Origin of the sequence: Klebsiella sp. 64 (genome assembly GCF_018223915.1) — a bacterium.
Lineage (GTDB): Bacteria > Pseudomonadota > Gammaproteobacteria > Enterobacterales > Enterobacteriaceae > Klebsiella > Klebsiella pneumoniae.
The window spans coordinates 171,814-227,610 of sequence record NZ_JAGRQZ010000013.1 but is presented as its reverse complement, the minus strand read 5'-3'; the positions used below and the strand labels follow the sequence as shown (position 1 = coordinate 227,610).

Here is a 55,797-nt window from a genome sequence, read left to right as displayed (position 1 = left end):
TGATCGAGGTTCCGCAAATGAGCAAAAATATGCCCATCATGGCGCTGGAACCGACTTTAAATAAGGCGGTGGTCGGGCCGCCAATGCTGAGCACCTGGGGCGCGAAAGTATTAATTAATATAGCCACCAGCAGTGGAATAATAATTAACCCACCGGGCACCTTATTCATTTTTTCAAGTATATTAATATTCATAGGGTAACTCTTAAATTAAGATTTAACAGAGATAACGACGCAATACTACCCTGACGACCATTACGTCGTTTATTAGTTATTAGATTACTGGGTTATTGCTGTGCTTCCTGATAAATTCGGTCAACAATGATGCTAATAATATCTTCCGGTCCGGTTAGCCCTCCTTTCCCGACGCAAATTAAGCCGGCATAATCGCCGCCAATGATCCGCACCATATCGGTTTGCGGGATGACATAGTCAATCATTTCTATTCCGGTGGCGCCCAGCTCTTTTAGTACATTGACCATGGTGTCACCACCGGTCATATACAATCCTTTAATTTCACCCGACGCACAGTTAAGCACCTCGCGCACAATACTGCCCAATCCGTGGTTAATATTTTGCGCAGCCTCACCGTGGGCCAGACCAAATCGCTGCTCCTCTTCCTGAAGGTTTAGCAACCGCCCGGTCAAGGCGGACTCAAAAACAAAGAGCGCGTTGTGCTGCGCCGGAACGCACTGTCGGGCATGCTGCACCACGCGATTGACTTCAATCTCAGCGGCGTTTTTCCGGTCAACCAACAGCTCGGCATCCACCGGGATATGGCAGACCCGGGCATCATTAGCGATCAAATACTGGAGCTGTTTTTTGGTTACTGGCGTTGCGCTGCCGGCAACGATCAAAATCGAGCCGCGCTGGCCGTCCGCTGTCAGGCTCGCGGGCGCGCTGCTCCGCGCTTCGCGCATCAGGCCGCGACGAACCGCCAGCCGTTCGGTAAAGGGCCCCGGATCGACGGCCAGCACGTTCCAGTTCAGGGCCACTACCGCCCCGGCGATGGCATCGACATCGTCGACGGTTATCGCATCGACCACTATCACCCGCACGCCGCGCTGTTGTTGTTCCTGTAAATCCTGCTGGATTTGCCCTTCGCCTTTCATCACCGATGTCAGCGCGATATGCCCGACCTGATGATGGGTCTGCGCCGCCAACAGTCCCGGCACCCACGACTCGGTGACCGGGGTACGTACATCGCGAGCCACATCGGTCCGCGACAGGGCTACCGAATCAATCACCGAGTAACCGCCGACGAGAATACGCCGTGACTGCGGCATCGCCGGCACCACAACCGCCACCGTCTCCTGCGGCAGTTGTTCCAGCATGGCGTCGATTTCAAATCCGATGCCGCCGCGCAGCGTGGTATCAATCCGCTTGGTGAAGTAATGCGCGCCGCGAGCCTGCAGCTGTTTCACCGCAGCGCTCACTTTGTGCTGGGCCTCCGCTTTCGGCAATGGGCGGCTGTCGCTGCTGACCACCATCGCCGGATACTCTACCTCATTGCGGGCGAAGGATTCGGTATCGAAAAACGCGGCGGTTTTTAAACCACTGCGCGCCAGCAGCACCCCGACGGTAGTTGCCCCGGTCAGATCGTCAGCCACGATCCCAAGCTTTCCGCCTTCCCCTTGCGGCCAGACCATCTCAATGCAGGCTGGCGTCACGCCGGAGACGTAGATCCCTTCGTGTATAAATTCCGCCAGCGGGCCGCTTTTACCGGTGGGATGCAGGTTAATGGTGGGAATTCCCCGCTTCGGATAGAGTCCGCAGCGCAACGTGCCGCCGCAGTCGATGACCATTAAACCAATCTCTTCCGCCGGCGGTTCGCCATTCTTGAATACATCAATGGAAGGCCAGCCGGTCAGTTCGCTCAGGCGGTCGACGACCGGGGGACGGATCCCCCCGGTGATGTACGCAATCTTTTTCCCCTGACCTGGCGTGATAGTCAGCGGCCCGCCCCAGCCCTTACAGCCCTTGCTAATCAACAGATGTTTTTCCATTTCTCTGTCCTCGTGATTCGCATGAACCTCAGCGATTATTGATGCTTCATTTTCCAGTAACGGGCCGCCACCAGCGTCGACTCCAGCATACTGACGGTACCCGCCTTACCGGTACCGGCGATATCAAACGCCGTCCCATGGTCGACGGAGCTGCGCATAAACGGCAGGCCGAAGGTAATGGTGATCGAACGTTCAAAGTCGAGGGTTTTGCAGGCAATATGCCCCTGATCGTGATACAGCGAGAGAATGGCGTCGTAGCGCCCCTGTTTGCCGAGATGGAACACGGAATCGGCCGGAACCGGCCCGATAGCGTTGATCCCCATCTCCTGGGCCGCTTTCACCGCCGGGATCAGATTGTCAGCCTCTTCGTGACCAAACAGACCATTGTCGGAACCATGCGGGTTCAGGGCGGCCACGGCAATGCGCGGATTTTTGATGTTCAGGGCGGTAAATTCATGGTGGATCTGCTGAACGCAGGCCAGCACTCGCGCTTTGTTGGCATAGTCACAGGCTGCTTTTAGCGCCATATGACGGCTCACGAAGAAGACGCGCAGGTTGTGGACGTGGAACATGGTCAGACCGTAATCAGATTGGGTTTCCACCTGATAGATTTCGGTATGGCCCGGCAGCTTACATCCTGCCAGCTTGATGGCTTCCTTATGAATTGGTGCAGTAGAGACCACGTCGATCAGCCCCGCTTTGCCCAGCTCGATCGACTTCATCACATAGTCCAGCGACATTTGCCCCGCCAGTTTCTGCACCTTGCCCCATTCGATACTGTCGCAATCGTAGTCGCCAGTTTCCAGAACATCCAACGTCCCCCAGCTAAAACGGGCCTCCTGCGGATGGGCAATTTTATGGATAGCAAAATCGCAGCCCATGATTTTCATCGCCCGGCTGATAATCGGTACCGAGCCGATCAGGAACGGTTTGCACTCGTCATACACGCTTTTGTCCATCATGGTGGCCACGGTGATCTCCGGGCCGATCCCTGCCGGATCGCCAATGGTAATCGCCACAACGGGTTTTTTCTCTGCTGACATCATGCGCCTCTCATTTTTTCAGTTGATTGTTCATATGTTCAATACCAAATCATATGCTCAAAACATTACCTGATGAATGAGCCGCCATGAGTGATGAAGATCACATAAAAAAAATCATAGATTTTTTTCATCGAAAAATGTGATCTAACATATGTTCATACAGTGATAAAAAGTTCAACCTCAATACAGGGTATGGCCCCGTTTCTGGCAAGTATTTGATTTTATTAAGAGGAGAAGCAATGATGACCCCGATATGGTTAGGAACCAGCTGGAAAATGAACAAGCCGCTGTCCCAGGCCATGGCCTGGTGCGAAACGCTGGCAGCGCGGATGCCGGAGGGCTGTCACCCTGCTATTCAGCCCTTCGTCATTCCCCCCTTCACCGCGATCCAACCCGTCAGCCATTTTCTGCAAACGCATCAGTTACCGCTTCTGACCGGCGCGCAGAATATGCATGAAGCGGATCAGGGCGCCTGGACCGGGGAAATCTCGGCGGCCATGTTGGCAGAAACCGGCGCCACACTTGTTGAGCTGGGACATTCAGAACGACGCGCCGCCTTTAATGAAAGCGATGCCGCGATTAATCGAAAAGTGCATAGCGCCTTAGGTCATGGCCTGCGCCCGCTGATCTGTATTGGCGATAGCGCCGAGGAGAAACGCTGGCAGGTGTCGCGTGAAAGCGTGGTGCGGCAGATGAAGATCGCCCTGTATGGCCTGAGCCACCAGCAGGCGCTGCGGACCCTGATTGCGTATGAACCGGTGTGGGCCATTGGCGAACATGGTACGCCCGCCTCACCGCAGGAGGCGGGTGTCATTCATCAGGCGCTACGTCAGGCGCTTTGCGAGCGGTTTGGTCACGAGACGGGAACCCGTATCCCGCTGCTCTATGGCGGCAGCGTAACGCTGCAAAACGCGGTGGAATTGCTGCGCCAGCAGGAGATCAATGGGTTGTTTATCGGCCGCGCGGCCTGGGACGCGCAAGGCTATTGCGACATTGTTCAACGCGTTACACAGGAATTTATTTTGCAGGCGCAGTAATATAAAAGGGACACCAGAGATGGAAATTCCAGGCCATGATTGAACAAGACTCAGATTACGCCCTGCTCACTGAAATTGCGGTGGCTTATTACGATCAGGAACAAACGCAGGAAGAGATCGCCAAACGATTCGGCATTTCGCGTATCAAAGTCGGGCGCCTGCTGAAAAAAGCGCGCCAGGAAGGGATTGTTGAGATCAGCGTCAAATACCATCCGGTCTTCAGCTCCCAGATTGAGCAGCAGTTTATTTCGCACTTTGGCATTAAGCGCGCGCTAATTGCCCTGGATCACCATGATGAAGATGAACAGCGCCAGCAGGTGGCGGCCCTGGTCAGTAACTACCTTGCCGGGGTGTTAAAAAACGATATGACCGTCACCGTTGGTCAGGGGCGCAATGTGGCCGCGGTGGCGAATCACGTTGGCGTGTTTCCTGAGCGCCACTGCCGCTTTATCTGCGGCATCGGCGGAACCAAGCGTGACAATCAGCTGATTGATGCCGACCACATCAGCCGGAATCTGGCGCGCAAATTTAACGGCTTCAGCGAAACGCTTTACGCCCCGGCCTATGTGGAAACCCCGGAGCTGCGCGCGGCCTTTATGCAAAACCGCCTGATTAAGGCCACGCTCGAACAGGCCAGCAAAGCTGACGTGGCGATCATCGGCCTCGGCGATATGAATGAAAACAGCTTTATGGTGCAGCTCGGCTGGTTTACGCCGCAGGAAATTGCCACCGCGCGTCAGGAACAGGGGGTGGTGGGCGATCTGGCGGGGTACAGCTTTTTCAATATTCAGGGCAAACCCGTCGATACGGTGATGAATGACCGGGTCATTGGCTTAAGTCTCGAACAGCTGCGGGCCATTCCCTGCGTCATCGCTATCGCCTCCGAAAGTACGAAAGCGACAGCGATCCTGGGGGCATTACGCACCGGGGTTATCGATGTGCTGGCTACCAGCGCCTCGAACGCCCGTTCGGTCATTAATATGCAAAAGGCGCTATAAATAAGCCACGGCGCAGGCGGCGGATCAGCGTTGACCGCCGTCGTGCTGGCCTTTGCCCTTCCCTTTTTCGGCTCGCCGCTGCACAAAATCTTCAATGATGCCGACAACCCAGTTGAGAGGTTTCCACAGCACCACCAGCAGCAGCAACGGACCGTATATTCGCACACCGCCCGTCGCGACCTGACCGGTCAACAGCAGAGCTAAGATATCCAGCAGCAGGCACAACGCGCTGCCAGTGCCGAGGAACAGACATAGCAGGAAGAGGATCGGTCGGCTATCGACATGTAGCGGTAAAGCGCGCTGGCTCCAGACGCCAACGATAATGGCCGCGATCAACATGATCGCTTCGATAACCAGCGGATTATGCATGGTCTGACTCCTGTCATGACGTGACATCCTTGTCAGCAGCGCTGCCGGCGGCCGTGGGCTGCGCCCTGGCTACCGGCAGGCGGCTTCAGTTTACAACGCGTTTTCCTGCAGCAGCTTATCGATAAAGGCGGGTACCACTTCGCTTGCCAGCCCGTAGTGCTTCTCGGCAAACTCGCTGCCCACCTGGCTGGGCTCCAGGTTCAGTTCAACGGTATGGGCGCCGTGCAGTCGCGCCTCGTGCACAAAGCCAGCCGCCGGATAGACATGGCCGGAGGTGCCGATGGCGATAAAAATATCTGCGTCGGCCAGCGCGCTGTAGATCTCATCCATCCCCAGCGGCATTTCGCCAAACCAGACCACGTGCGGACGCAGCGCCGCCGGGAACTGGCAGCAGTGGCACTTGTCCTCGGCGGTGACGTCGCCGGTCCACTCCAGCACCTGGCCGCTCCACGAACAGCGCACCTTTAGCAGCTCGCCGTGCATATGGATCACCCGGCGGTTGCCGGCGCGCTCGTGCAGATTATCAATATTCTGGGTGACCAGCAGAAAATGGTCGCCCAGCAGATCCTCCAGACGCGCCAGCGCCAGATGCGCCGCGTTCGGCGCGATTTCCGGACTCTGCAGCTGACGACGACGGGCGTTGTAGAACGCCTGCACCAGCGCCGGATCGCGGGCGAAGCCTTCCGGCGTCGCCACATCTTCCACCCGATGCTCTTCCCACAGGCCATCGGCCGCGCGGAAGGTTTTGATCCCCGACTCTGCCGAGATGCCCGCGCCGGTTAACACCACCACTCTCGGTTTTGCCATCGCTTCAGGCTTCATCCTGTCCTCCCTAAAGAAAATCCGCTGACGCAGACGGTCACGCAACCGACGTTTATTGCGACGAAAACGGCTCAATCGATGTAAACGGCGCGACTGCATAGCTACCTCTGTGATTAATGGGTCAGGTGAAGGAAGGCCGCACCGCGCATTCCCCCGGCATCGCCGTGGCGCGCGCGCTCAATGCGCGGAACCCTGGCGACCGGCAGAAGATGGCGCGGCAATCGTTGCGCCAGCCCTTCGCTAATGGCCGTAAAGTTAGATAATCCACCGCCGAGCACCAGCAAATCCGGGTCGACAATGGTCAGTATATTCCCCAGACACACCGCCAGCAGATCGAGATAGCGCTCAACGTGCGCCTGCGCGCGCGGATCGTGCTGCTGCCACTGCGCCACAATCTCCGGCGAGGAGAGCGGTTGCTGATAAAAATGTTCGTACAGCCAGGCGAAACCGCGACCGGAGAGATAATTTTCAATACAGCCCAGCTGGCCGCAGCCGCAGCGCAGCAGCGGAAAATCGCGCCCAACCACCTCCAGGGCATCCACCGGCAGGCGAATATGACCGAACTCGCCGGTGATATAGCTATGGCCGGTAATCGATTTACCGTTCAACACCAGGCCGCCGCCCACGCCGGTGCCGAGGATCAATCCCATCACCAGCGGGTATTGCGTAAACTCATCGTCCCACGCTTCCGACAGCGCGAAACAGTTGGCGTCATTATCGAGACGCACCTCGCGCCCCAACCGCGCGCTGAGGTCAGCACGCAGCGGCCGGCCGCTGGCGGCTGGCACGTTAGCGGCATACAGCGTGCCGTCCGCCGTTTCCGGCATTCCCGGAATACCGATCCCCACCGAACCCTGCTGGTCGAAGCGCTCATCGGCCTCGCGGACCAGCGCCTCTACCGCCTGGAGAAAATCCTCATAACTACTTTTCGGCGTGGCGACGCGTTTTTCCCACTGCAGTCGCCGCTCCTGATTAAATACGCCCAGCGCTATCTTGCTGCCGCCAATGTCAAATCCATAATACATTTCAGCAATTCCTCTTGTGTCGTCAGCCAGGCCGACGATGACGATAAATTACTGGCCACTCAGCACCCTCGCCGGGTCGATGCGGCTGGCGCGGCGGGCGGGATACCAGCTGGCCAGCAAACTCAGCAACAGTGCTGTCACCAGCACATAAAAGACGTCCAGCCAGTGCAATTCTGACGGCAGGAAGTCAATAAAATAGATGTCGCCGGAGAGGAATTTATGCCCAATCAGGTATTCGATGCCGTTGATGATCGACGTCAGGTTCAACGCGCAGATCACGCCGATCACCACCCCAAACAGGCTGCCTACCGATCCGGCTAATAAACCATACCACACGAAAATCGCGCGAATTAAGCCGTCTTTTGCGCCAAGCGTGCGCAGCACCGCAATATCGCCGCTTTTGTCTTTGACCGCCATCACCAGCGTCGAGACGATGTTAAAGCAGGCCACGCCGATCACCAGCACCATCGCCAGGTACATAATGGCGCGGATCATCTGGATGTCGCGATACATATAGCCATAGGTGCCGATCCAGCTCTTGATGTAGACGTAGCTGTTGGTCACCTCGCCGGCGTCGCGTACCAGCTTGTTAGCATGGAAAACGTCGGTGACCTTGATGGCGATGCCGGTCACGCTGCCGCCCATCTCCAGATACTGCTGCGCATCCTGCATCGGGATCATGGCAAAACTATGATCGAGCTGGCCGCTCAGCTGTAAAATTCCGGTCACATGCAGCCTGACGCGTTTTGGCTGCAGCAGCTGATGGTCGGCGTCGGCATTAGGGATCATGATCGACACCCAGTCCCCCTGCTTCACGTGCAGGGCATCGGCGACCCCTTTGCCCAGGATCACTTGCTGTTCGCCAGCCTTGAATCCGGCCCACGCGTTATTCTGCACAAAGGTAGGCAGCGCGCTGAGCTGGCTCTCCTGCTGCGGGTCGACGCCTTTCACCTGGATGGCGCGCATATTGCTGCCGCTCTCCACCAGGCCGGTGAAGTTAATATAGGGCGCTGCCGCGACAATCCCCTTCACCTTCTGCACCTTCGCCAGCGCTTCCTGCCAGTTATTCCACGGCTGATTCACGGGTTCGATTTCGCCGTGCGGTACCACCGCCAGCACGCGGTTATTCAGCTCGCGCTCAAAGCCGTTCATCGCGCTGAGGCCGACGATCAGCACCGCCACCCCCAGCGCAATGCCGATGGTGGAGATTACCGAGATCAGCGACACCATGCCGCCGCGCCGCCGGCCGCGGCTGAAACGCAATGCAATCAGTAACGATAACGGAGACGCCATTACTCGGCCCCCATCAGGGTCAGGTCGGCGGTCAGACGGCCATCGCGCATCTCCAGCTGGCGGCTCATGCGCTTCGCCAGCTGCAGGTCGTGGGTCACCACCAGAAACGCGGTGCGCTGCGCGACGTTCAGTTCGCCCAGCAGCTGGAAGATGCTGTCGGCGTTGCGAGCGTCGAGGTTACCGGTTGGCTCGTCCGCCAGCACCAGCCGCGGTTTATTCACCAGCGCGCGGGCAATCGCCACCCGCTGGCGCTCGCCGCCGGAGAGCTCCGACGGACGGTGATGGCTGCGGTGTTCAAGCCCGACCGCCTGCAGCATCGCTTTCGCCTGGCGTTCAATATCCGCCGGCTTCTTTTTGCCAATCAGCAGCGGCATCGCCACGTTTTCCAGTGCGCTAAAGTCCGGCAGCAGATGGTGGAATTGATAGATAAAGCCCAGCTCGCGGTTACGCAGGTCGGCGCGCGCGGCGGTGGATAGCTTGCTCATCGGCTGACCGGAGAAAATCACGTCGCCAGAGGTGGGCGTATCCAGGCCGCCGAGCAGATGCAGCAGCGTACTTTTGCCAGAGCCGGAGGTGCCGACGATAGCCATCATCTCGCCTTCACCAATGCTGAAGCTGACATTGTGCAGGACATCTGTTTGCACATTGCCTTCCTGATAGCGTTTGCACAGGTTGTCGCATTGCAGCAGGATCTTATTCATAACGTAAAGCCTCAGCGGGTTGGGTGGCGGCAGCGCGCCAGGAAGGGTACAACGTAGACAACAGGGCCAGCACCATCGCCACCAGGGCGATAACAATGACCTGCAGCGGCTCAATCGCCACCGGCAGCGCCGCGCCGTCAAGGAAGGCGCCGATGATCGGCATTAAATTATTCAGCTGGCTGGCCAACAGGGCGCCAAGCACCGCTCCCAGCAGCGCGCCGACGATCCCGGCGCTGGCCCCCTGCACCATAAAGACGGCCATAATCTGCCGCGGCGTCAGCCCCTGGGTCTGCAGGATCGCCACTTCGCCCTGCTTCTCCATCACCATCATCCCCAGCGAGGTAATAATGTTGAAGGCCGCGACGGCGACGATCAGGCTCAGCAGCAGGCCCATCATATTTTTCTCCATGCGCACCGCCTGGAACAGTTCGCCCTTGCGCTCGCGCCAGTCCTGCCACTGAGTTCCCGGCGGCAGCGTCTGCTGACTCAGGGTGTCGACCTGCAGCGGTTGATCCAGCCACAGGCGCCAGCCGGTGATATTCCCCAGCGGATAGCGCATCAGACGGGAGGCGTCGTCGATGTTGGTCAGCATCTGATAGCCATCGACTTCGCTGTTGGCGGCGAAGGTGCCGATGACCGTGAACAGACGCTGGCTCGGCACGCGGCCCATCGGCGTAAACTGACTCGCGGAAGGAACCATCACGCGAATTTTATCGCCGCGATTAACCCCCAGCTGGCCCGCCAGCTGCTCGCCGAGAATAACGTTATATTTGCCCGCCTGCAGATCGCTCTGTTTGACGTTCACCAGGTATGGAGTCAGGGGATCGTTCTGCGCCGGATCAATGCCCAGCATAACCCCGACCGCCACGCTGCGCGCGCTCTGCAGCACCACGTCGCCGGTGGTGATCGGCGCTACGCGGGTTACCCCATTAAGTTTCGCTTCGCGCTCCGGCAGTTGCTGAGGGTTCACCGAACCCTGTTTGGCGCTAAGAATGGCCTGTGGCATCAGCCCCAGGATGTTGTTTTGCAGCTCGCGTTCAAAGCCGTTCATCACCGACAGGACCGTCACCAGCGCCATTACGCCAAGCGTAATACCGATAGTTGAGAGCCAGGAGACGAAACGACCGAAGCGGTCGGCTGCGCGCCCGCGCATATAGCGTAGGCCGATAAAGAGTGCGGCAGGTTGGTACATGTCATCCATCTGGTTGCTGATAGCCGATGCCCGAGTATATAAGCGATTAGGGGCAGCGTAAACGACTGATACATGACGACTTTATTAGCAATAAACCTAAAAACCAAGTAAATACAAACGGATAGATAAGTACTTACTTATTTATCTTTACGCTTATCGACAGCGCTGACCTTTCTTCACCCAACACGCGATGGCAATTCGGGTTGGCGAATCCAGACCAATCGCGGATAATCTCACTATTGAATATCAGCGAGTTGCCCTCCATATCGGCAGAGCGAATCCCTAAGAGACCATGAAACCGTCTATGCCTGAACAATATCGATACTCATTGCCGGTGAAAGCCGGCGATCAGCGCCAGCTTGGCGAGTTGACCGGCGCAGCCTGCGCCCCCCTGGTGGCGGAGATGGCCGAACGCCACAAGGGCCCGGTGGTGCTGGTGGCGCCTGACATGCAAAACGCGCTGCGTCTGAACGACGAGATCAGGCAGTTCACCGACAGCATGGTGATGGGGCTGGCGGACTGGGAAACGCTCCCTTACGACAGCTTCTCGCCGCATCAGGACATCATCTCCTCCCGTCTTGCCACCCTTTACCAGTTACCCACCATGCAGCGCGGCGTACTGATCGTTCCGGTCAGCACCCTGATGCAGCGCGTCTGTCCGCACAGCTTCCTTCACGGCCACGCGCTGGTGATGAAAAAGGGCCAGCGCCTGTCGCGCGATGCGCTGCGCGATCAGCTGGAGGGGGCCGGCTACCGCCATGTCGATCAGGTGATGGAGCACGGCGAATATGCTACCCGCGGCGCGCTGCTCGACCTGTTCCCGATGGGTAGCGATCAGCCCTACCGCCTTGATTTCTTTGACGATGAAATCGACAGCCTGCGCCTGTTCGACGTTGACAGCCAGCGCACGCTGGAGGAAGTGGCGGCCATTAACCTGCTGCCGGCGCACGAGTTCCCCACCGACCAGACCGCTATTGAGCTGTTCCGCAGCCAGTGGCGCGACCGCTTTGAGGTGAAGCGCGATGCCGAACACATCTATCAGCAGGTCAGTAAAGGGACGCTACCTGCCGGTATCGAATACTGGCAACCGCTGTTCTTCAGCGAGCCGCTGCCGCCGTTATTCAGCTATTTCCCGGCCAGCACGCTGATCGTCAACACCGGCGATCTCGAGGCCAGCGCGGAGCGATTCCAGAATGAAGCCCGCGCCCGCTTTGAAAACCGCGGCGTCGACCCGATGCGCCCGCTCCTGCCGCCTGAGCTGCTGTGGCTGCGCAGCGATGAGCTATTCAGCGAACTGAAAAAATGGCCGCGCGTGCAGCTGAAAACCGAACGTCTGGCGGACAAAGCGGCGAATACTAATCTGGGCTACCAGACGCTGCCGGACCTCGCCGTCCAGGCGCAGAACAAAGCGCCGCTGGATAATCTGCGCCGCTTCCTCGAGTCCTTTACCGGTCCGGTGATCTTCTCGGTGGAAAGCGAAGGCCGCCGTGAAGCGCTGAGCGAAATGCTGGCGCGGATTAAAGTTGCGCCAAAACATGTGCTGCGTCTGGAGGAAGCCACCGGCAACGGCCGCTATCTGATGATTGGCGCCGCCGAGCACGGGTTTATCGACAGCCAGCGCGGCCTGGCGCTGATTTGCGAGAGCGACCTGCTCGGCGAGCGGGTGGCGCGCCGTCGTCAGGATTCGCGCCGCACCATTAACCCTGACACTCTGATTCGCAACCTCGCCGAACTGCATATCGGCCAGCCGGTCGTTCACCTGGAACACGGCGTGGGCCGCTACGCGGGCATGACTACCCTGGAAGCCGGCGGCATCACCGGCGAATATCTGATGCTAACCTACGCCAACGATGCCAAGCTATACGTTCCGGTATCGTCCCTGCATCTTATCAGCCGCTACGCCGGCGGGGCGGAAGAAAACGCCCCCCTGCACAAGCTGGGCGGCGATGCCTGGACCCGGGCGCGACAAAAAGCGGCTGAGAAAGTACGCGACGTGGCGGCCGAGCTGCTGGATATCTACGCCCAGCGCGCGGCGAAGGCGGGTTTTGCCTTTAAACACGACCGCGAACAGTATCAGCTGTTCTGCGACGGCTTCCCATTTGAAACCACGCCGGATCAGGCGCAGGCGATCAACGCCGTCCTCAGCGATATGTGCCAGCCGCTGGCCATGGACCGCCTGGTATGCGGCGATGTGGGCTTCGGCAAGACCGAAGTGGCCATGCGCGCCGCCTTCCTCGCCGTGGAGAACCACAAGCAGGTGGCGGTGCTGGTGCCGACCACCCTGCTGGCTCAGCAGCACTATGACAATTTCCGCGATCGTTTCGCCAACTGGCCGGTACGTATCGAAATGCTCTCCCGCTTCCGCAGCGCTAAAGAGCAGGCGCAGATCCTCGAGCAGGCCGCGGAAGGCAAAATCGATATCTTGATCGGCACCCACAAGCTGCTGCAGAGCGAGGTGAAGCTGCGCGATCTCGGGCTGCTGATCGTCGACGAAGAGCACCGGTTTGGCGTGCGGCATAAAGAGCGCATCAAAGCGATGCGCGCCGATGTCGATATCCTGACCCTCACCGCCACGCCGATCCCGCGGACGCTGAACATGGCGATGAGCGGGATGCGCGATCTGTCGATCATCGCCACGCCGCCGGCGCGCCGCCTGGCGGTGAAGACCTTCGTTCGCGAATATGACGCCCTGGTGGTGCGCGAGGCGATCCTGCGCGAAACGCTGCGCGGCGGCCAGGTCTACTATCTGTTTAATGACGTTGAGAACATCCAGAAAGCCGCCGACAAGTTGGCGGAGCTGGTGCCGGAGGCGCGGATCGCCATCGGTCACGGTCAGATGAGGGAGCGCGAACTGGAGCGGGTGATGAATGACTTCCATCATCAACGCTTCAATGTGCTGGTGTGCACCACCATCATCGAAACCGGGATCGACATTCCCACCGCCAACACCATCATCATCGAACGCGCCGACCATTTTGGCCTCGCCCAGCTGCACCAGCTGCGCGGCCGCGTTGGCCGTTCGCATCACCAGGCCTATGCCTGGCTGCTGACGCCGCATCCGAAAGCGATGACCACCGATGCGCAAAAGCGCCTCGAGGCCATTGCGTCGCTGGAAGATCTCGGCGCCGGCTTTGCGCTGGCAACCCACGATCTGGAGATTCGCGGGGCCGGGGAACTGCTTGGGGAAGATCAGAGCGGTCAGATGGAAACCATCGGTTTCTCCCTGTATATGGAGCTGCTGGAGAACGCAGTCGATGCGCTGAAAGCCGGGCGTGAACCCTCGCTGGAAGATCTCACCAGTCAGCAGACGGAGGTTGAACTGCGCATGCCTTCCCTGCTGCCTGATGATTTCATCCCTGACGTCAATACGCGCCTGTCATTCTATAAGCGCATTGCCAGCGCCAAAAACGAACAGGATCTGGAGGAGATCAAAGTCGAGCTGATCGATCGTTTTGGCCGCCTGCCCGATGCCGCCCGCAACCTGCTGGATATCGCCCGTCTGCGTCAGCAGGCGCAAAAGTTAGGGATCCGCAAGCTGGAAAGCAACGAAAAAGGCGGCGTGATCGAATTTAACGAGAAAAACAACGTCAATCCGGTGTGGCTGATCGGCCTGCTGCAAAAGCAGCCCCAGCACTTCCGCCTGGACGGTCCCACGCGCCTGAAGTTCATGCAGGACCTGGAGGAGCGTAAAACGCGGATGGACTGGGTTCGCCAGTTTATGCGCCAGCTGGAAGAGAACGCCGTCGCCTGACTGGCAGGAGATACGGCCCCGCTGCCGTATCTCCCTTCCCACATACCTCGCAATCTTTACAAACATTTTGCAATCCGCCTGGATTTCCCCACACAGACTCACGCCATAATCTCATCTGCTTTTCGTATAAAAATAACCACTTACATATTTTGGAGTTATGGTAATGAGAAACCGTTTCCCCGTGACGCTTTGGCTGACGCTAGTCGCGTTAGTCGCCGCGCTGGCCCTCCCCGCGCGCGCTAACACCTGGCCCCTTCCCCCGCCGGGCAGCCGGCTGGTGGGTCAGAATCAGTTTCATGTGGTACAGGATGACGGCGGTTCGCTGGAAGCGATTGCCAAGAAGTACAATGTCGGCTTCCTGGCCCTGCTGCAGGCCAATCCCGGGGTTGACCCCTATGTTCCGCGCGCCGGCAGCGTGCTGACCATCCCCCTGCAGACGCTGCTGCCCGATGCGCCGCGCGAAGGGCTGGTGATAAACCTCGCCGAACTGCGCCTCTACTATTACCCGCCGGGCAAGAATGAAGTGACCGTCTACCCAATCGGCATCGGCCAGCTGGGTGGGACCACCATCACACCGACGATGGTCACAACCGTGTCCGACAAACGGGCCAATCCGACCTGGACACCTACCGCCAACATTCGCGCGCGCTACAAGGCTATGGGGATTGAGCTGCCGGCGGTAGTGCCTGCTGGTCCTGACAATCCGATGGGCCATCACGCCATCCGCCTCGCCGCCTATGGCGGAGTCTATCTCCTGCACGGCACCAATGCCGATTTCGGCATCGGTATGCGCGTCAGTTCCGGCTGCATTCGTCTGCGCGATAACGATATCAAGGCGCTGTACAACACTATCTCGCCGGGCACGAAGGTGAACATTATCAACACGCCGATCAAGGCGTCGGTTGAGCCGGATGGCCGCCGTCTGGTTGAGGTCCATCAGCCGCTGTCTGAGCATATCGATGACGACCCGCAGACCCTGCCCATTACGCTTAATGCGGCCATGACTGCGTTCAAACAGGCGCCGCAGACCGACGGGACGGTGATGGAGCGCGCGATGAATTATCGCTCGGGCATGCCGATTGACGTCACCCGTCATGCTGAGCCTGGACCGCAGTCGCTGTAGTCTTACGCTGCACAAAACAAAAAACCCGCCTGATGGCGGGTTTTTTGTTGGCAAGGGTCAAACAGGGGTACAACAGGGTCTTACTCATCGCCGTCCGGTGAAGGGGGCCGGGCAGCGACGCATCGGGCTTACTTGTAGATAACGGCGGTACCGTGAAGGGTATTCGGACCGGTTACCGAAGTAATACGGTATGAAGTGGCGCCCATCTCATCCGCTTTCTGCGCCAGCTGGTCTTCCAGCGAGCCCAGGTTAGTCCCGGCAGAAGCAGAGATGGTGCCTACTTTATGCTGTCCTGCAGGGGTGGACTGCACCTCTACAGCGGCAAAGCTGGCGAAAGAAAGGGAACTTAAAACGGCGGCAATAGCCAGAGTATTAACGGTTTTCATGATTATTATACCTGTGCAGATGAATTTTATAGTAGGGTCGCAAGCATTAACTTAACGATCGATAGGTAAATAATAATGTGATCTATATCACACGTCAATGCATTTTTATAACGATCGTTTAACTATTTATAAAATGCTTAAATTTCATACATATATGAATTATTTATTTTTAAACCGACAGCGCTGGCCCCGGCGATCGTTTATTTTTATAATGGCCTTTCACCAAACCAACATAGGTACAACGGCACCATGACAACTGACGTTCAAAGTTGCGCCAAAAAAAGCCGTGGCCGACCGAAGGTGTTCGACAGGGATGCGGCGCTGGACAAAGCCATGACACTCTTCTGGCAGCACGGCTATGAGGCGACCTCGCTCGCCGATCTGGTCGAGGCGACAGGAGCAAAAGCCCCCACCCTGTATGCGGAATTTGTGAATAAAGAAGGCCTATTCCGCGCAGTGTTGGATCGTTACATTTCGCGCTTTGCCGCGAAGCACGAAGCCGTGCTGTTTGCCGAGGGAAAATCCGTCGATCGCGCGTTGCGTGACTACTTCACGGCGGTCGCCACCTGCTTTACCAGCAAAGAGACGCCGGCCGGCTGCTTTATCATCAATACCTCCGCCGCGCTGGCCGCCTCCTCGACGGATATCGCCAATACCATCAAATCCCGCCATGCGATGCAGGAGCAGGCGCTAACCCAGTTTCTGCAGCAGCGGCAGGCGCAGGGCGAACTGCCCGCGGGCCGCGATGTCGCGCAGCTGGCGCAATTTCTTAACTGCGTTCTGCAGGGGATGTCGATTAGCGCCCGGGAAGGCGCGGATTTCGACAAGCTGATGCAAATCACCGACACCACTCTCCGTCTCTGGCCGCAGGTCCTCGAGTCCTGATGCGCCCTGCTTCCGGCGGTATTCTGCCGCCGGATCCGCTCTCCTGTTGGCTTTATCCCCACAAAATAGATTGATTTTTATTACCTTTTCTCGCGCAAGATAAACGCAAATGATATTGATTGCGATATTCATTATGTGCAAAATCCTTTTTTGAGTTTTTCCAGATGTTTCGCATTGTAACGAATACCGGCCGACGCCGGCCCATAACAACGACAAAGCAACTTGCTCATAAAAGGAATGGATATGAAAAAGCGCCTCTGGGTGCTCCACCCTCTGCTGCTGGCCAGCACGCTGCCTGCGCTGGCGGCTCAGTCTGATGAAGACAGCATCATCGTTAGCGCAAACCGCACCCATCGCACCGTGGCCGAAATGGCCCAAACCACCTGGGTCATTGAGGGCCAGGAGATTGAGCAGCAGGTCCAGGGCGGGAAAGAGTTCAAAGACGTGCTGGCGCAGCTGATCCCCGGCATCGACGTCAGCAGCCAGGGGCGGACCAACTATGGGATGAACATGCGCGGGCGCGCAATCGTCGTGCTGATTGACGGCGTCCGGCTCAACTCCTCACGCACCGACAGCCGCCAGCTCGACGCCATCGATCCATTCAACATCGAACATATCGAAGTGATCTCCGGAGCGACCTCGCTGTACGGCGGGGGCAGTACCGGCGGGCTTATCAACATCGTTACCAAAAAGGGGCAGCAGGATCGTCAGGTCGATCTTGAGGTGGGCAGCAAGAGCGGTTTTGCGAACAGCAACGATCATGATGAGCGCGTCGCGGCGGCCGTCAGCGGCGGAACAGACCACGCATCCGGCCGCTTGTCGGTAGCCTATCAGCGTTTCGGCGGCTGGTACGACGGCAATAACGATGCGCTGATCCTCGATAATACCCAAACGGGGCTCCAGCACTCTGACCGCCTCGACGTGATGGGGACGGGGACAATTGAGATCGATGATAACCGCCAGCTGCAGCTGGTCACCCAGTATTATAAAAGCCAGGGCGATGATGACTACGGTCTGTGGCTCGGGAAGAACATGTCCGCGGTCACCAGCGGCGGCAAAGCGTATACCACCGACGGGCTCAATTCCGACCGTATCCCCGGCACCGAACGCCATCTGATCAGCCTCCAGTACTCCGATGCCGACTTTTTCGGCCAAAATCTGGTGAGCCAGGTGTACTATCGCGATGAGTCCCTCACCTTCTATCCGTTCCCGACGCTCACGAAAGGTCAGGTCAGTAGCTTCTCCTCGTCGCAGCAGGATACCGATCAGTATGGGGCCAAGCTGACCCTCAACAGCCAACCGCTGGCGGGGTGGGATCTCACCTGGGGTCTCGACGCCGATCATGAGACCTTTAATGCCAACCAAATGTTCTTCGATCTGCCACAATCGATGGCCTCCGGCGGGTTGCACAACGAATCGATCTACACAACCGGCCGCTACCCGGGATACAGTATTTCCAATGTCGCGCCATTCCTGCAGTCCAGCTACGATCTGAACGATATCTTTACCGTCAGCGGCGGGGTACGCTACCAGTGGACCGAAAACCGGGTCGACGACTTTGTCGGCTACGCCCAGCAGCAGGATATCGCCAACGGCAAAGCGCGCTCCGCCGACGCCATCAAAGGCGGCAAAACCGATTATGACAATTTCCTGTTTAACGCCGGGATCGTGGTCCACCTGACCGAGCGTCAACAAACCTGGTTTAACTTCTCGCAGGGCGTCGAGCTACCGGACCCTGGTAAATACTATGGCATCGGTAAATATGGCGCTGCGGTGAATGGTCATCTGCCGCTGATCTCCAGCGTCAACGTCGATGACTCGCCGCTGCAGGGGATCAAAGTTAACTCGTACGAGCTGGGCTGGCGCTACACCGGCGATAACCTGCGCACCCAGCTGGCGGCGTACTACTCGACCTCGGATAAGACCATTGTCGTCAACCGCACCGACATGACCATCGACGTTCAGTCCGACAAACGGCGTATTTACGGCGTTGAGGGGGCGGTCGACTACTTTATTCCGGATAGCGACTGGAGCGTCGGCGGTAACTTCAACGTGCTGAAATCCCAGGTGCAGACCGACGGCCGCTGGCAAAAATGGGACGTCACCCTCGCCTCGCCGTCTAAAGCCACCGCCTGGGTGGGCTGGGCGCCGGATCCGTGGAGCCTGCGCGTGCAGAGTCAGCAGGTATTTGACCTCAGCGATGCCGCCGGTAACAAGCTGGAAGGCTATAACACCGTCGATTTTATCGGTAGTTACGCGCTGCCGGTGGGGAAAGTGACCTTCAGTATCGAAAACCTGCTTAACGAAGACTATGTCACTATCTGGGGCCAGCGCGCGCCGCTGCTCTACAGCCCAACCTACGGCAGTTCATCGCTGTATGAGTACAAAGGTCGTGGCCGCACCTTTGGTCTGAACTACGCCTTAACCTTCTGATAAAAAAAGCCCCTCAGCCTGAGCGATTGAGGGGCTAATCACTACACAAATCTGTTTTTAGATTTTGTTGTTCAGGACCAGCTGGCCGTTGTTGTCCAGCGGGATCTGGCTGCCGGGATCGTGATCCATGCGGATTTTCCCCTGCTGATCGCCTATCTTATAGGTCACATCGTAGCCGAGCATTTTATCGGATTTGTCATACACCGTTTTGCAGCGCTGCTGGGTGGTGGTGTAGGTATCGTTGTCCTGTATCGCGCCCTGGATCTGGTTGCCTGCATAGCCGCCGCCCAGCGCACCTACGACCGTCGCCACGCTGCGTCCGTGACCGCCGCCAAACTGGTGGCCAATCACCCCGCCCGCCACCGCGCCCAGCACCGAACCGGCGATGCGGTTTTCATCCTGTACCGGACGACGATGAGTCACCGTGACATTGCGGCATTCCTGACGCGGCGTTTTCACGGTTTCTTTAATCGGTGTACTGGAGACCACTTGCGCATACTGCGGGCCGCGATCCAACACGTTGAGACCAGCGACAGCTGCAACGCCCAGCGCGGCAGCCACGCCTATCCCTATACCCGCCAACATAGATTTATTCACGGGAGTTCCTCCTTTGTTGCTGTTGATACAATTTTGCAACCGGAGCCGGGAGGGCGCAAATCAGATAGCGGATGAAAAGTGCGAGAATTCGCTGCAAATCAAAGGGATTCAGAGGATTCCGAGCGGGATCTCTGCGGTTCCAGCAGAAGAGCCCGGAGGCGCCCTCAGAGCGCGCCTCCGGGTCGCGACAGCGATTAGTGCAGCTTCAGGCGCGGGCGAATGATGCGGTTGATGCGCCCGACCAGCATCATCAGGCCGGTCTTGAAGTAACCATGCAGAGCAATCTGGTGCATACGGTACAGGGAGATGTACACGAAGCGCGCAATGCGCCCTTCCACCATCATCGAACCGCGCATCAGGTTACCCATCAGGCTGCCGACGGTGGAGTAATTTGACAGCGACACCAGCGAGCCATGGTCTTTATAGGTGTATGCCTTCAGCGGTTTGCCTTTCATCTGCGCCAGGATGTTGTTCAGCGCGCAGGTAGCCATCTGGTGCGCCGCCTGGGCCCGCGGAGGCACAAAGCCGCCTTCCGGACGGGCGCAGGAGGCGCAGTCGCCGATGGCGAAAATATCCGCATCGCGGGTAGTCTGCAGCGTCGGCTCGACCACCAGCTGATTGATACGGTTGGTTTCGAGGCCGCCGATCTCTTTCATGAAATCTGGCGCTTTGATCCCCGCCGCCCAGACCATTAGATCCGCCTCAATATATTCGCCATCTTTAGTGTGCAGGCCGCCCGCATCCGCGCTGGTGACCATGGTCTGCGTCAGAACCCGTACGCCCAGCTTAGTCAGCTCATTATGCGCTGCCCCGGAAATGCGCGGCGGCAGCGCAGGCAGAATGCGCTCGCCCGCCTCGACCAGCGTGACGTTCAGCGCTTCGTTGGTCAACCCTTTGTAGCCGTAGCTGTGCAGCTGTTTCACCGCATTGTGCAACTCAGCGGAGAGCTCCACGCCGGTGGCGCCGCCGCCGACGATGGCGATATTTACTTTACCGTTAGCGCCGAGGTTAGCAGAGTATTTAAGGAACAGGTTGAGCATTTCCTGATGGAAGCGACGCGCCTGGTGCGGGTTGTCGAGGAAAATGCAGTTCTCTTTTACGCCAGGGGTATTAAAGTCATTCGAGGTACTGCCCAACGCCATGACCAGCGTGTCGTACGGCAGTTTACGCTCAGCCACCAGCAGCTCGCCTTTTTCATTGCGCAGCTCGCCGAGGGTGATGGTTTTCCCTTCGCGGTTGATATCAACCACCGAGCCCAGCTGGAACTGGAAACCGTGGTTGCGGGCATGGGCCAGATAGCTCAGCGCATCAACGCCTTCATCCAGAGAACCGGTGGCCACTTCGTGCAGCAGCGGCTTCCACAGATGGCTGTGGTTACGGTCCACCAGGGTGATTTTCGCTTTCTTATGGCGCCCTAACTTTCTCCCCAGCTGAGTTGCCAGTTCCAGTCCGCCAGCGCCGCCACCCACAATTACGATTTTTTTCAATGGCGTAGTCATGTGTACCCCTAAAATTATTAACCAATTGTTAAATAAAAGTTATTGAAATAGCCTTTATTTAACAACAAGTTACGTTAATGAAACCATTCAGCACTGTCGAGAATACCATGAACGGTGCATTGGTCATACCAAAATTGATGTGCATCAAGTTTTGTCGCGTATTTTTTCAGCGAAACCAATAAGTGTAGACATGAAAAAACCCGCGTGGTGAACCCGACGCGGGTTTGGGAACAAGGGAAAAGCAGTTAGCCGAGGGTTTTAAACGCTTTCAGCCGCTGCAGATGCGGCGAGATATTTTTAAACTTATGGGTCTGCTCTTCATCCCAGATAATTTCATAATAGTGGTGCAGGAGATCGGCGGAACGCTGGCTGTCCAACGCCTCGTCCTGGCGGGAAAGCACCACCAGGCAGCGATCGCGGTTCTTCTCGCGGAAGTTGGTCACGCACTTGGTGGCGATGTCAGCATACTCTTCCGGTCGGTCGATTTTGCCTTCCATGTTCTCATGCGGAAACAGGTTTGGATTGAACACCGCCTGGCGGATATCGCACAGAAAACCAATCCGCTCCGCCCAGTAGCCGCCAAGGCCGACGCCGCAGATCAGCGGCCGGTCATCGGCAGTGAGCTGCAGCATTTTATCGACCTCTTTCAGCAAATGCTGCATATCGTGCTTGGGATGCCGCGTGCTGTAGCTAATCAACCGCACGTCCGGGTCGATAAACTGCAGCTGCATCACCTTCTCATGGTTACCGGGGCTGTTCGAGTCAAAACCGTGTAAATAGATAATCATCGCATCCTCACCAGACAACAACGCCCCGTAGAGCGTTACGCGGACTTCGCCTCTTGCCAGCGCGCATGAAGCTGCTCCAGCTGGGCACTCACCGTTTTCCAACGGGCTGAATCCCTTAACTCCTGACGGGAAAAGGAACCTTTATGATACAATTTCGTAACACGCTCTGCTTTGATCGGCGACAGGTTATCCAGCACACTGACCGCGCCTTTACGATTATTGCAGACGAGGATCATATCGCAACCGGCGTCGAGCGATGCCTGACCGCGTTCGGCATAGCTGCCCATGATCGCCGCCCCTTCCATCGACAGATCGTCGGAGAAAATCACCCCGTCAAAGCCCAGTTCGCCGCGCAGCACCGTTTTCAGCCAGTACGCCGAGCCGCTGGCCGGACGCGGATCGAGCTCCGGGTAAATCACATGCGCCGGCATAATGGCATCCAGACGCTGCTCGGCGATAAGGCTTTTGAACACCGCCATATCATGGTCGCGGATAACCGATGCCGCCCGCGGATCGAACGGCGTCTCTTTGTGCGAATCGGCAGTCACCGCCCCGTGACCCGGGAAGTGTTTGCCGGTGGTTTTCATGCCCGCGGCGTGCATCCCGTCAATGAAGTGACGCGCCATCGTCAGCGCTTTCTGCGGATCTTCATGATAAGAACGTTCGCCGATTGCGGCGCTGATATGGCCGACGTCCAGCACTGGCGCAAAACTAATATCGATATCCATGGCGATCATTTCGCTGGCCATCAGCCAGCCGGCTTCGGCGGCCAGTTTGCCCCCCTCTTCCATCCCCAGCAGCGCGGCGAAAGACTGGGCCGCCGGTAAACGGGTAAACCCTTCGCGGAAACGCTGAACCCGCCCCCCTTCCTGATCGACCGCCACCACCAGGTGGTTCCGGGAGGCGTCGCGGATCTGGCGCACCAGCTCGCGCAACTGCGCCGGATCGTGATAATTTCGGGTAAAGAGGATCAACCCTCCCACCAGCGGATGCGCCAGAATTTCTCGCTCTTCCGCATCCAGCTCATACCCTTCGACATCCAACATCACTGGGCCCACACTGACCTCTCTTATCCTTTACGTTCGTTGTCTAACTGACACCATATTTCATCTGCCAGCGTGATAAATTGCCGGTCCCCGCTCTGCCGCCAGCGCATTTCATACCAGCCCGCCATCAGCAGCAGTACCCACGGGCGCCAGAGTGCAACCTGCCGCCAAAGCAGCTGCGCGTCGATGGCCGCCCGCCGGGCATACGCTTCTACCAGCCGACGGCGCTCGCCAGGCGTGATCCACACCGCGGCCAGCTCCAGCGCGATATCGCCATCGCCGGCATATTCCCAGTCGATCAGCCTCAGGCCGGACTCATTATGAATAATATTGCCGGCATGGACGTCCATGTGCAGCGGCGCCAGCCGCAGGGGACGGGGCTCGCCCTGGCGGCGCAGCCGCTGATGCCAGCGCAGCCAACGCGGCTTGCGCCGCGCCGGATCGCACCTCTGCCAGTACTGGGCCAGCAGTGGTGTAAGGCTAACCCGCCAGCCAAACCGCGGTTGCTGATGCAAATCATACAATAAGCCTGACAGCTGCGGGGAGGCCGGTAACTCGCTTTTCACCTCCCCTGCGCAATACTCCACCACCAACCAGCAGGGTGAGTAAAACAGCGGGGTTGGCGCCAGCCTGGCAGGCAGTCGGCGGAGCGCGCGATACTGACGGCGAAAATAGTAAGTGGCGGCAGACGGATCGTGCGGCTGACGCAGCACGTGCCGCCGATCGCCGTCGCTGATAATCACACTGCCGCCGCTGAGGCCACTCTGGCTCAGCGAGGCGACAGGATGATAATGGGGAAAGAAGCGCGACAAGAGCTCGTCGCGCGTTAGCTTATTGTTGCTGAACAGCACCTTTACCTGACCAGATTATCTCACCGGTTTGCACCAGCATGAGCTGCATTTTCAGCTCAGGCGCGTTGACGTTGCCGGTGGCATTGGAGTAAAGCACATACTGCGCGCCCACGTTGCGGGCGATGCCCATGGCTTTGCTGCGGCTGCCGAGGCTGTCCTGCGGCGACAGGCCCAGCTGCTGCTTGGCGACCGCCAGCTGCTGCGCCGATACCAGGGTAAATTTGCCGTTACCGGCCAGCGCACTACGTAGCGCAGTGGTAGCTTCTCCAGCATTCAGAGAACCGTTGGTGCGGTTGTTCACGCTGTCAACCAGCAGAATACTGCCGGCATTGACCCCACTCGCCTGCAGCATCTGCCCCACCAGCGGCTGAACCGCGCCGTTCCAGTCATAATGACGCACGCGCGGCGCCGGCTGACCCGACTGCTGATCCTGATGCTCAATCGGCCCAGGCTGCGCCGGGACAGAGGGCACCGCCGGTACGGTCGGCACCGTGGGCTGCGGCTGCGCAGGCTGCTGCGGCTGCGGTTTGGCCTCTTCTACCGGCGCGGGCTGCTCCCGCAACCCCGCACAGCCTGCGAGGAATATCGCCAGTGCTGTGATTAACGCATAGCGACACATTTTCATCATTATAATTACCCCTTACAGATAAAGATAAAGGCGGGCCTTATGCGCCCCCAGGATATTGGCGCTGCCATATAACGTGACCGAGGAGCGGGCCGGTACCACGATGGTGCGCGGCGCGTCCAGCGGATGCATCTCCAGCCCTCGGGCGTCATACCAGAAAAAACGATAGTGCACGGTAACCGGCTGCTGGCGCTCGTTATATAGCGTTGAGGAGGCGGTAGCCTGAATCTCTGTCGCCACGACGGCAGGCTCGCTGGCGCTGATCCCCGCCGCCAGCACGCTCGACTCCATCACCAGCGCCTGCTGGTCAGAAACCGGGATCTCCGGGTGTGAACTACACCCGGCGAGTAGCCCCGCCGCCAGACACGCGCCCAAAAGGGTCCTGAGCATGACGTTAGCCTTTGTGCGCCAGCATCGGGCCAAGCGGACGACCGCCCAGCAGATGCATATGGATATGGTACACTTCCTGGCCGCCGTGGCGGTTGCAGTTGACGATCAACCGATAGCCATCGTCGGCAAGACCTTCATCGCGGGCGATCTTCGCCGCGACGGTCATCATCCGGCCCAGCGCCAGCTCATGTTCAGCGGTGACGTCATTTACGGTAGGAATCAGAACATTCGGGACAATCAGAATATGGGTGGGCGCCTGCGGGGAGATGTCGCGAAAAGCGGTCACAAGCTCATCCTGATAGACAATATCCGACGGGATCTCCCGGCGAATGATTTTGCTGAAAATCGTTTCTTCTGCCATGACTGATTCCTTATAAGTTTTATCCCGTGCGCTGGCCTGCTTCTGCAGATAAACGCGGACGCACAGGTTCCGCTAAGAGTATGAGCGACATTCTCCCTCTCTTTCAACCTGAAAGCTCTTTTTCTTATTCAACTATAGACTTAGCTGCTGAGGGAATAAGCATATGGCGGACTGTTTTCAGGGTTATCGCTTGTGGGGCACCGACTTTAGCGCATAAAAAAGGCAGCCAGTTGGCTGCCTTAGTCTCCCCGATACTACGTCTTAACTGTTACGGATGTACTCATCCATTTCAGTTTTCAGGTTATCGGACTTGGTACCGAAGATGGCCTGTACGCCAGAACCTGCCACTACCACGCCAGCGGCGCCCAGTTTTTTCAGGCCAGCCTGGTCAACTTTCGCTACATCCGCCACGCTAACACGCAGACGAGTAATACATGCGTCGAGGTTGGTGATGTTCTCTTTACCGCCGAAAGCGGCGACCAGAGCCGGAGCCATCTCGCTGGTGGCGCCAGCTTTGCTCTCTTCGGTGGTGTCTTCACGACCCGGTGTTTTCAGATCCAGGGCTTTAATCAGCACACGGAAAATGACGTAGTACACGATCGCATAGCAGATACCAACAATCGGGAACAGCCACAGCTTGCTGCTGTTACCGGACAGCACGATAAAGTCGATCAGGCCGTGAGAGAACGAGGTACCGTCACGCATACCCAGCAGGATACAGATCGGGAACGCCAGGCCCGCCAGAATGGCATGGATAACGTACAGGATCGGCGCCACGAACATGAACGAGAACTCGATCGGCTCGGTGATACCGGTCAGGAACGAGGTCAGCGCGGCGGAGATCATGATACCGCCCACTTTGGCGCGGTTTTCCGGTTTAGCAGAGTGCCAAATCGCGATAGCCGCTGCCGGCAGACCATACATTTTGAACAGGAAGCCGCCAGACAGTTTGCCCGCCGTCGGGTCGCCTGCCATGTAGCGCGGGATATCGCCGTGGAACACCTGACCAGCCGCGTTGGTGTATTCGCCGATCTGCATCTGGAAAGGAACGTTCCAGATGTGATGCAGACCAAACGGCACCAGGCAACGTTCGATGAAACCGTAGATACCAAACGCCACCACTGGGTTCTGATAAGCAGCCCACTGGGAGAAGGTTTGGATCGCGGAGCCGATCGGCGGCCAAATGAAGGAGAGGATCACGCCGGTGAAGATAGCGGCCAGACCAGAGATAATCGGCACAAAACGCTTGCCCGCAAAGAAGCCGAGATATTCTGGCAGCTTGATGCGATAGAAGCGGTTGAACATGTAGGCGGCGATAGCACCGGAGATAATACCGCCAAGCACGCCGGTATCAGCAAGGTGTTTTGCCGCAATCTCGTCAGCAGGTAAATGCAGCACCAGCGGCGCAACAACCGCCATGGTTTTCACCATGATGCCGTAAGCCACGACTGCAGCCAGTGCGGATACACCGTCGTTATTGGTGAAGCCGAGGGCCACACCGATAGCGAAGATCAGCGGCATATTGGCGAAAACTGAACCGCCTGCTTCTGCCATAACGTGGGAGACCACGGCTGGCAGCCAGCTGAAGTTAGCGGAACCGACGCCCAGCAGGATACCTGCGATAGGCAGTACGGATACCGGCAGCATCAGCGATTTACCGACCTTCTGCAGGTTAGCAAATGCATTCTTAAACATAATTGAGAGTGCTCCTGAGTATTTGGTACTTTTTTACGCTTTCACGCATTGGCCCGGGGGGAGAACCGTGCCGTGGACAGGACATCTAAGCGCCCTTTATTTATTACACAGAGTAAAATAATTAACGGGATGATTGTTTGACGGCTATCACGTTTCAATCAGCCTTCCGGTAAAAATTTACATCAACTTACATAAATTGTATCCAGATGTTGCTAAAAAACCTTCACCGCCACTTTTGTGGCGGTGAACTTTACTCGCTTTGGCTATTAATTACGAGCCTTAAAATAATAAGCAGATCAAGCAGGTTGCAAACGGGCGGGGTCGATGTGGAACAGGGTGGCAAAATTGTCGGTGGTCTGCTGAGCCAGCTGCTCAAGCGACACCCCCTTCAGTACCGCCATATACTCGGCAACGTCACGAACCAGCGCCGGCTGGTTCTCTTTGCCGCGGTGGGGGACCGGCGCCAGGTACGGCGAATCGGTTTCAACCAGCAGGCGATCCAGCGGCACGTAGCGCGCCGCATCACGCAGCTGCTCGGCGTTACGAAAAGTGACGATACCGGAAAACGAGATATAGAACCCCATATCGAGCAGCTTGCCCGCTGTCTCCCTGTCCTCAGTGAAACAGTGTAGTACGCCACCGCAATCCGTCACCTTTTCTTCGCGCAAAATAGCCAGAGTATCGGCACGCGCGTCACGGGTATGGACGATCACCGGCTTATTGAGCTCACGGCCGATACGAATGTGGTCGCGGAACGAGCTTTGCTGTTGGGCTTTAGTTTCCGGGGTATAAAAATAATCCAGACCGGTCTCCCCCATCGCCACGACGCCCTCTTCCGCTGCCAGCGCGCGCAGAGTCTCTACCTCCCAGGGCTCGTCCTGGTTTAATGGGTGTACGCCGCAGGAGAAGACGACGTTGTCACGCGTCCCCACCAGTTCGCGCATACTGCGGTAGCCAGGCAGCGTCGTGGCGACGGCGAGGCAAAATTTCACATCGCGTGCGGCCGCTTTTGCCAGCACGTCGTCGACGTTTTTGTGTAGAGTTTGATAATCCAGACCATCAAGATGGCAGTGGGAGTCGACTAAAAACATAATGTCTCACTCAGAGGTGGGAGACGGGTAAACCCGTCCCGGGTTGCAGGTAATGTTCCCAGCGCAGCAGGCGCTCGGTAAGCAGCAGTTCGCGGTTGACACCGACAACGTTGAGCAATTGCTCGCGGCAGGTACAGACGTCATGGGCAATCGCCTGCAGCCGGGCGGCGGGCAGGCTGTGCGCCAGCTGCTCCAGCAGCGGCCAGACGTCAGGGTTACTCACCAGGGTAATCCCCTGCTGTCGTTTTTGCGCATCGACCAGCAGCGACGCCAGCCAGTGCAGGCGAACCGCCGCCTGTTCATGATTGAGTATCGGCAGCAGCGCCAGCCAGTCACCGCTCGCCAGGGTAGCCGCCAGCGCCTGACACAACTGCTGCCGCGCCGTCCACAGCGGTTCCTGTAACAGTTCGAGCGCCGCAGCCGGCGCGCTGGCGCACAGGCGTAACGCGGTCAACAATGACTCCTGCGGCAGGCTCACCTCACGCTCCAGCCAGGCCAGAGCATAAGGCTCAGACGGCGGCGCCAGATGATGCAGGCGACAGCGGCTGCGCAGAGTGGTCAGCAGACGCGCCGGCTCCTCGCAGGCGAGGAAGAACCAGGTATTCTCCGGGGGCTCCTCCAGCGTTTTCAGCAACGCGTTGGCGGCGGCATCGGTCAGCAAGGCAGCATCGCTAATCCAGACCACTTTTGCCCCACCAAGGCGTGCATGTTCATAGAGCTTTTCATTGACATCGCGCACCGCGTCAATACCCAGCGCGCTCTTGCCCTTCTCGGGGCTGAGCGCATAGTAATCGGGGTGCGTGCCGGCCTGCATCAGCTGACAGCTATGGCAGTGGCCGCAGCTTTTATGTCCTTCGGGCTGGCGGCACATCAGGAAGCGGCACAGCGCGTAAATCAACGCCTCGCCGCCCATCCCGTTCAGGGACTGTAACAGTAAGGCGTGGTGGCCTCGTCCGGCCTGATAGCTACCGACCAGTTGCTCGAACGAGGGGCGCAGCCACGGATACCATTTCATGCCGCTTGCTCCGCCATCCACTGGGCGATCGTGGCGCGAATGTCGCGCGCCACGGCATCCAGCGGCTGAGTTGCGTCAACCGTGCGGATAGAAGGATCGGCGGCGGCCAGCTCAAGATAGCGCGCGCGGGTACGGTTGAAAAAGTTCATGGACTCCTGCTCAATGCGATCCAGCTCGCCGCGGGCCCGGGCGCGCTGCAGCCCCACTTCCGGCGTGACGTCGAGATACAGCGTCAGATTGGGGCGAAAATCACCGAGTACCGCGTCGCGCAGCGTCGCCAGCATCGTGCGGTCAATTCCCCGGCCGCCGCCCTGATAGGCCTGCGTCGACAGATCGTGACGATCGCCGATCACCCACTGGCCGCGGGCCAGCGCGGGCTTAATCACGGTCTCCACCAACTGGACGCGCGCCGCGTAAAACATCAGCACTTCCGCTTTATCGTTAATCACTTCATCGCCTGTGGACTGGATATCCAGCACCAGGCTACGCAGTTTTTCGGCAAGGATTGTGCCCCCCGGCTCGCGGGTAAACACCATATCGTGAATACCCGCCGACTGCAGCGTCTCCACCACCAGTTGACGTGCGGTGGTCTTCCCGGCGCCCTCCAGCCCCTCGATGACGATATAGTTACTGCGCATTTTTTTCCTTAAGTACTTTCAGATAATCCTGCACCGCACGGTTATGACTGACCAGGTTTGTGGTAAACGTATGGCCCCCTTTCCCGTCGGCGACGAAATAAAGATATGGCGTTTTCGCCGGATGGGCGGCCGCCTTCAGCGAGGCCTCGCCCGGCACCGCGATAGGGCCCGGCGGCAAACCGCTGATGGTATAAGTATTGTATGCGGTCGGCGTCTCGAGATCCTTACGCGTTAACTTACCAGTATATCCTTCGCCCATCCCGTAGATTACGGTCGGATCGGTCTGCAAGCGCATACCGATGCGCAGGCGGTTGATAAATACCGACGCGACGCGGTCGCGCTCTTCCGCTACCGCGGTCTCTTTTTCAATAATCGAGGCCATGGTCAACAGCTGGTTCTGATCGGCATAGGGCAGATTCTCCATCCGTCCTTCCCAGACCTTCGCCACTTCGGCGACCATTTTCTGATGCGCGCGCTTGAGGATGGCGATATCGCTGGTGTTGGCGGTGTACATCCAGGTATCCGGCCAGAACCAGCCCTCTACCCAGTCGGCATGCTCAAGACCTAATGCCTTAGCCACCGTCGCGTAGCTATCGTCTTCAAGCGTGTGCTTCACGTACGGGGCATCGCGCAGCTGGCGCAGGTAGTCGCTGACGCGCATGCCTTCGACAAAGCGCAGCGGAAACTGCGCCTCTTTGCCGCTGGCCAGCAGCTGCAACATCTCGCGCACCGTCATTTGCGGCGTGAAGCGATAGGTCCCGGCCTTGAAGTGAGACAGCTCAGGTTCCACCCGCAGCAGCCACTGGAAAACGCGCGGGCGATTGATCACCTTCTCGCGATAGAGATCCTGGCCCAGCGCCAGCCGGCCGGTGCCGGCTTCGAGGGTAAAGATGGTCTCTTCCTTAATCAGCAGCTTGCTGTCCGCCAGCTGGCGTACCTTCCACATGCCTGCCGCCGCGGCGATGCCCAACAGCACGACCAGCAACAGGATAAAACGTAACATTTTCTTCATACTAACCAGACAGCTCACACAAAGGGGCTAAAAAATGGTAAAGCTCACGCGAGGACCAGGTGGTCTCCTCCCAGCGGCGAACCGGCACCAGCGGCATCAGCGCATTGCAGATCAGCACTTCATCGGCCTCCCGCAACGTCTCGGGACGCGCTGTCACTTCGACAACGCGAAACGTCGATGGTGCCAGCTGCGCGATACAGCGCTGCCGCATAATGCCGTTGACCCCGGCATAATCGAGTCGCGGAGTAAATACATCACGTCCCTGACGCCAGAATAAATTCGCGGCACAGCATTCCGTAAGCCACCCGTCACTGTCAAGGACCAGCGCCTCATCGGCGTCCGTCTGCTCAAGATGAGAGCGGATCAGCACCTGCTCAAGGCGATTAAGGTGCTTCAGGCCGGCAAGCCAGGAGTTGCGCCCCAGGGGCACCGGACTCTGGGTCAGAGTAATGCCCTCCTCCCGCCAGCGCGCATAATGCGCCGGGAATGGAGAGAAGCTGAGAATGCGAGTGGGCGACACGCAGCCTGCCGTACTGTATCCCCTTCCCCCAACGCCGCGGGTGAGAGTCACCTTGAGCACGCCCTGCGCGTGCGGCCGAGCCAGACGCTGCATCTCTTCGCTCAGCGTCAGCCAGTCGTTAAATGGGATATGTAATTTTTCACAGGTTGTCTGTAAACGCTGCAGATGGGCGTCCAGTAGCGCAACCTGCCCTTGCTGGATGCGGGCGGTGGTAAAACAGCCGTCGCCAAACTGGGTGGCGCGATCGTTCGCTGCCAACGTGTCCTGTACAACGCCGTTTATCAAGAACATAAAGGACTCCTTTTCACTGGTCGGTCAGTGTGTCAGGACCCAGAGCAGAGAACAAGCGGAGAAAGCTGAATAAAAAAGGCCCGACGAACGGGCCTTTTGTTAAAGCAGTACCGGGGCAAGCCCTGTCACACTTTTTTGAAGATCAGCGAACCGTTAGTGCCGCCAAAGCCGAAGGAGTTGCACAGGGTGTACTCCATACCGGAAACCTGACGCGCTTCGTGTGGAACGAAGTCGAGGTCGCAGCCTTCATCCGGGTTGTCGAGGTTGATCGTCGGCGGAACCGCCTGATCGCGCAGCGCCAGGATAGAGTAAATCGACTCTACCGCCCCTGCCGCACCCAGCAGATGCCCGGTCATGGATTTGGTAGAGCTCACCAGTACGCGGCTCGCCGCATCACCGAAGACAGACTTAACCGCCTGCGCTTCCGCTTTATCGCCGGCCGGCGTCGAGGTGCCGTGGGCGTTGACGTAGCCGATCTGGCCCGGTTCGATGCCCGCATCGCGAATAGCATTCACCATTGCCAGCGCGGCGCCCGCGCCATCTTCCGGCGGTGACGTCATGTGGTAAGCATCGCTGCTCATGCCGAAGCCAACGATCTCGGCGTAGATTTTGGCGCCGCGTTTTTTGGCATGCTCGTACTCTTCCAGCACCACCATACCCGCGCCGTCGCCCAGCACGAAGCCGTCACGATCTTTATCCCACGGACGGCTCGCCGCCTGCGGGTTGTCATTGCGCGTGGAGAGCGCACGCGCCGCGCCGAAGCCGCCCACGCCAAGCGGGGTACTGGCTTTTTCCGCGCCGCCTGCCACCATCGCATCGGCATCGCCATAGGCGATGATGCGCGCGGCCTGGCCGATGTTGTGCACGCCTGAAGTACACGCGGTCGCGATAGAGATACTTGGCCCACGCAGACCAAACATGATGGTCAGATGTCCGGCCACCATGTTAACAATTGTGGAAGGAACGAAGAATGGGCTGATCTTGCGCGGTCCGCCGTTAACCAGCGAACTGTGGTTTTCTTCGATCAAGCCGAGACCGCCGATACCGGAGCCGATAGCGGCGCCAATACGGGTTGCATTCTCTTCCGTCACTTCAAGGCCAGAATCCTGCATGGCCTGAACGCCAGCGACAATTCCATATTGAATGAAGGCATCCATCTTGCGCTGTTCTTTGCGCGAGATAATGTCATCACAGTTAAAATCCTTTACTAAGCCAGCAAATTTCGTTGCATAGGCGCTAGTATCGAAATGGTCGATCAGGCTGATGCCACTCTGACCGGCAAGGAGAGCTTTCCAGGTAGACTCTACGGTATTGCCGACAGGAGACAACATGCCCAGTCCGGTCACAACTACACGACGCTTAGACACGTTTGTCCTCCAGGGAGGGAAAATAGATTCTTGTGGGACAATAAAAAGATAAAACTCAGGCGGTCGAATGACCGCCTGGAGATGTTCACTTACGCCTGGTGGCCGTTGATGTAATCAATGGCAGCCTGAACGGTGGTGATTTTCTCAGCTTCTTCGTCCGGAATCTCAGTATCAAACTCTTCTTCCAGAGCCATTACCAGCTCAACGGTGTCAAGAGAATCAGCGCCCAGGTCTTCAACGAAGGAAGCATTGTTGGTAACTTCTTCCTGCTTAACGCCCAGCTGCTCGCCGATAATTTTCTTAACGCGTTCTTCGATAGTGCTCATACTCTTAAATTTCCTATCAAAACTCGCTTTCGCGATGGTTTTCGTAGTGTATAAAATGTTGAAAAATTTGCAACTAAATCCCGGCAGGTCTTACCACGATTTTGCGCTATTTTGAGGCCGTTTGCCCTAAGAACGCAAATCTTTTCGCACAAAACCGCACAGAGAACCGTGCGAAGTGCGCGGTTCCTGAACGTTTTGCACAAATCTCGGTCAGACCATGTACATTCCGCCGTTGACGTGCAGCGTTTCACCAGTGATGTAACTTGCTTCGTCAGAGGCTAAAAATGCAACCGCGCTGGCGATTTCATTTGGGGTGCCAAGGCGCCCCGCAGGAACTGCCGCCAGCGTACCCGCACGCTGCTCATCGGTCAGCGCACGCGTCATGTCCGTTTCAATAAAGCCCGGAGCAACAACGTTTACAGTAATACCGCGGGACGCAACTTCACGCGCCAGTGATTTACTGAAGCCGATCAGACCCGCTTTCGCCGCGGCGTAGTTGGCCTGACCCGCATTTCCCATGGTACCAACCACAGAACCGATAGTGATAATACGTCCATGACGCTTTTTCATCATAGCGCGCATTACCGCTTTTGACAGACGGAAAACCGATGACAGGTTGGTTTCGATAATATCGTTCCACTCGTCATCTTTCATGCGCATTAACAGATTGTCGCGAGTGATCCCGGCATTATTCACCAGGATATCCACTTCGCCAAACTCTGCGCGCACATTTTCCAGAACAGATTCAATAGATGCCGGGTCGGTCACATTCAACATCAGACCTTTACCATTGGCGCCTAAATAGTCGCTGATCGCCTGCGCGCCGCTTTCGCTGGTCGCAGTACCGATAACTTTCGCGCCACGGGCGACGAGCGTTTCAGCGATAGCACGGCCAATACCGCGGCTTGCACCGGTAACCAGCGCGATTTTTCCTTCAAAACTCATGGTTTTCCTCTTTTATTGCTCAAGCGCCGCAGACATCGCCGCCGGCTCGTTAAGCGCGGAAGCGGTCAGGGTGTCAACAATACGTTTGGTCAGGCCGGTGAGGACTTTACCCGGGCCAACCTCATACAGGTGCGATACGCCCTCGGTAGCCATAAACTCAACGGTTTTGGTCCACTGCACCGGGCTGTACAGCTGGCGCACCAGCGCGTCGCGAATGGCGTCCGGCGCGGTTTCGCACTTCACGTCGACGTTATTCACCACCGGAATCGTCGGCGCGTTGAAGGTGATTTTCTGCAGCTCTACCGCCAGTTTTTCTGCGGCTGGCTTCATCAGCGCGCAGTGGGACGGCACGCTCACCGGCAGCGGCAGCGCGCGTTTGGCGCCGGCGGCTTTACAGGCGGCGCCAGCGCGTTCAACGGCCTCTTTGTGCCCGGCGATAACCACCTGGCCCGGAGAATTGTAGTTCACCGGAGAGACCACCTGCCCTTCGGCAGATTCTTCACAGGCTTTGGCGATAGCGGCGTCGTCCAGACCGATAATCGCGGACATGGCGCCGGTACCTTCCGGTACGGCTTCCTGCATGAATTTACCACGCAGCTCAACCAGGCGAACGGCATCAGCGAAACCGATAACGCCCGCGCATACCAGCGCGGAGTATTCGCCGAGGCTGTGACCCGCCAGCAGCGTTGGCGCTTTGCCGCCCTGCTGTTGCCAGACGCGGTACAGCGCCACGGAGGCGGCGAGCAGCGCCGGTTGAGTCTGCCAGGTCTTATTCAGTTCTTCTGCCGGGCCCTGTTGCGTCAGCGCCCACAGATCGTAACCCAACGCTGCGGAAGCTTCACCGAAGGTCTCTTCAATGACCGGCCAGGCGGCAGCCATTTCGGCCAGCATGCCTACGGCCTGAGAGCCCTGCCCCGGGAACACAAATGCGAATTGCGTCATGTTTAAATCCTTATACTAAAAACGAACCAGCGCGGAACCCCAGGTGAAACCGCCACCAAAGGCTTCCAGCAAAATCAGCTGACCGCGCTGAATACGGCCATCGCGGACGGCCTCATCCAGCGCGCAAGGGACTGACGCCGCGGAGGTGTTGCCATGACGGTCGAGGGTCACAACGACGTTATCCATCGACATACCCAGTTTCTTCGCCGTCGCGCTGATAATACGCAGGTTAGCCTGATGCGGCACCAGCCAGTCCAGCGCTGAACGTTCAAGATTATTCGCTGCCAGCGTCTCATCAACGATGTGCGCCAGCTCGGTGACCGCCACTTTGAAGACTTCGTTGCCGGCCATCGTCAGATAGATCGGGTTTTCCGGATCGACGCGATCGGCGTTCGGCAGGGTCAGCAGTTCGCCATAGCTGCCGTCGGCATGCAGATGCGTCGAGATAATGCCCGGCTCTTCGGAGGCGCCCAGCACAACCGCGCCGGCGCCGTCGCCGAAAATAATAATCGTTCCGCGATCCGCCGGATCGCAGGTGCGCGCCAGCACATCGGCGCCAACAACCAGCGCATAATCTACCGCGCCGTTCTTCACGTACTGATCGGCGACGCTTAGCGCATAGGTGAAACCGGCGCAGGCGGCGGCGACATCAAACGCCGGGCAACCCTTAACGCCCAGCATTGACTGGATCTGGCATGCAGAACTCGGAAACGCGTGCGTGCCGGAGGTGGTCGCAACGATAATCAGACCAATTTGCTCCGCGGACACGCCCGCCATCGCCAGCGCCTGCTTTGCGGCTTCAAAGCCCATCGTAGCAACTGTTTCATGCGCTGCGGCAATACGACGCTCACGGATACCTGTGCGGGTGACAATCCACTCGTCAGAGGTTTCTACCATTTTTTCCAGGTCGGCGTTTGTACGCACTTGCTCGGGCAGATAGCTGCCGGTACCAATAATCTTCGTATACATGTACGCTCAGTCACTCTTGGGTGATATACCCGCCTCGTTCAACCGCCGCGGCGTCAATCGTGGCCATTCGTCCCGCTTTGCTGTCGGGCGTTCACGTCACTGTCGCTTTCCGGCAGCTCGAAACCAGCTGGGTATAAAGATTCCAGGCGCGCGGCGATCCGCTGAGGGATCTGCCGCTGCACCGCCTGCACTGCCTGCTCTATCGCGACGCTAAAGGCGCGTTGATTGGCAGCACCATGACTCTTGATCACGGAACCGCGCAATCCTAACAGACAGGCGCCATTATACTGGTCGGGGTTGAGGTGACTGAATCGCCTCGCCAGGCTTTTTTGTAACCAACGTTTTAGTAACAGCAGCCACCACGACCGTTTTTTGCCCTCTCCCTGAGATTTCAGCAGTGAAAGGAACATTCTGACAACACCTTCCATGGTTTTTAATGTGACGTTGCCCGTGAATCCATCACAAACCAGCACATCGGTTTTTCCGGTCAACAGTTCATTGGCTTCAAGATAGCCGATGTAGTTGAGGGAAGGCAGCGTTTTGAGCACAGCGGCAGCATCGCGGATGCTGCCGAGGCCTTTCATCTCTTCTTCGCCGATGTTCAACAAAGCGACGCGGGGGTTGGCAATGCCGACCACTTCTTCCGCCAGCACCGCGCCCATTACCGCGAACTGCACCAGCATCGTGCTGTCGCAATCGACGTTGGCGCCGAGATCCAGCACCACGGTTTTGCCCTTCTGCTGGTGCGGTAAAACCGTCACCAGCGCCGGCCGCTCAATACCTTCGATCGGTTTGAGCAGCAGTTTCGCCAGACCCATCAGCGCGCCGGTGTTGCCAGCGCTGACGCAGGCTTGCGCCCGCCCTTCTTTCACAAGCTCCAGCGCCACGCGCATTGAGCTTCCGCGACTGCTGCGGATAGCCTGCGCGGGTCGCGCATCACTGGCAATAACTGACTGCGCAGGAATAATCTGCAGACGCGAACGTTGTTCGAAGTCAGCTTTGGCGAGTAATGGCGTGATGGCGTCGGGATCGCCGACTAAAAGAAGTGTGAGTTGCGAATTAGAGTTCAGTGCCTGCAGTGCTGCAGGCACCGTCACGGATGGGCCGAAATCGCCCCCCATGACATCTAACGCCAGGGTTAGACGTGTCAAGGTATCGTCGCTGCCCGGTTCGGTGATTCCCCAGTTGCCCGGGGAGTCCTCACTAAGCTTCATCACGCTGGCACCCGCGAATATTCACGCTGCAGACGCAACAATCCGGGCATAAATGCCCCCAGCGACCGGGTTAACCGAGTTTCCAGGGACGCACACGCCCGCCATGGCCTGCAACGGGAAATCCTGCGAGTATCGCGTGATTACTTAGCGATAACCTTGCGACCGCGGTAGAAACCGTCGGCAGTGATGTGGTGACGCAGGTGTTTCTCACCAGAAGTTTTGTCTACAGACAGGCTGGTGACTGCGGTCAGCGCGTCATGGGAACGACGCATGCCACGTTTGGAACGGGTTGGTTTATTCTGTTGTACGGCCATGGACCTTACTCCTCAATTACTTACGCTTTAAGCTGGCTAATACGGCAAATGGGTTTGGTTTTTGTGCCTCTTCAGGCAGTTCGCCAAAGACCATGTCCGCGTCGGACACTTCACAGTGTTCAGAATCATGCACCGGAACTACGGGCAGGGAGAGGATAATTTCATCCTCGACCATTGCCTGCAGGTCGATTTCACCGAATTCGTTAACCTCAATCGGCTCATACGCTTCCGGTAGTGCTTCGGCCTGTTCGTCATTTCTGACGGGGCTAAAACAATACGTGGTGTGGACGTGATGGGAGAACGGTTTCCCGCAACGCTGGCATTCGAGAGTTACCGTTACCTTTGCATCGCCAGTAATAACGGCGAGACGCTGGTTATCGATAGCGAACGACATGCTGCATTCCACATCGCTGTCCACGCTGACTACAGAATCGGTTACACGTTCAACCTGATCGCGGGCATAGATGCCTTCGTAATCAAGGCGTTTTTGAGCCGTGCGTACCGGATCAAGAGTCAGGGGTAATTTTACCTTTTGCATAGGGCGCGCATATTAACTTTGTAATGTCATAGAGTCAAAGAAAAAGGCAGCCTCAGGTTGCCTTTTGCCATTTATTCGCACACATTGCGGCGCATAGTTTAAGATGATGCTCTGCGAAGCGCTATATGTGGATGAAAAAATATGTCTGATCTTATCCTCGCGTCAACCTCTCCCTGGCGGCGCATGCTGCTGGAAAAACTGGGTTTACCGTTTGAATGTGCCGCGCCTGACGTCGACGAAACGCCCCGGCCTGATGAATCCGCACGTCAGCTTGTCACCCGGCTGGCGCAGGCCAAAGCGCAAAGTCTGGCCACGCGCTTCCCTAATCACCTTATTATAGGCTCCGATCAGGTTTGCGTGCTGGACGGTGAAATCACCGGCAAACCGCACACCGAGGAAAATGCCCGCAGGCAGTTAAGAAAGGCCAGCGGGTCAATCATTACCTTTTATACCGGACTGGCGCTGTACAACTCTGCCAGCGGCCATCTGCAAACCGAATGCGAACCCTTTGACGTTCACTTTCGCCATCTCAGTGATAAAGAGATAGAAGGCTATGTGCGCAAAGAGAACCCGCTGCAGTGCGCCGGGAGTTTCAAGAGCGAAGGATTGGGCATTACGCTGTTCGAACGGCTGGAAGGCCGCGACCCGAACACCCTGGTCGGTTTACCCTTAATCGCGCTCTGTCAGATGTTGCGCCGTGAAAACTACAACCCGCTGTTAGGCTGAGGCAAAAAAAACGGCGGAACTGATTCCGCCGTTGCGCTTATTTGCTCTTCCGTAGCACCTGTAAACAGTGCTTCAGCTGGTTGTCCAGCGGCGCCTCAACGCGCATCACCTCCCCGCTCCCCGGGTGGGTAAACTTCAGCGCCGCCGCGTGCAGGAACAGGCGGTTTAAGCCGGTAGCGGACAGCTGCTTGTCGAACTCGCGGTCGCCATAGCGGTCGTCAAAAGCGATAGGATGGCCGGCATACTGGGTATGAACGCGGATCTGATGCGTGCGGCCGGTGACCGGGCTGCAGCGCACCAGCGTGGCGAATTCGTAACGCTCTTCCACTTTAAAGCGCGTCTCCGACGGCTTGCCTTCCTGACTCACGCGAACGATGCGCTCCCCGCTCTGCAGAATATTCTTCAACAGCGGGGCCTGGACCACTTTGGTATGCGACTGCCACTGGCCGCGCACCAGCGCCAGATAATCTTTCTGCATGCCTTTATCGCGCAGTTGCTCGTGCAGCGAACGCAGCGCTGAGCGCTTTTTCGCCACCAGCAGCACGCCGGAGGTATCCCGGTCGAGACGATGCACCAGCTCAAGGAAGCGCGCCTCCGGGCGCAGGGCGCGCAGCCCTTCAATCACGCCGAAGCTCAGGCCGCTGCCGCCGTGTACCGCAGTACCAGAAGGCTTATTGAGCACCAGAATATGATCGTCTTCATAGAGGATCACCTCAGAGAGCGCGGCCACTTTCTGCAGGTGCGGCGATACCGCCTCTTCTTCACGCTCCGCCACGCGTACCGGCGGGATACGGACTTCATCGCCCGCTTCCAGCTTATACTCCGGCTTCACGCGCTTTTTGTTTACCCGCACCTCGCCTTTACGCAGGATGCGATAAATCATGCTCTTCGGTACGCCTTTCAATTGCGTACGCAAAAAGTTGTCGATACGTTGCCCCGCTTCATCAGCAGCAATGGCAACCATTTTTACGGTTGGGGTCTCAGTTTTCATGGTGCGCGATTCTAAATAGCCGGACGCATTAGCGCCACTCATTTTTATATGCTTATATTTATCATTATCCTGTTTTCACGGTTTACCTGACCGCCATTTTGTTTGTTATTAGAACAATCTGTATGGGCAGGTGATAAAACTGTGAGTAACCGGGTGATAAAAGGTGAAAGTCAACTTGCTATAACAAGGTTAGCAATGGAATAATGAGACCGTTTTCCGTATTGCATCTTGTTAGAACAAGACATTAGCGGAATGACCAATTTTGTCTGACCGATCGCCCACGCAGCAATGGCGTAAGACGTTGTGATCTTTCAGACAGTTAGCGGGCTGCGGGTTGCAGTCCTTACCGGTACAGGCTCTATGGATTTCAAGTCGCAGGAAGGCGTCAACTCCGGGACTCCCGGGAGCTCATCTGGATCGCCAGATCGAGGTGAGCAGGTTAAGCCACCATGCCTGCAACGCGAAAGACGACGAGTATAAATGGAATATTCTCTGGTGATACATCCCAGGCTGTTCCCCTGAATAATTGCGCTGTGTTTCCGTTTGAAACACAGGCGACCGACACTCTGCGCCTCTTAAGCGCGCGACAACCGTGAGGTTGGCGACGTGAACCAGACACGAGGCCATCGGTTTTCCCCCGGAAAGGCATTACTCTGCCCGCAGCTTAGTCGTCAATGTAAGAATAATGAGTAAGTTACGATGAAAAGAATGTTAATCAACGCAACTCAGCAGGAAGAGTTGCGCGTCGCCCTTGTTGATGGGCAGCGCCTGTACGACCTGGATATCGAAAGCCCCGGGCACGAACAGAAAAAAGCGAACATCTACAAAGGCAAAATCACCCGCATTGAACCCAGCCTTGAAGCCGCGTTTGTTGATTACGGCGCCGAGCGTCATGGTTTCCTCCCCCTCAAAGAAATCGCCCGCGAATACTTCCCCGCCAACTACAATGCGCATGGTCGTCCTAATATCAAAGACGTACTGCGGGAAGGTCAGGAAGTTATCGTGCAGATTGATAAAGAAGAACGCGGCAACAAAGGCGCTGCGCTCACCACCTTTATCAGCCTGGCGGGCAGCTATCTGGTACTGATGCCGAACAACCCGCGCGCCGGGGGAATTTCCCGCCGTATCGAGGGCGACGACCGTACCGAACTGAAAGAAGCGCTGGCGAGCCTGGAGCTTCCGGACGGCATGGGCCTGATCGTTCGCACCGCTGGCGTCGGCAAATCCGCCGAAGCCCTGCAGTGGGACCTGAGCTTCCGCCTGAAGCACTGGGAAGCGATTCAGAAAGCCGCGGAAAGCCGTCCGGCGCCGTTCCTGATCCACCAGGAAAGCAACGTCATTGTCCGCGCCTTCCGTGACTACCTGCGCCAGGACATCGGCGAAATCCTGATCGATAACCCGAAAGTGCTTGAGCTGGCGCGCCAGCATATCGCCGCGCTGGGTCGTCCGGATTTCAGCAGCAAAATAAAACTGTACACCGGTGAAATCCCGCTGTTCAGCCATTATCAGATCGAATCGCAAATTGAGTCCGCCTTCCAGCGCGAAGTGCGCCTGCCTTCCGGCGGGTCTATCGTTATCGATAGCACCGAAGCGCTGACCGCGATCGATATCAACTCCGCCCGCGCCACCCGCGGCGGCGATATCGAAGAGACAGCCTTCAATACCAACCTCGAAGCGGCTGACGAAATTGCCCGCCAGCTGCGTCTGCGCGACCTCGGCGGCCTGATCGTTATCGACTTCATCGATATGACCCCGGTTCGCCACCAGCGCGCCGTGGAGAATCGTCTGCGCGAAGCCGTCCGTCAGGACCGGGCGCGCATTCAGATCAGCCATATTTCGCGCTTCGGCCTGCTGGAGATGTCCCGTCAGCGCCTGAGCCCGTCGCTGGGCGAGTCCAGCCACCACGTCTGCCCGCGCTGCTCCGGCACCGGCACCGTGCGTGATAACGAATCGCTGTCGCTCTCTATTCTGCGTCTGATCGAAGAAGAAGCGCTGAAAGAGAATACCAAAGAAGTCCACGCCATTGTTCCGGTACCGATCGCCTCCTATCTGCTGAACGAAAAACGTGCCGCAGTGAGCGCTATCGAATCCCGTCAGGGCGATGTGCGCGTTATTATCGTGCCAAACGACGAAATGCAAACGCCGCACTACTCCGTCCTGCGCGTGCGCAAAGGTGAAGAAACCTCAACGCTGAGCTATCTGCTGCCGAAGCTGCATGAAGAAGAGATGGCGCTGCCAGGCGACGATGAGCCGGCGGAGCGGAAACGTCCGGAACAGCCGGCCCTGGCCGCTTTTGTCATGCCAGATGCGCCGCCAGCCCCGATGCTCGAAGAGCCTGCCGCCGCGCCTGTCGCCGCAGCGGCACCGGTCGCGGCCGCCGCACCGGCGCAGCCTGGCCTGCTCTCACGCTTCTTCAGCGCGCTGAAGAATATCTTCTCTGGCGCCGAAGAGGCCAAACCGGCTGAAGTTCAGGTCGAGAAGAAAGCGGAAGAAAAACCGGAGCGTCAGCAGGAGCGTCGTAAACCGCGCACCAACAACCGCCGCGACCGCAACGACCGCCGTGATAACCGCGACAATCGTGACAACCGCGATAACCGTGACAATCGCGACACCCGTGCGGACAATGCCGAGGGCCGTGAACCGCGCGAATCGCGTGAAGAGAACCGTCGCAACCGTCGCGAGAAGCCGTCGCAGAACGTGGAAGCCCGTGATGTTCGCCAAACCTCAGGCGACGACGCGGAGAAAGCGAAATCCCGTGACGAGCAGCAGCCGCGCCGCGAACGCACCCGCCGCCGCAATGACGACAAACGTCAGGCGCAGCAGGAAGCCAAAGCGCAGACTCGCGAAGAGCCAGTTGTGCAGGAGACGGAGCAGGAAGAGCGTGTACAAACTCTGCCGCGTCGTAAACCGCGCCAGCTGGCACAGAAAGTGCGCGTTGAGTCCGCTGTCGTCGAGCCAGTTGCCGAGATCGTGCCAGAAGCCGTAGTGGCTGAAGTTATCGCTCCGCACAGCGAGCCGGTGAAAGCCGAGCTGCCGGCAGGGGTGGAGAGCGTGGCGGACCAGGACGAAAATGGCGAATCCCGTGAAGCGAACGGTATGCCGCGTCGCTCACGTCGCTCCCCGCGTCACCTGCGCGTCAGCGGTCAGCGTCGTCGTCGCTATCGTGACGAACGCTATCCGACCCAGTCGCCTATGCCGCTGACCGTAGCCTGCGCATCGCCGGAGATGGCTTCCGGTAAAGTCTGGATCCGCTACCCGGAGGTTCGTCCGCAGGATCAGCAGCCGGAAGAGGTTCAGGTTCAGGACGCCAGCGTCGCGAAAACTGTCGAGGCCGTAGCGGCCCCGGTTGCCGTCGTTGAAACCGTTACCGCTGCGCCGGTCACCGTCGAGCCGGCTACCATGGAACCAGCAACCGCTGAGCCGGTAGTCGTCGAGCCGGTAGCGGCCGCCGAGCCGCTGGTCGTTGATGCTGCGGAAGTTGTCGCGCCAGCAGCCGTCGAGCCAGCGCCTCAGGAGCCGGTCACCGAAGCACCGGCTGTCGAAACGCCTCAGGCTATCGCGCCAGTGACGCTCGACCCCGAGCCGGTGGTGGTAGAACCTGAAGCGGTGGAAACGACGCCTGTCGTTGCAGCGCCAGTGGAAACTATCGCCCCGGTCGCAGAAACCGTGGAGCAAGCGCCAGTGACCGAAGCGGCCCCTGCCGAACCGGTCAAAGCCGAGCCCCCGGTGAGCAAGCCGGTCGTAGTGGCGGGTCATCGCCATGCCACCGCGCCAATGACCCGTGCGCCAGCTCCGGACTATGTCCCGGAAGCACCGCGTCACAGCACCTGGGTGCGCCCGCCGTTCGCCTTTGAAGGTAAAGGCGCCGCCGGTGGTCATAGCGCGACCCATAAAGCCACCGCTGAACCGACTCGCCCACAGCCCGTCGAGTAAGCGTGCTTAATAAAAAAACCGGCCTTTGGCCGGTTTTTTTATGCGCTTTGCGGACGCTGCATCCCGGCGAGATCCGGCATGATCTCCCGCATCAGGTCGAGGAACTTACGCAGGCGTGTCGGGTAATAGCGCGCCCAGGGATAAACCAGATGAACCGGCAGCGAGGCGGGTCGCCACTGCGGGAACAGCTCAATCAGCCGTCCGGCGGCAATATCCTCCACGACCGTCCAGCTGGACACCATCGCCACCCCCAGCCCCGCCAGCGCGGTGTTGCGCGCGACGTAAAGACTGTCAGTGCTCAGACAAGGAGTAATCGCTGTAGAGACAATCTGCCCGCTTGCCTGATGCCTGAGCCGTACCTCATGCTGATAAAAGGTATTAATGGCGATCCATGGCAGGCCCGATAACGCCTCCAGCGAGGTTAACGGCGGATACTTCGCCAGCAGCTCAGGAGAAGCCACTACGCAGCGCGGCACTTCCGCCAGCAGTACGGATACCGTTGCTGGATCCACCTCCGCCCCCACGCGAATAGCGCAGTCGATATTATCGCTGAGGAAGTCGACGGTATTATCGTTTAGCATCCACTCCACCGACAGCTGCGGATGGCGCTGTAGAAATGCCACCAGCGGCGCCAGCAGTTGCTGCTGGCCAAACGCGTGGGGCGCCCGCACTCGCAGAACGCCCACCGGCCGATCGTCGGCAATACGCAGGTCATCCTCCAGCGCCAGCCAGGCGTCCACCACCTGACGGGCGTGACGATAACAGCGTTCGCCATCGTCAGTGAGCTTCATCGCATGGGTGGTGCGCAGGATCAGCTTAACCCCCAGCAGCCCTTCAAGGGACTGCAGGCGGCGGCTGACGGTCGCCTGGGTAGTGTCCATCTGCCCTGCGGCGGCGGAGAGCGATCCGGCCTCTACGATGCGGATATAGGTGCGCATCAGCTCAATGCGGTCTATACGCTCTTGTCTTTTCATTTTCCTTTTGCCTATACGTGCTACGTATAACCGTTTTACCACCAGCCCAGCTACCGCGCCAGCCGCGTTCAGGGAAAAATAGCCCCATCGCATCTATGAGGCATTGAACATGACACCGACTTCCCTTTCCACCCGCGACGCAGGCTGGATTATCTTCATTCTCGCACTCGGCGCCGGCTTTAGCGTCGCCTCTATTTACTACGCGCAGCCGCTGCTGCCGTTGATGGGCGCCAATCTCCACCTGACTGTAGAAGGTATGGGTCTGGTCCCTACCCTGACGCAGGCGGGTTATGCGCTCGGCATTCTGTTCCTGCTCCCGCTCGGCGACCGCCACGATCGCCGCCGGCTGATCCTGGTGAAAAGCGCGCTGCTGGCGCTCCTGCTGCTCCTGTGCAGCCTCACCGGCCAGCTCAGCTCACTGCTGGTGGTCAGTCTGCTGATCGGTATGGCGGCGACCATGGCGCAGGATATCGTCCCGGCGGCGGCGATCCTCGCCCCGGCGGGCAAGCAGGGAAAAATGGTGGGCACGGTGATGACCGGGCTGCTGCTGGGGATCCTGCTCTCCCGGACGGTCAGCGGCGTGGTGGGCGCCGTATTCGGCTGGCGGGTGATGTATCAGGCGGCGGCGGTCAGCGTCGCGCTGATTGGCCTGGTAATGTGGCGCGTCCTGCCGCGCTTCGCTGTGCACTCGACGCTGAGCTATCCGCAGCTGATGGCCTCGATGGCGCATCTGTGGCAGCGTTACCCGGCATTACGCCGCGCCGCGCTAGCTCAGGGCGCGCTCTCCATCGCCTTTAGCGCCTTCTGGTCGACGCTGGCGGTGATGCTCTCCGAACACTATCACATGGGCAGCGCAGTAGCGGGCGGTTTCGGTATCGCCGGGGCCGCCGGGGCGCTGGCCGCGCCGCTTGCCGGCGGTCTGGCCGATAAATTTGGCGCCGGTAAGGTGACACAGATGGGTGCGGCGCTGGTCACCCTCTCCTTTGCCCTGATGTTTATGCTGCCGCTGCTGCCAGTACACGCTCAGTTGGCGCTGATTGCCCTGTCGGCGATTGGCTTTGACCTTGGCCTGCAGTCAAGCCTGGTGGCGCATCAGAACCTGGTATATGGCCTTGAGCCACAGGCCCGCGGCCGCCTCAACGCCCTGCTGTTCACCGTGGTGTTTATCGGGATGTCGCTGGGGTCGGTGCTGGGCAGTAAGCTGTACGTGCTGGCCGGCTGGAACGGAGTGGTCACGCTGGCAGTGATCACTGGCGCGCTAGCCCTGGCGATCCGTCTGCTGGAGAATGCCCGCATCCTCGCTGCCGAACGCAGCGCATCATAAAAAAACCCCGCTTCGCCTGAGGCGAAGCGGGGTTTTTCTACCCACACAACCGCTTACGCCGTGCGACGGACAAACTCTTTCACGCGGAAGCCCAGCACCAGCAGCGTGGCGAAATAGGCTACCACCCCGGCGATAACCACCGCCAGCAAACGCATCAGACGGAACGGCATCGTCCCCAGCGACCACTCAGGCATGAGATGCATGACGCCCAGCAGCGCCGCGGCCATAACCAGCACTGCAATAATCAGACGCAGCAGGAAGGCCAACCAGCCCGGCTGCGGGGTGAAAATTTTCTGTTTACGCAGCTGCCAGTAGAGCAGCGCGGCGTTCAGGCAGGCCGCCAGGCCGATGGACAGCGACAGACCCGCATGCTTCAGCGGGCCGATAAACGCCAGGTTCATTACCTGAGTCATAATCAGGGTGATAATAGCAATCTTGACCGGGGTCTTGATGTCCTGACGGGAATAAAAGCCCGGCGCCAGCACTTTCACCACGATAAGGCCCATCAGCCCCACGGAATAGGCCACCAGCGCGCGCTGGGTCATCGCCGCGTCAAAGGCGCTGAATTTGCCGTACTGGAACAGAGCCACGGTCAGCGGTTTGGCGAGGATCCCCAGCGCCACCGCGCTCGGCAGCGCCAGCAGAAAACAGAGACGCAGTCCCCAGTCCATCAGCCGGCAATACTCGTCATGGTTACCGCTGGCGAAGCTTTTTGACAGCGATGGCAGCAGGATAGTACCGAGCGCCACGCCCAGCACGCCGGAGGGAAACTCCATCAGGCGGTCGGCATAATACATCCACGACACCGAGCCCGACACGAGGAATGAGGCGAAAATGGTATTGATGATAAGGGAGATCTGGCTTACCGACACGCCAAGGATCGCCGGCCCCATCTGCTTCACCACCCGCATCGCGCCGGCATCTTTCAGATTAATTCGCGGCAGGACCAGCATGCCAATCTTCTTCAGATGCGGCAGCTGGTAAGCCAGCTGCAGCACGCCGCCGACCGTCACCGCCCAGGCCAGCGCCAGCACCGGCGGATGGAAATACGGCGCGGCAAACAGCGCAAAGCCAATCATACTGACGTTGAGGAACGTCGGCGCAAAGGCCGGCACCGAGAAGCGGTTCCAGGTATTGAGGATCGCCCCCACCAGCGAAGCCAGGGAGATCAGCAAAATATAGGGAAAGGTAATACGCAGCAGCTGGGTGGTTAGCGCAAACTTATCGGCGGTATCGGCAAAGCCGGGCGCAGTAATGGTGATTACCCACGGCGCCGCCAGCATCCCGATAACGGTAACGATAGCCAGGGCCAGGGTCAGCAGCCCGGAGACGTATGAGACAAACACGCGGGTGGCATCTTCGCCCTGCTTGCTTTTATATTCGGCAAGGATCGGCACAAACGCCTGTGAGAAGGCGCCTTCGGCAAAAATACGCCGCAGCAGGTTAGGCAGTTTGAAGGCGACAAAAAAGGCATCGGTCGCCATCCCGGCGCCAAAAATACGCGCCACAATCGCATCGCGGGCAAAGCCCAGCACGCGCGAAAACATGGTCATCGAACTGACTGCCGCCAGTGATTTTAAAAGGTTCATTACGCTGTTATTCCAAACCCTGGAGTAAAACGCCCGCAAATGCGGGCGCTGGAAAGTGGCGATAGTCTACCGGGTTCAACATGAATTACTACTGTCAGTTGTTACAATGGATTATTCGCTAATGGCGTCGCGCCACAGTTTCTCAACGATCCGCTGAGCCAGCAGCGCCTGTTCGCCTGCAGTTTCAGGAACTGTCTGATTTTGCACGCATTCGATAAAATGGCGCGCGCAGCCGACAAAGCCGCGCTGCTCAAGGGTGGTTTGCCAGCCGGCAACCGGGCGCTGGACCACGCCATGACCGCACTCCTCCTGCCATTCGCGCATCTCGCTGACGGCATATAGCCCGCCATCCGTGACCGCCTGCACCCACTCGCGCTGGCTGCCTGCGCGACGATGCATGCTGGTGGTGACCTGCAGCCGGGGCGAACTGAACTGATGTTCGGCATAGAGCATTTCGCCCTGCGGGGTGATCTTCAGCGCGCCGCCGCGCAGACGTGCCTGACCGTCGGCCAGCCATAGCGCGGTATCCACCACATGCAGATAGTCATCAAGCAGCGTAAAGCGCAGATCGTTGCCGACGCTATCGCTACGATGCTTATCCATCCGCAGCGAGGCCGCCTCGCCCAGCCGCCCCTTCAGCTCCCGATAGAGCGGCGCGAAGCGGCGATTAAAACCGACCATCAACGTCAGTCGACGTCGCGCCGCCAGCTCGACCAGCGTCTCCGCCTCACTCAGCTTGTCCGCCAATGGTTTATCCACACAAACATGAACCCCGGCATTCAGTAAGTGATTCACTACTTCATAATGTGAAGCCGTCGAGGTATGGACAAAGACCGCATCGCACTGTGCCGCCAGGGCATCGAGGGAATCAGCGTATGGCATCCGCCAGGTTTCGCAGATCCGCAGCGCCTTCTCTTTACCCGGCGACCAGGCCGCCTGCAGCGTCCAGCTTTCCGCCGCCCCCAGCACCGGCAGCCACGCTTTCTGCGCAATGCTGCCTAAGCCGACCACCCCAATGCGCAATCTTGTCCCCACGTTTTAGTCTCCCAGATGGTGTAACAGCGAATCGAGGCGCGCTTTCAGCTCCGCCACCTCGCCCTCCAGCGCTTCAACCCTGGCGCGCAGATCGCTGTCATCGTCCAGCGGCGCGAGAGCTTCCACTGTGGTGATCAGCGTGTCCATATCGTCGCAAAACAGATGCATATAGCGGCTTTCCCGTTTTCCCGGCTCCCGGGGCAGCCGGGCGACGAAGGGGCCATCTTCGCGCGTCGTCAGCCCTTCCAGCACGCTTTCCACTTCCGCCATATCGCTGAACTCATACATCCGCTGCGCCCGGCTGCGTAGTTCGCCCGGCGTCTGAGCACCGCGCAGCAGCAGCGTCGTGACCACCGCGACCTCGCCGGCGCTAAGCTTCAGATCGCCAAATTCAGAGTTGCAAAAGCGCTGTTCATACTTGGTGACGCGATTACCGAATCCGCTGACCGTGCGCAGATAGTGCCGTTTCACCAGCGTATCCAGCAGGGCCTGGACCTCGCTTTCGCTCAGCGACATCACTGGCTCGCGGTTGGTTTTCTGATTGCAGGCGATCACCACAGCATTTACCGACAGCGGATACTGCTCGGGGGTGGTGACCTGCTTTTCCAGCAGGCAGCCAATGACGCGCGCTTCATGCGCAGTTAACTGATATTTCATCCTCTCTCCTTAACGTCCCGCAGACCAGTCCGGCGTCGTTAGCGCCGTCAGTACATGGTCACGCCACTGCCCGTCAATCAGCAGATAATCTTTGGCGTAACCCTCTTTTTCAAACCCCAACCGCGCCAGCAGCGCGCCGCTGCGCTGATTATGCGGCATGTAGTTGGCCATAATGCGATGAATATGCTGCGTGCGCTGCATATAGCGAATCGCCGACGTCAGCGCTTCAAACATCAGCCCCTGCCCCTGCCACTTCTCGCCAATGGAATAGCCAAGATAACAGGCATGGAAAGATCCGCGCACCACGTTGGAGAAATTCGCCACACCGATGATCTCTTTTTCCTCAGGGTCGAGCAGCGCGAAATAAAAAGCTGACCCCTGCTTATGAAACTCAGCGATCATCGACAGACGCGCCTGCCATCCGGAGGGATAGCAGTGGCTGTCGTCACGAACCGGCTCCCAGGGTTTTAAGAACGCTTTATTTTCGGCGTAATAATCGGCCAGACGCCAGGCGTCACGATCGTGAACCAGGCGCACCACCAGCCGGTCCGTCGTCAAACGCACCTTCGGCACGTTACTGCGATAGCCAAACATTTCCTTTTTCAGTCCCCCTGACTTCACTCTTGCTTTCATCACTATACCTTTCCTGCACGATAGTGTGAAAACAGCAACATACCATTTTCTGCGCCATCTCCTCTTTTCGATGAATAGGCTCAATCGATCTTGCTTTTTGATAAAAAAATATTGTCGCAAGGGTGCTGGGAAAAGCAGCAGATTGCCCGCAGAATATCCTCGCTTATCTCTATTTTTCCCTGGAGGGGAAATGTCCCGCGTCTCGCAGGCAAGGAGCCTGGGTAAATATTTCCTGTTAGTCGATAACATGCTGGTCGTGCTGGGCTTTTTTGTCGTTTTTCCGCTGATTTCCATCCGCTTTGTTGATCAGATGGGCTGGGCAGCGCTGATGGTCGGCATTGCGCTCGGCCTGCGCCAGCTGGTACAGCAGGGATTAGGCATCTTTGGCGGCGCCATCGCCGACCGCTTCGGCGCGAAACCGATGATCGTCACCGGCATGCTGATGCGTGCCGGCGGTTTCGCGGCGATGGCCGTCGCCCATGAGCCGTGGGTGCTGTGGTTCTCGTGCATACTCTCCGGACTCGGCGGTACACTGTTTGATCCGCCGCGGGCGGCGCTGGTGGTTAAGCTGGTGCGTCCGCATCAGCGCGGCCGCTTTTTCTCGATCCTGATGATGCAGGATAGCGCCGGCGCGGTGATTGGCGCCCTGCTGGGCAGCTGGCTGCTGCAGTATGATTTTCGCCTGGTGTGCAGCGCCGGCGCCGCGCTGTTTATCGCCTGCGCCGCGTTTAACGCCTGGTATCTGCCGGCATGGAAGCTCTCGACGGTGAAAACGCCGATTCGTGAGGGGCTGGGCCGGGTGCTGCGGGACAAACGCTTCGTCACCTATGTCCTGACGCTGACCGGCTATTATATGCTGGCGGTACAGGTGATGCTGATGCTGCCGATCATGGTGAATGATATCGCCGGCTCGCCGGCCGCCGTGAAATGGATGTACGCCATCGAAGCCACCATTTCGCTCACCCTGCTCTATCCTATTGCCCGTTGGAGCGAAAAACGCTTCCGCCTTGAGCACCGGCTGATGGCCGGTCTGCTGGTGATGACCCTGGCCATGCTCCCCATCGGGATGACCAGCAGTTTACAGCAGCTGTTTACCCTGATTTGCCTGTTTTACATCGGCTCTATCATTGCCGAACCCGCCCGCGAGACGCTGGGCGCTTCGCTGGCGGACGCCCGGGCGCGTGGCAGCTATATGGGTTTCAGCCGTCTGGGGCTCGCCTTCGGCGGCGCGCTGGGTTACGCGGGCGGCGGCTGGCTGTTTGATGCCGGGAAAGCCGTCGGCCAGCCCGAACTGCCGTGGCTGATGCTCGGCGCCATCGGGGTTATCACCTTCCTGGCGCTATGGTGGCAATTCAGTCCGAAACGCTCTGCCTCCGGTATGCTGGAGCCGCGCACCTGATGCGCGCGGTGGCGGTTTCTCCTGCTTTCAGCCTATTCTGCTGGCGAGATGGGTGCTGACAGGTCATGATGCTTTGTGTCAGGATGAAGGAAGGTATGAGCTTGAGGAACCCCATGAAAAAGATATTGATCGCCGCCGCGCTAATTGTCAGCGGCCTGCTGAGCGGCTGTAATCAGCTGACCCAATACACGGTAAGCGAGCAGGAGATTAACCAGGCCCTGCAGAAGCGAAACCATTTCGCCAAAGATATTGGTCTGAAAGGCGTTGCCGACGCCCATATCGAACTGCAGAACCTGACCAGCGCTATCGGGCGCGAGGAGCCGGGCAAAGTCACCCTGAGCGGGATCGCCAACGTCGATCTTAACTCCCTGTTCGGTACGCAGAAAGCGACGATCGATCTGAAGCTCAAAGCGCTGCCAACCTTTGACCGAGAGAAAGGCGCCATCTTCCTGCAGGAAATGGAAGTGGTCGATGCCAAAGTGGCGCCGGAGAAGCTGCAGTCGGTTATTCAGGCCCTGCTCCCCTACCTGAATCAGTCTCTGCGCAGCTACTTCAGCCAGCAGCCGGCTTATGTCCTGCGTGAGGACGCCAGCACCGGCGAAGCGCTGGCGAAGAAATACGCCAAAGGTATAGAGGTGAAGCCAGGCGAGATTGTCATCCCCTTTACCAATTAATCTCCAGGGCGCTACGGCGCCCTGAATTTTTTACGGAAATGAGTGCAAAGGAAAACGTTTACGCTTATCCTTAGTGCCCGGCAAAAAACAGCCCTGATGACTGAACCTATTAGCCGGAGCCTTCCATGACAGCACAATCCCAGATATTGAAAATCCGCCGCCCAGACGACTGGCATATCCATCTGCGCGATGACGATATGCTGAAAACCGTCGTGCCTTATACCAGTGAGTTTTATGGCCGGGCGATCGTGATGCCGAATCTGGTGCCGCCTGTCACCACCGTCGCGGCGGCTATCGCTTACCGCCAGCGCATTATGGACGCCGTGCCGGCCGGGCATGATTTTACCCCGCTGATGACCTGCTATCTGACAGACTCTCTCGACCCAGCGGAGCTGGAACGCGGCTTTAACGAAGGGGTGTTCACCGCCGCCAAGCTCTACCCGGCCAATGCCACTACTAACTCCAGCCACGGCGTCACCAGCACCGACGCCATTATGCCAGTGCTGGAGCGGATGGAAAAACTGGGGATGCCGTTGCTCGTTCACGGCGAAGTCACTCACGCCGAGATTGATATTTTCGATCGTGAAGCGCGCTTTATTGAGACGGTGATGGAGCCCCTGCGCCAGCGCCTGCCCGGCCTGAAAGTGGTTTTTGAACATATCACCACCAAAGACGCCGCCGAGTACGTGCGTGACGGTAATGAACTGCTGGCTGCTACCATCACCCCGCAGCATCTGATGTTCAACCGCAACCATATGCTGGTGGGCGGCATTCGCCCTCACCTGTACTGTCTGCCGGTACTTAAACGCAATATTCATCAGCAGGCTCTGCGGGAGCTGGTCGCCAGCGGCTTCAGCCGCGCCTTCCTCGGCACCGACTCCGCACCGCACGCGCGCCACCGTAAGGAAGCCAGCTGTGGCTGCGCCGGCTGCTTTAACGCCCCGACCGCCCTCGGCAGCTACGCCACGGTGTTTGAAGAAATGAACGCTCTGCAGCACTTTGAGGCTTTCTGCTCGCTGAACGGCCCGCGCTTCTACGGTCTGCCGGTCAATGAGAGCTACGTTGAACTGGTGCGTGAAGAGACGACCGTTGTGGACAGCATTTCCCTGCCTAATGACACCCTGGTGCCCTTCCTGGCGGGTGAAACCGTTCACTGGACCGTGAAGAAATAAAAACGCAGCCCCCTGTTGTCAACGCCAACTGGATACTGTATAAATAACCAGTATCGAACGCAGGGGGCAATTATGCGCATTGAAGTGTCTATCGCCAAAACGACCGCCTTACCTAACGGCGCGCTGGAAGCGCTGAATAACGAACTCTCTCGCCGTATCGCCGAGCAATTCCCGGCCATCGATAGCCAGGTGAGCGTCCGCTACGCCAGCGGCAATCAGCTCTCGGTGTTTGGCGCCCTGAAAGAAGACAAAGACCGGATAAGCGAAATCCTGCAGGAAACATGGGAAAGCGCGGACGACTGGTTTGTCCACGATCTCTCCTGAAGCATGGCGGGATCCAGTTACTCTGGTTTGCTCCCTCATTGTGCTTTTTTTGCCGGGTCGCCCCGGCTTTTTTTATCCCCTCTTCTGTTCAGAATAGTCCTGATTATTCTGCTCAATATCGACTAAAGTGGCCATTTTACGCGCTTATCTTGAGTAAAAAAGCGGCAAAAGAAGAAAATCATGCTGCCTTTCATTTAATTTCTCGAGTTTATTCTTGATCCCTGATATAATTAACTTGCTTCAAAAAATATGCATTAAACCTCGAGAATTGTTGTCTTTTAACATATGAATAAGGGGTTATGATGGAAAAAAATAATGAAGTCATTCAGACCCATCCCCTCGTTGGATGGGACATCAGCACCGTTGATAGCTACGATGCGCTGATGTTGCGCCTGCACTACCAGAACCCCACTCAAGAAAACAGTAATGATGCTGAGATCGGCCAGACGCTATGGCTAACGACGGACGTCGCACGTCAGTTTATTTCAATCCTGGAAGCAGGCATTGCGAAGATTGAATCTGGCGAATACCAGGAAAACGAGTATCGCCGACATTAACGCGGCTTGCGAATGACTTAACATTAAACTTAACAGGCACCTGCGGGTGCCTGAATTATTTTCGGGCTTGTATAAGCACAGGGAGTTAATTACCCTGCTAACAAGGCAATTACCCGGAACTCACCATGCAATACGATCTTATCATTATTGGCAGCGGCTCCGTCGGCGCCGCCGCTGGCTATTATGCGCGCCGTGCCGGACTCAATGTTCTGATGACCGATGCCCATCAACCTCCCCACCAGGAAGGCAGCCATCACGGCAGCAGCCGTCTTATCCGTCACGCCTATGGCGAAGGTGAGAAATATGTTCCGCTGGTGCTGCGTGCCCAGCAGCTATGGGACGAACTGGCAGAGATCAGTGGCGAAGCCGTGTTTGAACGCACCGGCGTCATTAACCTCGGCCCCGCCAGCTCCGCTTTTCTCGCCAACGTCGCCGCCAGCGCCCGTGCGTTCCAGCTTGAGGTGGAAGAGCTGGATGCCCAGGCCGTGATGCAGCGCTGGCCGGAGATACGCCTCCCCGATGACTATCGGGCGATTTTCGAACCCGCTTCCGGCGTACTGCGCAGCGAACTGGCCGTCGAAACCTGGATCCGTCTGGCGCGGGAAGCAGGCTGCGCGCAGCTATTCAACTGTCCGGTCTCGGCTATTCATCACCATGCTGACGGGATCACCATCGATACCCTCGACGGTGAATATCATGGTAAAAAGCTGCTGGTCAGCGCCGGCACCTGGGTCACCCGCCTGCTTCCGGACCTCCCTATCCAGCCGGTACGCAAGGTGTTCGCCTGGTACCAGGCCGATGGCCGTTACAGCAGCAAGAATCACTTCCCGGCCTTCACCGGCGAGTTGCCCAACGGCGATCAATATTACGGTTTCCCGGCGGAAGATAATGAACTGAAAATTGGCAAGCATAACGGCGGCCAGCCGATCTCCACCCCGCAGGAACGGGTAGCGTTTGGCGCTGTCGCCAGCGATGGTTCCGAATCCTTCCCGTTCTTGCGTAACGTCCTGCCTGGCATCGGCGGCTGCCTGCACGGCGCCTCCTGTACCTACGACAATACCGTCGATGAGGACTTTATTATCGATACGTTGCCAGGCAGGCCAGACACGCTGCTGATCACCGGGCTGAGCGGCCACGGCTTTAAGTTTGCGCCGGTGCTGGGCGAAATTGCCAGTCAGTTTGCTCAGGGCGAAGCATCGAGCTTCAATCTGGCCCCCTTTTCTCTGGCGCGCTTTAACGCGTAATGGAATGCGGCACTTTTGCCGTTGGGTAAAGAAACGGCCTCTGCTGAGGCCGTTAGTGATTGAGAGCGGTTATGCGTCGCCTGTTTAATATGCTGGTCAACAACGTGCGCGAGCATTTTATGATCTACCTGGCGCTCTGGCTGCTGCTGGCGATCATCGATCTCGTCTGGTTATGGTTTTTCTGACGGCTCCGGGTCGAGGATCCCGAGTTTGGTATTCAGCCGGCCACGGGATTTATTAAAGATTTTGTTGCCGTTTTCACGCCCGGCGCGCAGCTTACGCTGCTCCTCTTCCGGTAGCTTATGCTCTTCCATGCAGGCTTCGCTACAGCAGCCGGCAAACTTCTCGGCGCAGCTCGGGCACTGGATAAACAGCAGATGGCAGCCATCGTTCAGGCAGTTAGTATGGGTGTCGCACGGCGCGCCGCACTGATGACAGTGCGCGATAACGTCATTGGAGATCCGCTCGC

The 55,797-nt window shown here is 58.0% G+C and carries 58 protein-coding genes (2 of these 58 cut by a window edge); 17 read left to right on the top strand and 41 right to left on the bottom strand.

The window, feature by feature from the left end; all coding sequences use genetic code 11:
- The 3 genes from KHQ23_RS11155 to pdxA all read right to left on the bottom strand — a co-directional run.
- A protein-coding gene (locus KHQ23_RS11155; protein WP_004140602.1) for a 2-keto-3-deoxygluconate permease crosses the window boundary here: on the bottom strand, window positions 1-193 show its start. It extends 827 nt beyond the left edge of the window; only the first 193 of its 1,020 coding nucleotides appear in the window; its start codon is at window positions 191-193; the stop codon falls past the left edge of the window.
- Window positions 194-285: 92 nt separating this feature from the next.
- Window positions 286-2,004 (bottom strand): four-carbon acid sugar kinase family protein, encoded by a 1,719-nt coding sequence (locus tag KHQ23_RS11150; RefSeq protein ID WP_004183649.1) that lies wholly within the window; start codon window positions 2,002-2,004, stop codon window positions 286-288.
- Window positions 2,005-2,039: 35 nt separating this feature from the next.
- On the bottom strand, window positions 2,040-3,047 hold the full coding sequence (pdxA, locus tag KHQ23_RS11145; protein WP_004179336.1) for a 4-hydroxythreonine-4-phosphate dehydrogenase PdxA: 1,008 nt from the start codon (window positions 3,045-3,047) through the stop codon (window positions 2,040-2,042).
- 242 nt (window positions 3,048-3,289) lie between these two features.
- On the opposite strand from pdxA, the gene KHQ23_RS11140 reads away from it, so the two are divergent.
- Complete coding sequence (locus KHQ23_RS11140) at window positions 3,290-4,084, top strand: triose-phosphate isomerase (RefSeq protein WP_004211823.1); 795 nt, start codon at window positions 3,290-3,292, stop codon at window positions 4,082-4,084.
- A 35-nt stretch (window positions 4,085-4,119) separates the two neighbouring features.
- Entirely contained in the window at window positions 4,120-5,082 is a 963-nt protein-coding gene (locus tag KHQ23_RS11135) for a sugar-binding transcriptional regulator (protein ID WP_004140612.1), read from the top strand.
- Between the two features lie 24 nt (window positions 5,083-5,106).
- On the opposite strand, the gene KHQ23_RS11130 is transcribed toward KHQ23_RS11135, so the two are convergent.
- The 7 genes from KHQ23_RS11130 to KHQ23_RS11100 all read right to left on the bottom strand — a co-directional run bounded on the left by KHQ23_RS11130 (window position 5,107) and on the right by KHQ23_RS11100 (window position 10,749).
- Window positions 5,107-5,451 carry a hypothetical protein gene (locus tag KHQ23_RS11130; protein ID WP_015958187.1) on the bottom strand — a complete coding sequence of 115 codons (345 nt, stop codon included), beginning with the start codon at window positions 5,449-5,451 and terminating at the stop codon, window positions 5,107-5,109.
- A gap of 90 nt (window positions 5,452-5,541) precedes the next feature.
- Window positions 5,542-6,372 (bottom strand): Sir2 family NAD+-dependent deacetylase, encoded by an 831-nt coding sequence (gene cobB, locus KHQ23_RS11125; protein ID WP_004176563.1) that lies wholly within the window; start codon window positions 6,370-6,372, stop codon window positions 5,542-5,544.
- Between the two features lie 14 nt (window positions 6,373-6,386).
- Window positions 6,387-7,298, bottom strand: coding sequence for an N-acetylglucosamine kinase (nagK, locus tag KHQ23_RS11120; RefSeq protein WP_015958185.1), 912 nt, complete (start codon window positions 7,296-7,298; stop codon window positions 6,387-6,389).
- A 48-nt stretch (window positions 7,299-7,346) separates the two neighbouring features.
- On the bottom strand, window positions 7,347-8,591 hold the full coding sequence (lolE, locus tag KHQ23_RS11115) for a lipoprotein-releasing ABC transporter permease subunit LolE (protein ID WP_004176565.1): 1,245 nt from the start codon (window positions 8,589-8,591) through the stop codon (window positions 7,347-7,349).
- Window positions 8,591-9,292, bottom strand: a complete 702-nt coding sequence (gene lolD / locus KHQ23_RS11110; RefSeq protein ID WP_002900798.1) for a lipoprotein-releasing ABC transporter ATP-binding protein LolD — start codon at window positions 9,290-9,292, stop codon at window positions 8,591-8,593. The genes lolE and lolD overlap by 1 nt, the downstream gene beginning before the upstream one ends.
- On the bottom strand, window positions 9,285-10,484 hold the full coding sequence (gene lolC / locus KHQ23_RS11105) for a lipoprotein-releasing ABC transporter permease subunit LolC (RefSeq protein WP_002900795.1): 1,200 nt from the start codon (window positions 10,482-10,484) through the stop codon (window positions 9,285-9,287). The genes lolD and lolC overlap by 8 nt, the downstream gene beginning before the upstream one ends.
- A 133-nt stretch (window positions 10,485-10,617) precedes the next feature.
- A complete protein-coding gene (locus tag KHQ23_RS11100; protein ID WP_004140630.1) occupies window positions 10,618-10,749 on the bottom strand; it encodes a hypothetical protein in 132 nt (43 codons plus the stop codon).
- 39 nt (window positions 10,750-10,788) lie between these two features.
- Here KHQ23_RS11100 and mfd point away from each other — a divergent pair, with 39 nt between their 5' ends.
- Both mfd and KHQ23_RS11090 read left to right on the top strand, forming a co-directional pair.
- Window positions 10,789-14,235, top strand: a complete 3,447-nt coding sequence (gene mfd / locus KHQ23_RS11095) for a transcription-repair coupling factor (RefSeq protein WP_073553769.1) — start codon at window positions 10,789-10,791, stop codon at window positions 14,233-14,235.
- 163 nt (window positions 14,236-14,398) lie between these two features.
- Window positions 14,399-15,358, top strand: coding sequence for a L,D-transpeptidase family protein (locus KHQ23_RS11090; RefSeq protein ID WP_002900790.1), 960 nt, complete (start codon window positions 14,399-14,401; stop codon window positions 15,356-15,358).
- Window positions 15,359-15,486: 128 nt separating this feature from the next.
- Here KHQ23_RS11090 and bhsA read toward each other — a convergent pair whose 3' ends face one another.
- On the bottom strand, window positions 15,487-15,744 hold the full coding sequence (bhsA, locus tag KHQ23_RS11085; RefSeq protein ID WP_002900788.1) for a multiple stress resistance protein BhsA: 258 nt from the start codon (window positions 15,742-15,744) through the stop codon (window positions 15,487-15,489).
- Window positions 15,745-15,841: 97 nt separating this feature from the next.
- Here bhsA and KHQ23_RS11080 point away from each other — a divergent pair, with 97 nt between their 5' ends.
- Together KHQ23_RS11080 and KHQ23_RS11075 are read left to right on the top strand one after the other, a co-directional pair.
- A complete protein-coding gene (locus tag KHQ23_RS11080) occupies window positions 15,842-15,997 on the top strand; it encodes a hypothetical protein (RefSeq protein ID WP_004147941.1) in 156 nt (51 codons plus the stop codon).
- Entirely contained in the window at window positions 15,994-16,629 is a 636-nt protein-coding gene (locus KHQ23_RS11075) for a TetR/AcrR family transcriptional regulator (RefSeq protein WP_004140640.1), read from the top strand. The genes KHQ23_RS11080 and KHQ23_RS11075 overlap by 4 nt, the downstream gene beginning before the upstream one ends.
- Window positions 16,630-16,681: 52 nt before the next feature.
- Here KHQ23_RS11075 and KHQ23_RS11070 read toward each other — a convergent pair whose 3' ends face one another.
- Window positions 16,682-16,804 (bottom strand): hypothetical protein, encoded by a 123-nt coding sequence (locus KHQ23_RS11070; RefSeq protein WP_004140642.1) that lies wholly within the window; start codon window positions 16,802-16,804, stop codon window positions 16,682-16,684.
- A gap of 68 nt (window positions 16,805-16,872) precedes the next feature.
- Here KHQ23_RS11070 and KHQ23_RS11065 point away from each other — a divergent pair, with 68 nt between their 5' ends.
- Entirely contained in the window at window positions 16,873-19,062 is a 2,190-nt protein-coding gene (locus KHQ23_RS11065; RefSeq protein ID WP_032434314.1) for a TonB-dependent siderophore receptor, read from the top strand.
- A gap of 57 nt (window positions 19,063-19,119) precedes the next feature.
- Here the strand turns inward: KHQ23_RS11065 and KHQ23_RS11060 are convergent, their stop codons facing one another.
- The 22 genes from KHQ23_RS11060 to yceD form a co-directional block, all read right to left on the bottom strand.
- Complete coding sequence (locus KHQ23_RS11060) at window positions 19,120-19,659, bottom strand: glycine zipper 2TM domain-containing protein (protein WP_073553768.1); 540 nt, start codon at window positions 19,657-19,659, stop codon at window positions 19,120-19,122.
- 194 nt (window positions 19,660-19,853) lie between these two features.
- Complete coding sequence (locus KHQ23_RS11055) at window positions 19,854-21,158, bottom strand: NAD(P)/FAD-dependent oxidoreductase (RefSeq protein WP_002900778.1); 1,305 nt, start codon at window positions 21,156-21,158, stop codon at window positions 19,854-19,856.
- Window positions 21,159-21,403: 245 nt separating this feature from the next.
- Complete coding sequence (gene ycfP / locus KHQ23_RS11050) at window positions 21,404-21,946, bottom strand: alpha/beta hydrolase YcfP (RefSeq protein WP_002900775.1); 543 nt, start codon at window positions 21,944-21,946, stop codon at window positions 21,404-21,406.
- A gap of 35 nt (window positions 21,947-21,981) precedes the next feature.
- Window positions 21,982-22,992 (bottom strand): beta-N-acetylhexosaminidase, encoded by a 1,011-nt coding sequence (gene nagZ / locus KHQ23_RS11045; protein ID WP_004147935.1) that lies wholly within the window; start codon window positions 22,990-22,992, stop codon window positions 21,982-21,984.
- 23 nt (window positions 22,993-23,015) lie between these two features.
- Entirely contained in the window at window positions 23,016-23,843 is an 828-nt protein-coding gene (gene thiK, locus KHQ23_RS11040; RefSeq protein WP_025368279.1) for a thiamine kinase, read from the bottom strand.
- Window positions 23,824-24,462 (bottom strand): penicillin-binding protein activator LpoB, encoded by a 639-nt coding sequence (gene lpoB, locus KHQ23_RS11035; RefSeq protein WP_014342994.1) that lies wholly within the window; start codon window positions 24,460-24,462, stop codon window positions 23,824-23,826. Before lpoB ends, thiK begins: the two co-directional genes overlap by 20 nt.
- A 21-nt stretch (window positions 24,463-24,483) precedes the next feature.
- A complete protein-coding gene (locus KHQ23_RS11030) occupies window positions 24,484-24,858 on the bottom strand; it encodes a YcfL family protein (RefSeq protein ID WP_002900683.1) in 375 nt (124 codons plus the stop codon).
- 4 nt (window positions 24,859-24,862) lie between these two features.
- Window positions 24,863-25,219, bottom strand: coding sequence for a purine nucleoside phosphoramidase (hinT, locus tag KHQ23_RS11025; RefSeq protein ID WP_002900681.1), 357 nt, complete (start codon window positions 25,217-25,219; stop codon window positions 24,863-24,865).
- A 261-nt stretch (window positions 25,220-25,480) separates the two neighbouring features.
- Complete coding sequence (gene ptsG, locus KHQ23_RS11020) at window positions 25,481-26,914, bottom strand: PTS glucose transporter subunit IIBC (RefSeq protein ID WP_002900680.1); 1,434 nt, start codon at window positions 26,912-26,914, stop codon at window positions 25,481-25,483.
- Between the two features lie 296 nt (window positions 26,915-27,210).
- Window positions 27,211-28,005, bottom strand: a complete 795-nt coding sequence (locus KHQ23_RS11015; RefSeq protein WP_004140680.1) for a metal-dependent hydrolase — start codon at window positions 28,003-28,005, stop codon at window positions 27,211-27,213.
- 10 nt (window positions 28,006-28,015) lie between these two features.
- Window positions 28,016-29,020, bottom strand: coding sequence for a DNA polymerase III subunit delta' (gene holB, locus KHQ23_RS11010; RefSeq protein WP_002900676.1), 1,005 nt, complete (start codon window positions 29,018-29,020; stop codon window positions 28,016-28,018).
- Window positions 29,017-29,658, bottom strand: a complete 642-nt coding sequence (gene tmk, locus KHQ23_RS11005) for a dTMP kinase (RefSeq protein ID WP_002900674.1) — start codon at window positions 29,656-29,658, stop codon at window positions 29,017-29,019. The genes holB and tmk overlap by 4 nt, the downstream gene beginning before the upstream one ends.
- Window positions 29,648-30,670: a cell division protein YceG gene (gene yceG, locus KHQ23_RS11000; RefSeq protein ID WP_004176577.1), complete on the bottom strand. Its 1,023-nt coding sequence runs from the start codon at window positions 30,668-30,670 to the stop codon at window positions 29,648-29,650. Before yceG ends, tmk begins: the two co-directional genes overlap by 11 nt.
- A gap of 1 nt (window position 30,671) precedes the next feature.
- Window positions 30,672-31,481, bottom strand: a complete 810-nt coding sequence (gene pabC, locus KHQ23_RS10995; RefSeq protein WP_002900669.1) for an aminodeoxychorismate lyase — start codon at window positions 31,479-31,481, stop codon at window positions 30,672-30,674.
- Window positions 31,482-31,606: 125 nt separating this feature from the next.
- Window positions 31,607-32,848 (bottom strand): beta-ketoacyl-ACP synthase II, encoded by a 1,242-nt coding sequence (gene fabF / locus KHQ23_RS10990; protein WP_002900666.1) that lies wholly within the window; start codon window positions 32,846-32,848, stop codon window positions 31,607-31,609.
- Window positions 32,849-32,937: 89 nt separating this feature from the next.
- On the bottom strand, window positions 32,938-33,174 hold the full coding sequence (acpP, locus tag KHQ23_RS10985; protein ID WP_000103754.1) for an acyl carrier protein: 237 nt from the start codon (window positions 33,172-33,174) through the stop codon (window positions 32,938-32,940).
- A gap of 210 nt (window positions 33,175-33,384) precedes the next feature.
- Window positions 33,385-34,119 (bottom strand): 3-oxoacyl-ACP reductase FabG, encoded by a 735-nt coding sequence (fabG, locus tag KHQ23_RS10980; protein WP_002899294.1) that lies wholly within the window; start codon window positions 34,117-34,119, stop codon window positions 33,385-33,387.
- 12 nt (window positions 34,120-34,131) lie between these two features.
- A complete protein-coding gene (gene fabD / locus KHQ23_RS10975) occupies window positions 34,132-35,061 on the bottom strand; it encodes an ACP S-malonyltransferase (RefSeq protein ID WP_004214293.1) in 930 nt (309 codons plus the stop codon).
- Between the two features lie 15 nt (window positions 35,062-35,076).
- Window positions 35,077-36,030 (bottom strand): beta-ketoacyl-ACP synthase III, encoded by a 954-nt coding sequence (locus tag KHQ23_RS10970; protein WP_002899288.1) that lies wholly within the window; start codon window positions 36,028-36,030, stop codon window positions 35,077-35,079.
- 53 nt (window positions 36,031-36,083) lie between these two features.
- On the bottom strand, window positions 36,084-37,181 hold the full coding sequence (plsX, locus tag KHQ23_RS10965; protein WP_004224085.1) for a phosphate acyltransferase PlsX: 1,098 nt from the start codon (window positions 37,179-37,181) through the stop codon (window positions 36,084-36,086).
- Window positions 37,182-37,384: 203 nt separating this feature from the next.
- Complete coding sequence (gene rpmF, locus KHQ23_RS10960) at window positions 37,385-37,558, bottom strand: 50S ribosomal protein L32 (RefSeq protein WP_000290724.1); 174 nt, start codon at window positions 37,556-37,558, stop codon at window positions 37,385-37,387.
- A gap of 16 nt (window positions 37,559-37,574) precedes the next feature.
- Window positions 37,575-38,096: a 23S rRNA accumulation protein YceD gene (yceD, locus tag KHQ23_RS10955; protein ID WP_002899276.1), complete on the bottom strand. Its 522-nt coding sequence runs from the start codon at window positions 38,094-38,096 to the stop codon at window positions 37,575-37,577.
- A gap of 141 nt (window positions 38,097-38,237) precedes the next feature.
- On the opposite strand from yceD, the gene KHQ23_RS10950 reads away from it, so the two are divergent.
- Window positions 38,238-38,822 (top strand): nucleoside triphosphate pyrophosphatase, encoded by a 585-nt coding sequence (locus KHQ23_RS10950; protein ID WP_002899273.1) that lies wholly within the window; start codon window positions 38,238-38,240, stop codon window positions 38,820-38,822.
- A 37-nt stretch (window positions 38,823-38,859) separates the two neighbouring features.
- Here KHQ23_RS10950 and rluC read toward each other — a convergent pair whose 3' ends face one another.
- Window positions 38,860-39,813: a 23S rRNA pseudouridine(955/2504/2580) synthase RluC gene (gene rluC / locus KHQ23_RS10945; protein WP_002899271.1), complete on the bottom strand. Its 954-nt coding sequence runs from the start codon at window positions 39,811-39,813 to the stop codon at window positions 38,860-38,862.
- 699 nt (window positions 39,814-40,512) lie between these two features.
- On the opposite strand from rluC, the gene rne reads away from it, so the two are divergent.
- A complete protein-coding gene (rne, locus tag KHQ23_RS10940; protein ID WP_228297560.1) occupies window positions 40,513-43,746 on the top strand; it encodes a ribonuclease E in 3,234 nt (1,077 codons plus the stop codon).
- A gap of 38 nt (window positions 43,747-43,784) precedes the next feature.
- Here rne and KHQ23_RS10930 read toward each other — a convergent pair whose 3' ends face one another.
- A complete protein-coding gene (locus KHQ23_RS10930) occupies window positions 43,785-44,813 on the bottom strand; it encodes a LysR family transcriptional regulator (RefSeq protein ID WP_014907853.1) in 1,029 nt (342 codons plus the stop codon).
- A 16-nt stretch (window positions 44,814-44,829) separates the two neighbouring features.
- Between KHQ23_RS10930 and KHQ23_RS10925 the strand changes: the two genes are divergently transcribed.
- Window positions 44,830-46,044 carry an MFS transporter gene (locus KHQ23_RS10925; protein WP_004176581.1) on the top strand — a complete coding sequence of 405 codons (1,215 nt, stop codon included), beginning with the start codon at window positions 44,830-44,832 and terminating at the stop codon, window positions 46,042-46,044.
- A gap of 53 nt (window positions 46,045-46,097) precedes the next feature.
- On the opposite strand, the gene murJ is transcribed toward KHQ23_RS10925, so the two are convergent.
- The 4 genes from murJ to rimJ form a co-directional block, all read right to left on the bottom strand.
- On the bottom strand, window positions 46,098-47,633 hold the full coding sequence (murJ, locus tag KHQ23_RS10920) for a murein biosynthesis integral membrane protein MurJ (protein ID WP_002899104.1): 1,536 nt from the start codon (window positions 47,631-47,633) through the stop codon (window positions 46,098-46,100).
- A 111-nt stretch (window positions 47,634-47,744) separates the two neighbouring features.
- Entirely contained in the window at window positions 47,745-48,656 is a 912-nt protein-coding gene (locus tag KHQ23_RS10915; RefSeq protein ID WP_004140718.1) for a Gfo/Idh/MocA family protein, read from the bottom strand.
- A 15-nt stretch (window positions 48,657-48,671) separates the two neighbouring features.
- Entirely contained in the window at window positions 48,672-49,325 is a 654-nt protein-coding gene (locus KHQ23_RS10910) for a YceH family protein (RefSeq protein WP_032434312.1), read from the bottom strand.
- Window positions 49,326-49,334: 9 nt separating this feature from the next.
- Window positions 49,335-49,919, bottom strand: a complete 585-nt coding sequence (gene rimJ, locus KHQ23_RS10905; protein WP_002899099.1) for a ribosomal protein S5-alanine N-acetyltransferase — start codon at window positions 49,917-49,919, stop codon at window positions 49,335-49,337.
- 229 nt (window positions 49,920-50,148) lie between these two features.
- Between rimJ and mdtH the strand changes: the two genes are divergently transcribed.
- The 7 genes from mdtH (at window position 50,149) to KHQ23_RS10870 (ending at window position 55,513) form a co-directional block, all read left to right on the top strand.
- The gene (gene mdtH / locus KHQ23_RS10900; RefSeq protein WP_002899096.1) at window positions 50,149-51,357 is read left to right on the top strand and encodes a multidrug efflux MFS transporter MdtH; all 1,209 of its coding nucleotides are present in this window, start codon (window positions 50,149-50,151) and stop codon (window positions 51,355-51,357) included.
- 113 nt (window positions 51,358-51,470) lie between these two features.
- Window positions 51,471-52,031, top strand: a complete 561-nt coding sequence (locus KHQ23_RS10895; RefSeq protein ID WP_004150824.1) for a lipoprotein — start codon at window positions 51,471-51,473, stop codon at window positions 52,029-52,031.
- Between the two features lie 125 nt (window positions 52,032-52,156).
- Window positions 52,157-53,203, top strand: a complete 1,047-nt coding sequence (pyrC, locus tag KHQ23_RS10890) for a dihydroorotase (protein ID WP_032434311.1) — start codon at window positions 52,157-52,159, stop codon at window positions 53,201-53,203.
- Window positions 53,204-53,275: 72 nt separating this feature from the next.
- Window positions 53,276-53,527: a DNA damage-inducible protein I gene (gene dinI, locus KHQ23_RS10885; RefSeq protein WP_004140729.1), complete on the top strand. Its 252-nt coding sequence runs from the start codon at window positions 53,276-53,278 to the stop codon at window positions 53,525-53,527.
- A 302-nt stretch (window positions 53,528-53,829) separates the two neighbouring features.
- On the top strand, window positions 53,830-54,084 hold the full coding sequence (gene bssS / locus KHQ23_RS10880; RefSeq protein ID WP_002898992.1) for a biofilm formation regulator BssS: 255 nt from the start codon (window positions 53,830-53,832) through the stop codon (window positions 54,082-54,084).
- 125 nt (window positions 54,085-54,209) lie between these two features.
- Entirely contained in the window at window positions 54,210-55,328 is a 1,119-nt protein-coding gene (gene solA, locus KHQ23_RS10875) for an N-methyl-L-tryptophan oxidase (RefSeq protein ID WP_002898990.1), read from the top strand.
- Window positions 55,329-55,399: 71 nt separating this feature from the next.
- On the top strand, window positions 55,400-55,513 hold the full coding sequence (locus KHQ23_RS10870) for a DUF2770 family protein (RefSeq protein ID WP_002898988.1): 114 nt from the start codon (window positions 55,400-55,402) through the stop codon (window positions 55,511-55,513).
- Here the strand turns inward: KHQ23_RS10870 and KHQ23_RS10865 are convergent.
- A protein-coding gene (locus KHQ23_RS10865; RefSeq protein WP_002898987.1) for a rhodanese-related sulfurtransferase crosses the window boundary here: on the bottom strand, window positions 55,499-55,797 show its 3' portion. Its footprint extends 766 nt past the window's final position; 299 of the gene's 1,065 nt are visible here — the last part of the coding sequence; its start codon lies beyond the right edge, outside the window; it ends in the stop codon at window positions 55,499-55,501. The genes KHQ23_RS10870 and KHQ23_RS10865 overlap by 15 nt on opposite strands.

Excerpts from the sequence above, each read along its gene's own strand:
- KHQ23_RS10870 (WP_002898988.1), top strand. The coding sequence starts at position 55,400 with ATGCGTCGCCTGTTTAATATGCTGGTCAACAACGTGCGCGAGCATTTT.
- rne (WP_228297560.1), top strand. The coding sequence starts at position 40,513 with ATGAAAAGAATGTTAATCAACGCAACTCAGCAGGAAGAGTTGCGCGTC.
- lolC (WP_002900795.1), bottom strand. The coding sequence starts at position 10,484 with ATGTACCAACCTGCCGCACTCTTTATCGGCCTACGCTATATGCGCGGG.
- lolD (WP_002900798.1), bottom strand. The coding sequence starts at position 9,292 with ATGAATAAGATCCTGCTGCAATGCGACAACCTGTGCAAACGCTATCAG.
- cobB (WP_004176563.1), bottom strand. The coding sequence starts at position 6,372 with ATGCAGTCGCGCCGTTTACATCGATTGAGCCGTTTTCGTCGCAATAAA.
- KHQ23_RS11065 (WP_032434314.1), top strand. The coding sequence starts at position 16,873 with ATGAAAAAGCGCCTCTGGGTGCTCCACCCTCTGCTGCTGGCCAGCACG.
- KHQ23_RS10930 (WP_014907853.1), bottom strand. The coding sequence starts at position 44,813 with ATGCGATGGGGCTATTTTTCCCTGAACGCGGCTGGCGCGGTAGCTGGG.
- rluC (WP_002899271.1), bottom strand. The coding sequence starts at position 39,813 with ATGAAAACTGAGACCCCAACCGTAAAAATGGTTGCCATTGCTGCTGAT.
- rimJ (WP_002899099.1), bottom strand. The coding sequence starts at position 49,919 with ATGTTTGGCTATCGCAGTAACGTGCCGAAGGTGCGTTTGACGACGGAC.
- holB (WP_002900676.1), bottom strand. The coding sequence starts at position 29,020 with ATGAAATGGTATCCGTGGCTGCGCCCCTCGTTCGAGCAACTGGTCGGT.
- tmk (WP_002900674.1), bottom strand. The coding sequence starts at position 29,658 with ATGCGCAGTAACTATATCGTCATCGAGGGGCTGGAGGGCGCCGGGAAG.
- nagK (WP_015958185.1), bottom strand. The coding sequence starts at position 7,298 with ATGTATTATGGATTTGACATTGGCGGCAGCAAGATAGCGCTGGGCGTA.
- ptsG (WP_002900680.1), bottom strand. The coding sequence starts at position 26,914 with ATGTTTAAGAATGCATTTGCTAACCTGCAGAAGGTCGGTAAATCGCTG.
- fabG (WP_002899294.1), bottom strand. The coding sequence starts at position 34,119 with ATGAGTTTTGAAGGAAAAATCGCGCTGGTTACCGGTGCAAGCCGCGGT.
- yceD (WP_002899276.1), bottom strand. The coding sequence starts at position 38,096 with ATGCAAAAGGTAAAATTACCCCTGACTCTTGATCCGGTACGCACGGCT.
- KHQ23_RS10925 (WP_004176581.1), top strand. The coding sequence starts at position 44,830 with ATGACACCGACTTCCCTTTCCACCCGCGACGCAGGCTGGATTATCTTC.
- hinT (WP_002900681.1), bottom strand. The coding sequence starts at position 25,219 with ATGGCAGAAGAAACGATTTTCAGCAAAATCATTCGCCGGGAGATCCCG.
- fabD (WP_004214293.1), bottom strand. The coding sequence starts at position 35,061 with ATGACGCAATTCGCATTTGTGTTCCCGGGGCAGGGCTCTCAGGCCGTA.
- pabC (WP_002900669.1), bottom strand. The coding sequence starts at position 31,481 with ATGTTCTTGATAAACGGCGTTGTACAGGACACGTTGGCAGCGAACGAT.
- KHQ23_RS11100 (WP_004140630.1), bottom strand. The coding sequence starts at position 10,749 with ATGGAGGGCAACTCGCTGATATTCAATAGTGAGATTATCCGCGATTGG.
- KHQ23_RS10910 (WP_032434312.1), bottom strand. The coding sequence starts at position 49,325 with ATGAAATATCAGTTAACTGCGCATGAAGCGCGCGTCATTGGCTGCCTG.
- pdxA (WP_004179336.1), bottom strand. The coding sequence starts at position 3,047 with ATGTCAGCAGAGAAAAAACCCGTTGTGGCGATTACCATTGGCGATCCG.
- KHQ23_RS11070 (WP_004140642.1), bottom strand. The coding sequence starts at position 16,804 with ATGCGAAACATCTGGAAAAACTCAAAAAAGGATTTTGCACATAATGAA.
- KHQ23_RS11150 (WP_004183649.1), bottom strand. The coding sequence starts at position 2,004 with ATGGAAAAACATCTGTTGATTAGCAAGGGCTGTAAGGGCTGGGGCGGG.
- KHQ23_RS11130 (WP_015958187.1), bottom strand. The coding sequence starts at position 5,451 with ATGCATAATCCGCTGGTTATCGAAGCGATCATGTTGATCGCGGCCATT.
- KHQ23_RS10950 (WP_002899273.1), top strand. The coding sequence starts at position 38,238 with ATGTCTGATCTTATCCTCGCGTCAACCTCTCCCTGGCGGCGCATGCTG.
- nagZ (WP_004147935.1), bottom strand. The coding sequence starts at position 22,992 with ATGTTGGATGTCGAAGGGTATGAGCTGGATGCGGAAGAGCGAGAAATT.
- bssS (WP_002898992.1), top strand. The coding sequence starts at position 53,830 with ATGGAAAAAAATAATGAAGTCATTCAGACCCATCCCCTCGTTGGATGG.
- pyrC (WP_032434311.1), top strand. The coding sequence starts at position 52,157 with ATGACAGCACAATCCCAGATATTGAAAATCCGCCGCCCAGACGACTGG.
- KHQ23_RS11090 (WP_002900790.1), top strand. The coding sequence starts at position 14,399 with ATGAGAAACCGTTTCCCCGTGACGCTTTGGCTGACGCTAGTCGCGTTA.
- ycfP (WP_002900775.1), bottom strand. The coding sequence starts at position 21,946 with ATGATTATCTATTTACACGGTTTTGACTCGAACAGCCCCGGTAACCAT.
- acpP (WP_000103754.1), bottom strand. The coding sequence starts at position 33,174 with ATGAGCACTATCGAAGAACGCGTTAAGAAAATTATCGGCGAGCAGCTG.
- KHQ23_RS11135 (WP_004140612.1), top strand. The coding sequence starts at position 4,120 with ATGATTGAACAAGACTCAGATTACGCCCTGCTCACTGAAATTGCGGTG.
- KHQ23_RS10895 (WP_004150824.1), top strand. The coding sequence starts at position 51,471 with ATGAAAAAGATATTGATCGCCGCCGCGCTAATTGTCAGCGGCCTGCTG.
- KHQ23_RS11080 (WP_004147941.1), top strand. The coding sequence starts at position 15,842 with ATGCATTTTTATAACGATCGTTTAACTATTTATAAAATGCTTAAATTT.
- KHQ23_RS11030 (WP_002900683.1), bottom strand. The coding sequence starts at position 24,858 with ATGCTCAGGACCCTTTTGGGCGCGTGTCTGGCGGCGGGGCTACTCGCC.
- rpmF (WP_000290724.1), bottom strand. The coding sequence starts at position 37,558 with ATGGCCGTACAACAGAATAAACCAACCCGTTCCAAACGTGGCATGCGT.
- lpoB (WP_014342994.1), bottom strand. The coding sequence starts at position 24,462 with ATGTGTCGCTATGCGTTAATCACAGCACTGGCGATATTCCTCGCAGGC.
- dinI (WP_004140729.1), top strand. The coding sequence starts at position 53,276 with ATGCGCATTGAAGTGTCTATCGCCAAAACGACCGCCTTACCTAACGGC.
- mfd (WP_073553769.1), top strand. The coding sequence starts at position 10,789 with ATGCCTGAACAATATCGATACTCATTGCCGGTGAAAGCCGGCGATCAG.
- mdtH (WP_002899096.1), top strand. The coding sequence starts at position 50,149 with ATGTCCCGCGTCTCGCAGGCAAGGAGCCTGGGTAAATATTTCCTGTTA.
- KHQ23_RS11140 (WP_004211823.1), top strand. The coding sequence starts at position 3,290 with ATGACCCCGATATGGTTAGGAACCAGCTGGAAAATGAACAAGCCGCTG.
- lolE (WP_004176565.1), bottom strand. The coding sequence starts at position 8,591 with ATGGCGTCTCCGTTATCGTTACTGATTGCATTGCGTTTCAGCCGCGGC.
- bhsA (WP_002900788.1), bottom strand. The coding sequence starts at position 15,744 with ATGAAAACCGTTAATACTCTGGCTATTGCCGCCGTTTTAAGTTCCCTT.
- KHQ23_RS10970 (WP_002899288.1), bottom strand. The coding sequence starts at position 36,030 with ATGTATACGAAGATTATTGGTACCGGCAGCTATCTGCCCGAGCAAGTG.
- yceG (WP_004176577.1), bottom strand. The coding sequence starts at position 30,670 with ATGAAGAAAATGTTACGTTTTATCCTGTTGCTGGTCGTGCTGTTGGGC.
- KHQ23_RS11055 (WP_002900778.1), bottom strand. The coding sequence starts at position 21,158 with ATGACTACGCCATTGAAAAAAATCGTAATTGTGGGTGGCGGCGCTGGC.
- solA (WP_002898990.1), top strand. The coding sequence starts at position 54,210 with ATGCAATACGATCTTATCATTATTGGCAGCGGCTCCGTCGGCGCCGCC.
- KHQ23_RS11075 (WP_004140640.1), top strand. The coding sequence starts at position 15,994 with ATGACAACTGACGTTCAAAGTTGCGCCAAAAAAAGCCGTGGCCGACCG.
- murJ (WP_002899104.1), bottom strand. The coding sequence starts at position 47,633 with ATGAACCTTTTAAAATCACTGGCGGCAGTCAGTTCGATGACCATGTTT.
- KHQ23_RS11015 (WP_004140680.1), bottom strand. The coding sequence starts at position 28,005 with ATGTTTTTAGTCGACTCCCACTGCCATCTTGATGGTCTGGATTATCAA.